At 49.8% G+C, this 57,315-nt stretch carries 56 protein-coding genes and 4 pseudogenes (1 of these 60 cut by a window edge); 36 read left to right on the forward strand and 24 right to left on the reverse strand.

Annotated elements, in window-relative coordinates; genetic code table 11:
- A protein-coding gene (locus tag HMPREF9009_RS11795; RefSeq protein ID WP_004294409.1) for a phosphoribosyltransferase family protein crosses the window boundary here: on the forward strand, positions 1–433 show its 3' portion. The gene continues 386 nt to the left of window position 1, outside the view; the window shows 433 of its 819 coding nt (coding positions 387–819); its start codon lies beyond the left edge, outside the window; its stop codon occupies positions 431–433.
- A 137-nt stretch (positions 434–570) separates the two neighbouring features.
- Here the strand turns inward: HMPREF9009_RS11795 and HMPREF9009_RS11800 are convergent, their stop codons facing one another.
- On the reverse strand, positions 571–1,053 hold the full coding sequence (locus HMPREF9009_RS11800; RefSeq protein WP_007219669.1) for a hypothetical protein: 483 nt from the start codon (positions 1,051–1,053) through the stop codon (positions 571–573).
- A gap of 152 nt (positions 1,054–1,205) precedes the next feature.
- Between HMPREF9009_RS11800 and HMPREF9009_RS11805 the strand changes: the two genes are divergently transcribed.
- Positions 1,206–1,976 (forward strand): LuxR C-terminal-related transcriptional regulator, encoded by a 771-nt coding sequence (locus tag HMPREF9009_RS11805; protein ID WP_007219670.1) that lies wholly within the window; start codon positions 1,206–1,208, stop codon positions 1,974–1,976.
- 58 nt (positions 1,977–2,034) lie between these two features.
- On the opposite strand, the gene HMPREF9009_RS11810 is transcribed toward HMPREF9009_RS11805, so the two are convergent.
- Positions 2,035–2,787: a M23 family metallopeptidase gene (locus tag HMPREF9009_RS11810; RefSeq protein ID WP_007219671.1), complete on the reverse strand. Its 753-nt coding sequence runs from the start codon at positions 2,785–2,787 to the stop codon at positions 2,035–2,037.
- A gap of 140 nt (positions 2,788–2,927) precedes the next feature.
- Between HMPREF9009_RS11810 and HMPREF9009_RS11815 the strand changes: the two genes are divergently transcribed.
- From HMPREF9009_RS11815 to HMPREF9009_RS11900, 19 genes and pseudogenes are all read left to right on the forward strand, one after another.
- The gene (locus HMPREF9009_RS11815; RefSeq protein ID WP_004294405.1) at positions 2,928–3,686 is read left to right on the forward strand and encodes a DUF4099 domain-containing protein; all 759 of its coding nucleotides are present in this window, start codon (positions 2,928–2,930) and stop codon (positions 3,684–3,686) included.
- Positions 3,687–3,706: 20 nt separating this feature from the next.
- Positions 3,707–3,931, forward strand: coding sequence for a hypothetical protein (locus tag HMPREF9009_RS11820; RefSeq protein WP_004294404.1), 225 nt, complete (start codon positions 3,707–3,709; stop codon positions 3,929–3,931).
- Positions 3,932–3,955: 24 nt separating this feature from the next.
- On the forward strand, positions 3,956–5,530 hold the full coding sequence (locus tag HMPREF9009_RS11825; RefSeq protein ID WP_004294403.1) for a hypothetical protein: 1,575 nt from the start codon (positions 3,956–3,958) through the stop codon (positions 5,528–5,530).
- Positions 5,531–5,538: 8 nt separating this feature from the next.
- Positions 5,539–6,987 (forward strand): toprim domain-containing protein, encoded by a 1,449-nt coding sequence (locus tag HMPREF9009_RS11830; protein WP_004294402.1) that lies wholly within the window; start codon positions 5,539–5,541, stop codon positions 6,985–6,987.
- A 41-nt stretch (positions 6,988–7,028) separates the two neighbouring features.
- Entirely contained in the window at positions 7,029–8,432 is a 1,404-nt protein-coding gene (locus HMPREF9009_RS11835; RefSeq protein WP_004294401.1) for a toprim domain-containing protein, read from the forward strand.
- Positions 8,429–8,926, forward strand: a complete 498-nt coding sequence (locus HMPREF9009_RS11840; RefSeq protein ID WP_004294400.1) for a PH domain-containing protein — start codon at positions 8,429–8,431, stop codon at positions 8,924–8,926. The genes HMPREF9009_RS11835 and HMPREF9009_RS11840 overlap by 4 nt, the downstream gene beginning before the upstream one ends.
- Positions 8,907–9,602 (forward strand): hypothetical protein, encoded by a 696-nt coding sequence (locus tag HMPREF9009_RS11845; protein WP_007219674.1) that lies wholly within the window; start codon positions 8,907–8,909, stop codon positions 9,600–9,602. Before HMPREF9009_RS11840 ends, HMPREF9009_RS11845 begins: the two co-directional genes overlap by 20 nt.
- A gap of 28 nt (positions 9,603–9,630) precedes the next feature.
- The gene (locus HMPREF9009_RS11850; RefSeq protein ID WP_004294398.1) at positions 9,631–10,314 is read left to right on the forward strand and encodes a hypothetical protein; all 684 of its coding nucleotides are present in this window, start codon (positions 9,631–9,633) and stop codon (positions 10,312–10,314) included.
- Between the two features lie 14 nt (positions 10,315–10,328).
- The gene (locus tag HMPREF9009_RS11855) at positions 10,329–10,994 is read left to right on the forward strand and encodes a hypothetical protein (protein WP_004294397.1); all 666 of its coding nucleotides are present in this window, start codon (positions 10,329–10,331) and stop codon (positions 10,992–10,994) included.
- Between the two features lie 25 nt (positions 10,995–11,019).
- Positions 11,020–11,850 (forward strand): M23 family metallopeptidase, encoded by an 831-nt coding sequence (locus HMPREF9009_RS11860; RefSeq protein WP_004294396.1) that lies wholly within the window; start codon positions 11,020–11,022, stop codon positions 11,848–11,850.
- Positions 11,851–11,873: 23 nt separating this feature from the next.
- Positions 11,874–12,158 carry a hypothetical protein gene (locus HMPREF9009_RS11865; protein WP_029429260.1) on the forward strand — a complete coding sequence of 95 codons (285 nt, stop codon included), beginning with the start codon at positions 11,874–11,876 and terminating at the stop codon, positions 12,156–12,158.
- 15 nt (positions 12,159–12,173) lie between these two features.
- A complete protein-coding gene (locus HMPREF9009_RS11870; protein WP_004294394.1) occupies positions 12,174–13,979 on the forward strand; it encodes a hypothetical protein in 1,806 nt (601 codons plus the stop codon).
- Positions 13,980–14,006: 27 nt separating this feature from the next.
- A complete protein-coding gene (locus tag HMPREF9009_RS11875) occupies positions 14,007–16,343 on the forward strand; it encodes a zincin-like metallopeptidase domain-containing protein (protein ID WP_004294393.1) in 2,337 nt (778 codons plus the stop codon).
- Positions 16,344–16,347: 4 nt separating this feature from the next.
- Positions 16,348–17,895 carry a glucosaminidase domain-containing protein gene (locus tag HMPREF9009_RS11880; protein WP_004294392.1) on the forward strand — a complete coding sequence of 516 codons (1,548 nt, stop codon included), beginning with the start codon at positions 16,348–16,350 and terminating at the stop codon, positions 17,893–17,895.
- Positions 17,896–18,162: 267 nt separating this feature from the next.
- Positions 18,163–18,771 carry a hypothetical protein gene (locus HMPREF9009_RS11885; protein WP_004294390.1) on the forward strand — a complete coding sequence of 203 codons (609 nt, stop codon included), beginning with the start codon at positions 18,163–18,165 and terminating at the stop codon, positions 18,769–18,771.
- 5 nt (positions 18,772–18,776) lie between these two features.
- Positions 18,777–18,971, forward strand: a pseudogene (locus tag HMPREF9009_RS11890) (ArdC family protein); the annotation flags it as partial.
- 301 nt (positions 18,972–19,272) lie between these two features.
- Positions 19,273–19,527, forward strand: coding sequence for a hypothetical protein (locus HMPREF9009_RS25755; protein ID WP_137570004.1), 255 nt, complete (start codon positions 19,273–19,275; stop codon positions 19,525–19,527).
- 13 nt (positions 19,528–19,540) lie between these two features.
- Positions 19,541–21,346 carry a reverse transcriptase/maturase family protein gene (locus HMPREF9009_RS11895; protein ID WP_007219678.1) on the forward strand — a complete coding sequence of 602 codons (1,806 nt, stop codon included), beginning with the start codon at positions 19,541–19,543 and terminating at the stop codon, positions 21,344–21,346.
- A gap of 43 nt (positions 21,347–21,389) precedes the next feature.
- Positions 21,390–22,955: a zincin-like metallopeptidase domain-containing protein gene (locus HMPREF9009_RS11900; protein ID WP_017140671.1), complete on the forward strand. Its 1,566-nt coding sequence runs from the start codon at positions 21,390–21,392 to the stop codon at positions 22,953–22,955.
- Between the two features lie 58 nt (positions 22,956–23,013).
- On the opposite strand, the gene HMPREF9009_RS11905 is transcribed toward HMPREF9009_RS11900, so the two are convergent.
- The 7 genes from HMPREF9009_RS11905 to HMPREF9009_RS11935 form a co-directional block, all read right to left on the reverse strand.
- Complete coding sequence (locus HMPREF9009_RS11905; protein ID WP_004294386.1) at positions 23,014–23,382, reverse strand: hypothetical protein; 369 nt, start codon at positions 23,380–23,382, stop codon at positions 23,014–23,016.
- A 343-nt stretch (positions 23,383–23,725) separates the two neighbouring features.
- On the reverse strand, positions 23,726–24,010 hold the full coding sequence (locus HMPREF9009_RS11910; protein WP_007219680.1) for a hypothetical protein: 285 nt from the start codon (positions 24,008–24,010) through the stop codon (positions 23,726–23,728).
- A gap of 12 nt (positions 24,011–24,022) precedes the next feature.
- A complete protein-coding gene (locus HMPREF9009_RS11915) occupies positions 24,023–24,217 on the reverse strand; it encodes a hypothetical protein (protein WP_004294384.1) in 195 nt (64 codons plus the stop codon).
- Between the two features lies 1 nt (position 24,218).
- Entirely contained in the window at positions 24,219–24,563 is a 345-nt protein-coding gene (locus HMPREF9009_RS11920) for a hypothetical protein (RefSeq protein ID WP_004294382.1), read from the reverse strand.
- Between the two features lie 432 nt (positions 24,564–24,995).
- Positions 24,996–26,261 carry a PcfJ domain-containing protein gene (locus tag HMPREF9009_RS11925; protein WP_004294381.1) on the reverse strand — a complete coding sequence of 422 codons (1,266 nt, stop codon included), beginning with the start codon at positions 26,259–26,261 and terminating at the stop codon, positions 24,996–24,998.
- 2 nt (positions 26,262–26,263) lie between these two features.
- The gene (locus tag HMPREF9009_RS11930) at positions 26,264–26,689 is read right to left on the reverse strand and encodes a PcfK-like family protein (protein ID WP_004294380.1); all 426 of its coding nucleotides are present in this window, start codon (positions 26,687–26,689) and stop codon (positions 26,264–26,266) included.
- Between the two features lie 17 nt (positions 26,690–26,706).
- Positions 26,707–27,192 (reverse strand): hypothetical protein, encoded by a 486-nt coding sequence (locus HMPREF9009_RS11935; RefSeq protein WP_004294379.1) that lies wholly within the window; start codon positions 27,190–27,192, stop codon positions 26,707–26,709.
- A 460-nt stretch (positions 27,193–27,652) separates the two neighbouring features.
- Here HMPREF9009_RS11935 and HMPREF9009_RS25955 point away from each other — a divergent pair, with 460 nt between their 5' ends.
- The 6 genes and pseudogenes from HMPREF9009_RS25955 (at position 27,653) to HMPREF9009_RS11965 (ending at position 32,920) form a co-directional block, all read left to right on the forward strand.
- Positions 27,653–27,820, forward strand: a complete 168-nt coding sequence (locus tag HMPREF9009_RS25955) for a hypothetical protein (RefSeq protein WP_007219681.1) — start codon at positions 27,653–27,655, stop codon at positions 27,818–27,820.
- 2 nt (positions 27,821–27,822) lie between these two features.
- Positions 27,823–28,415 (forward strand): annotated as a pseudogene (locus HMPREF9009_RS26395) (N-acetyltransferase).
- A gap of 433 nt (positions 28,416–28,848) precedes the next feature.
- The gene (locus HMPREF9009_RS11950; RefSeq protein WP_007478987.1) at positions 28,849–29,745 is read left to right on the forward strand and encodes a BatD family protein; all 897 of its coding nucleotides are present in this window, start codon (positions 28,849–28,851) and stop codon (positions 29,743–29,745) included.
- A 19-nt stretch (positions 29,746–29,764) separates the two neighbouring features.
- Complete coding sequence (locus HMPREF9009_RS11955; RefSeq protein ID WP_225651448.1) at positions 29,765–30,478, forward strand: hypothetical protein; 714 nt, start codon at positions 29,765–29,767, stop codon at positions 30,476–30,478.
- Positions 30,475–31,530, forward strand: coding sequence for an SH3 domain-containing protein (locus HMPREF9009_RS11960; protein WP_032541073.1), 1,056 nt, complete (start codon positions 30,475–30,477; stop codon positions 31,528–31,530). Before HMPREF9009_RS11955 ends, HMPREF9009_RS11960 begins: the two co-directional genes overlap by 4 nt.
- A gap of 25 nt (positions 31,531–31,555) precedes the next feature.
- Positions 31,556–32,920, forward strand: a complete 1,365-nt coding sequence (locus tag HMPREF9009_RS11965; RefSeq protein ID WP_032541074.1) for a WG repeat-containing protein — start codon at positions 31,556–31,558, stop codon at positions 32,918–32,920.
- 204 nt (positions 32,921–33,124) lie between these two features.
- Here HMPREF9009_RS11965 and HMPREF9009_RS26165 read toward each other — a convergent pair.
- The 4 genes and pseudogenes from HMPREF9009_RS26165 to HMPREF9009_RS11985 all read right to left on the reverse strand — a co-directional run.
- Positions 33,125–33,388, reverse strand: a pseudogene (locus HMPREF9009_RS26165) (hypothetical protein); the annotation flags it as partial.
- Between the two features lie 370 nt (positions 33,389–33,758).
- Positions 33,759–34,220: a discoidin domain-containing protein gene (locus tag HMPREF9009_RS11975; protein ID WP_080707532.1), complete on the reverse strand. Its 462-nt coding sequence runs from the start codon at positions 34,218–34,220 to the stop codon at positions 33,759–33,761.
- Positions 34,221–35,201: an IS30-like element IS4351 family transposase gene (locus tag HMPREF9009_RS11980; protein WP_005794072.1), complete on the reverse strand. Its 981-nt coding sequence runs from the start codon at positions 35,199–35,201 to the stop codon at positions 34,221–34,223.
- 162 nt (positions 35,202–35,363) lie between these two features.
- Positions 35,364–37,241: a beta-N-acetylhexosaminidase gene (locus HMPREF9009_RS11985; protein ID WP_007219408.1), complete on the reverse strand. Its 1,878-nt coding sequence runs from the start codon at positions 37,239–37,241 to the stop codon at positions 35,364–35,366.
- Between the two features lie 222 nt (positions 37,242–37,463).
- Here HMPREF9009_RS11985 and HMPREF9009_RS25760 point away from each other — a divergent pair.
- Positions 37,464–37,635, forward strand: a pseudogene (locus HMPREF9009_RS25760) (alpha/beta hydrolase); the annotation flags it as partial.
- Between the two features lie 54 nt (positions 37,636–37,689).
- Here the strand turns inward: HMPREF9009_RS25760 and HMPREF9009_RS26170 are convergent.
- From HMPREF9009_RS26170 to HMPREF9009_RS26175, 3 genes are all read right to left on the reverse strand, one after another.
- A complete protein-coding gene (locus HMPREF9009_RS26170) occupies positions 37,690–38,328 on the reverse strand; it encodes a hypothetical protein (protein WP_007219406.1) in 639 nt (212 codons plus the stop codon).
- A gap of 13 nt (positions 38,329–38,341) precedes the next feature.
- A complete protein-coding gene (locus HMPREF9009_RS12000) occupies positions 38,342–38,923 on the reverse strand; it encodes a hypothetical protein (RefSeq protein ID WP_007219405.1) in 582 nt (193 codons plus the stop codon).
- 145 nt (positions 38,924–39,068) lie between these two features.
- The gene (locus HMPREF9009_RS26175; RefSeq protein WP_229091276.1) at positions 39,069–39,314 is read right to left on the reverse strand and encodes a hypothetical protein; all 246 of its coding nucleotides are present in this window, start codon (positions 39,312–39,314) and stop codon (positions 39,069–39,071) included.
- A 79-nt stretch (positions 39,315–39,393) separates the two neighbouring features.
- Between HMPREF9009_RS26175 and HMPREF9009_RS12005 the strand changes: the two genes are divergently transcribed.
- The 8 genes from HMPREF9009_RS12005 to HMPREF9009_RS25965 all read left to right on the forward strand — a co-directional run bounded on the left by HMPREF9009_RS12005 (position 39,394) and on the right by HMPREF9009_RS25965 (position 48,784).
- Positions 39,394–40,053 (forward strand): recombinase family protein, encoded by a 660-nt coding sequence (locus HMPREF9009_RS12005; protein WP_004294378.1) that lies wholly within the window; start codon positions 39,394–39,396, stop codon positions 40,051–40,053.
- A 318-nt stretch (positions 40,054–40,371) separates the two neighbouring features.
- Positions 40,372–41,619 (forward strand): DUF3575 domain-containing protein, encoded by a 1,248-nt coding sequence (locus HMPREF9009_RS12010; RefSeq protein WP_004294377.1) that lies wholly within the window; start codon positions 40,372–40,374, stop codon positions 41,617–41,619.
- Complete coding sequence (locus HMPREF9009_RS12015; protein ID WP_004294376.1) at positions 41,616–42,644, forward strand: DUF5119 domain-containing protein; 1,029 nt, start codon at positions 41,616–41,618, stop codon at positions 42,642–42,644. The genes HMPREF9009_RS12010 and HMPREF9009_RS12015 overlap by 4 nt, the downstream gene beginning before the upstream one ends.
- 56 nt (positions 42,645–42,700) lie before the next feature.
- Positions 42,701–43,729 carry a fimbrillin family protein gene (locus tag HMPREF9009_RS12020; RefSeq protein ID WP_004294375.1) on the forward strand — a complete coding sequence of 343 codons (1,029 nt, stop codon included), beginning with the start codon at positions 42,701–42,703 and terminating at the stop codon, positions 43,727–43,729.
- 137 nt (positions 43,730–43,866) lie between these two features.
- Positions 43,867–44,835 carry a fimbrillin family protein gene (locus HMPREF9009_RS12025; protein WP_004294374.1) on the forward strand — a complete coding sequence of 323 codons (969 nt, stop codon included), beginning with the start codon at positions 43,867–43,869 and terminating at the stop codon, positions 44,833–44,835.
- A 46-nt stretch (positions 44,836–44,881) separates the two neighbouring features.
- Entirely contained in the window at positions 44,882–46,021 is a 1,140-nt protein-coding gene (locus HMPREF9009_RS12030) for a fimbrillin family protein (protein WP_007219403.1), read from the forward strand.
- 25 nt (positions 46,022–46,046) lie between these two features.
- Positions 46,047–48,419 (forward strand): DUF4906 domain-containing protein, encoded by a 2,373-nt coding sequence (locus tag HMPREF9009_RS12035; protein WP_004294372.1) that lies wholly within the window; start codon positions 46,047–46,049, stop codon positions 48,417–48,419.
- 224 nt (positions 48,420–48,643) lie between these two features.
- Positions 48,644–48,784: a hypothetical protein gene (locus HMPREF9009_RS25965; protein WP_198154749.1), complete on the forward strand. Its 141-nt coding sequence runs from the start codon at positions 48,644–48,646 to the stop codon at positions 48,782–48,784.
- A gap of 26 nt (positions 48,785–48,810) precedes the next feature.
- Here the strand turns inward: HMPREF9009_RS25965 and HMPREF9009_RS12040 are convergent, their stop codons facing one another.
- From HMPREF9009_RS12040 to HMPREF9009_RS12075, 8 genes are all read right to left on the reverse strand, one after another.
- Complete coding sequence (locus HMPREF9009_RS12040; protein WP_007219402.1) at positions 48,811–49,941, reverse strand: acyltransferase family protein; 1,131 nt, start codon at positions 49,939–49,941, stop codon at positions 48,811–48,813.
- Between the two features lie 601 nt (positions 49,942–50,542).
- Entirely contained in the window at positions 50,543–51,997 is a 1,455-nt protein-coding gene (locus HMPREF9009_RS12045; protein WP_004294370.1) for an OmpA family protein, read from the reverse strand.
- Positions 51,998–52,052: 55 nt separating this feature from the next.
- Positions 52,053–53,510, reverse strand: coding sequence for a MobV family relaxase (gene mobV, locus HMPREF9009_RS12050; protein WP_004294369.1), 1,458 nt, complete (start codon positions 53,508–53,510; stop codon positions 52,053–52,055).
- Between the two features lie 221 nt (positions 53,511–53,731).
- A complete protein-coding gene (locus HMPREF9009_RS12055; protein WP_004294368.1) occupies positions 53,732–54,574 on the reverse strand; it encodes a hypothetical protein in 843 nt (280 codons plus the stop codon).
- Positions 54,571–55,155, reverse strand: a complete 585-nt coding sequence (locus HMPREF9009_RS12060; protein WP_004294367.1) for a hypothetical protein — start codon at positions 55,153–55,155, stop codon at positions 54,571–54,573. The genes HMPREF9009_RS12055 and HMPREF9009_RS12060 overlap by 4 nt, the downstream gene beginning before the upstream one ends.
- A complete protein-coding gene (locus tag HMPREF9009_RS12065) occupies positions 55,152–55,550 on the reverse strand; it encodes a hypothetical protein (protein ID WP_004294366.1) in 399 nt (132 codons plus the stop codon). Before HMPREF9009_RS12065 ends, HMPREF9009_RS12060 begins: the two co-directional genes overlap by 4 nt.
- A 10-nt stretch (positions 55,551–55,560) precedes the next feature.
- Positions 55,561–56,013, reverse strand: a complete 453-nt coding sequence (locus HMPREF9009_RS12070) for a hypothetical protein (protein WP_004294365.1) — start codon at positions 56,011–56,013, stop codon at positions 55,561–55,563.
- 26 nt (positions 56,014–56,039) lie between these two features.
- Entirely contained in the window at positions 56,040–57,080 is a 1,041-nt protein-coding gene (locus HMPREF9009_RS12075; RefSeq protein ID WP_004294364.1) for a hypothetical protein, read from the reverse strand.
- Positions 57,081–57,315: the final 235 nt, after the last annotated feature.

The following is a 57,315-nucleotide window of genomic DNA, read 5'->3' on the forward strand; positions in this document are numbered from 1 at the left end:
GGCATGTATGTCCGCCTTGAAGCTGGACGATGCCCCTTACCACATCATGTTCATGCCGTGCAGCGACGAGTTCAAGTATGCCCGGCGGTTCAAGCGTCTTGACTGGTACATTAGGACCCATCGGAAGGGACGGACTTCGGGGCTGTACGATGTCGATGTGTTCGAGCCACGCGACAGCCTGCACGAGGCCAAGGGCGGCGAAAACCGCATCCTTGAAAGGAACTACCGGATTACGGGGGATATAAAAGGGAAACAGGTCATCATCGTGGATGACGTGCTGACGAGCGGACAGAGTATGGCTGACTACAAGGAGGAGATAGAGCGGTGCGGTGGCAAAGTGGTGGCGGCCATTTTCTATGGCAAGACCGTCAGCGTACCGCCGATGTTACTGGTAAAGGCTGTGGTCTGGGGCGGCTACATTAAAACTGGTTGAAAAAAATTGTTGAAACCAGCAATATGAAAGAACAAATAGAATGGGAAAGAAGAGGTTACGCTATTTGCTGAAAGGCTTCCGCATATCGGGTAAACAGCATAACCTCCAAAGTTCTGTAAATAGTTTTTAGGCTTGTATTATATAATTTCCTGCCACTTTTTTTGCCTATGCTTATAAAATTTGAGAGCCCACCAAGCTGCAAACTGAGTTAAATAACCCGCATGCAATTCAATACTATCTGTATATCTTGTAACATTTTCTGCAATCTTTTCCATTTGAATATAATGATTCCATATAGTTACTCTTTTATTATACTCATTTGAAACTATCTCTCTTGACTTTTTGTCTATCTTAATTATGCTTATTGTATGTTTTCCAATAGGGATAAATCTATGAAGGAACAATTTGAAGCAAAATGTCTCTCCCTCTTTCCAGACGGAAGGAACATCGTCATAGGATATAAAACTTGCTTTGGGTTTACAAATCTCCCTTAAAGTATCAATATCTTGAATCTTACACCAAATATTTTCAATGTCAGTTTCAAATACTGATGTCACTACAATTTTGCAACCTACAACTCTTTTGCCGTCCCGTGTCGTTAAACAAATCTTTTTTATCATACAGAAACAATTAAAACATTAAACATCTATTTATCTTATACTTATACTCTTTTGCGTATCTTTGTGCAAAGATAGATGCTATATACTCCAAGGGCAATAGTCATTTATAATGAGTACAGTTTAACTGTTTAATAATAAATGTTGTAGCAAGCATGATGATTGATGAAATAGAACAGAAAATCATAAATATACTTCCAACATCAAACACTATGTTTGATGAAATTGATTATTCCATTCTTGAAAAAAGGAAAGAAGACTGGATTAAACTTTCAGAAATTACGCATAGTATTGTATTGGTGTTTGATTGCTACACTAATAAATTTGTTTTTGTTTCTGACAATATTCCTAAATTATATGGAGTTGATTCCCGCAGGTTGTTTGTTGACGGACATCGGCAGGTTATAGAACTTATACATCCGGACGATATAGATTATGGATTACTTGTAAGAAAGAAAATCTATTCGATATTACGTTCATTCTCCGATGCAGAAAAGATGAACTATAAAGCCATTCATGAAATGAGGATAAGAAATGTCCGAGGTGAATATATCCGCATAATAGAACAGGAACAAGTTCTTGAGTTGGATAAATCGGGAAATATTTGGCTTATGCTGTCAGTTATTGACATTGATGCAAACCAAGAACTGGAAATAACCAAAAGCCATCTGTATAACTTAAAAACAGGAGACCAGATTTTTATAGATTTATCTGATACATTGAATGAGCCTTTGACAAATAGAGAATTAGAAGTCTTACGTTTGATGAAGCAAGGTTTGTTAAGCAAGGAAATTGCAGATACCCTGCAAATTAGCATTAACACTGTAAATAGTCATAGGCAAAACATATTGCAAAAGTTAAAAGCAAATAATTCTGCTGAAGCTATAAATTTTGCCCAAAGACTGTGCCTATTTGACAAAAAATGATATTCTTGTTCCCGTTTCATAGAAACAGATAAGGTAAGAAGAATAAAATCATGGACAACTATAGTTCGGTCAATGCCGCCACACACTCTTCGCGTATGGATCTGATGTAATCCAGTATCACTGACGGGTCAATGCTTTTGCCTTCGAGTTTGCAGGAAATATGCAGGTGTTCACCGGTGCTGCGTCCTGTCGAACCGGTAATGCCGACGACATCCCTCGGTCGGATAGCCGCTCCTTTCCGGGTAAGAACACGTGATAGGTGGCAATAGCTGACCGTGTAGTCTCCATGCCGTAAGGTCACATACTTACCGGAGGATTTGTCCTGCCCGACTTTCACTACCACTCCCGCCATCATGGCCATCACCTCGTCGCCCCTCGCATGGAGGTCGATTCCGTTGTGAAACTTCTTTTTTCCGGTAAAAGGGTCTTTCCGATACCCATAAAGCGAATTGATTTTCATCCGGCGCAGCGGATAGCTTACGCTAAGGTAACGCTCTATCCATACGTGCTTGCAGGTGTCGGCGGGTAATGCCGAGGCAGCGTCTCCTGCCGACGGTAAAGTGTCTTGGACGGAAAGCGTGTTTCCGGGCAAGGTCGCCACATTATCCCTATCAGCAGAAACGACTTCGACCCTGTATCGGGATGGTACGGTCGAAACCGTATTGAATTGTGCTTGGACCGGGCCTGCGACGCCCGCAATGCCCGCCATCAAAACCAGTAGTTTCTTTCTCATGCGGCAAATATAACCAGCTCCGCCCAAGATGTCCCGTTTCCACGACCTTTTTCGACCAAAGTACAATAAAAAAGGCATTCAGAGTATGAATTTATGCGTAAAATCATACTCTGAACATAAAAATAAACACTCTTAATACACTAATATTATTCTATTATATACAAGTAAATGAAAAGAATCTATCTTTGCAAAGTATAATTCAAAATACAAAATTAAATATGAATACAGTACGATTTGAACTAATTGAATTACCCTATCCGACACTGGCCCGATTCGGGCTTACACAGGAGATGATCGAGGACTTGCCGATGCGTGTCCTTGACGAGATTTGCGACGGCAGACACTCTCCCGTGCTTCCGGTCCGTGTCCTTGACGAGAAAGGAGAACTGATTGAGAGCCGCAGCCGCTTCGCCCTTGTCCGCAGGGACGACGGCCGGCCGGACGTGGTGTTTTATCCCGTTTTGGAATCCTCGCCGCTGGAACGCTATGACGAGGCGCAACAGAAACAGTTGCTCGACGGCAAGGCCATCATCGCAGACGTGGAAACAGCGGACGGGCGGCACAGCAAGGCATTCGTGCAGATAGACGAGGGAACGAAGCAAGTGATGTATGTCCCTACGCCGATTATCGGGCGCAATCTGCAAGTGCTGGCCGAAATAATGCATCTCGGTCCGGTAGAGGTAAACGGAATGCAAAACGGCGAACCTCTGACACTGGTCGTGGACGACGAACCCGTTACGGTGGGTATCGACCTGCATGACAAGACCGGCATCCGCTTCTGTTCGGGTGACAGCCAGAAATGGAAGGAACAGCCCAAGCGAGAGTGGGACAAGTACACTTTCGGCGTGTACGGCTGCTGGGTGATGGACGACGACGGCAACCTCGACTACGTTCCCGAAGAGGAATATACCGAGGAACTGTGGAATGAACAGAAGAAAAGCGCCGAGCGTAACCGTGCGGCGGGACTTCACAAATAACATCTTAACATTCATCAAATATGGCAGAACACCAATATTATCCCGAAGAGGTACTTATCGAGAAGATGGAGCGCGGCGAATATGGCTGGCTCGACTATGTGAACCATTTTTCAGCCGAGTGGCAGGAGGAATATACCCGCTATTGCAAGGAGCACGGTCTCATGGTGGGCAACGAATCCGCTGCCGAGTTCGTCCATTACAAAGACGAGCAACTGGAAGCGGCGATGGAGAACGAAGATGCATAACGGAAACCTTTTTAACAACGGATTATGGCGATACGAAAGAATACCAACCCCCGAATGATGGACCTGCAACCCGAAATGCAGGACATATTGAGGCGTAACGGTATGCAGGCCCACGTAGTCAGCGACGACACGGGCTACCGGCTCGTGGTACAGGGCCACGATTCGCCTCTGCTGACCTATGACCTTACCGAGCGTCAGATGTTGGCCCTGACAGACTGGGGGACAAACTCGGCCAACAAGAAAGCCTACAACGTGTTCACGAGCATTGTAGGGAAAGACTTTTATATGCCCAAGAACTTCGTCCATGCCCGTAACGCCAACGGTCGTGTCGCTATGGGACTGCACGGCTACCGTATCGGTATCGGCGAATACGGACGTGTGGGACGGCTGGGTATGCCGCCTCCGTTCCTCGGCTGGACGCCACGCCACCAGTGGGGTTTCCATCTGCGGCGGGTCGGCGGACAACTATTCTATCCGGGACCACCCATTGTCCCTGAACGGTGGGACGGGCGAATGAAGCCGGGCGAATTGCAATCGGGCGGCTACGGATTCTATTACAAGTACAAGGACGGACAACCTATACAGTCCGCACGACAGACCGATGTCCTGCAGGACTTGCAAACGGTCATCACGCCGATGGTCAGCCGTCCGCGTAGTACGGAACCGGCTCGTACCTACAAGGAGTTGATTGCTTCTCCGGTCTATTTTTCCAACGAGAAATGGCAGGAGTGCCTCGCCTCACATGGTCTTATCGTCGATAAGGAGGCACGGACCCTGACCGTACAGTCCGAAAAGGTGGCCGCCGATCTGGTCTATGACCTGACGGAAGAAGAAACGGCCGTCCTGACCTCCAACTCCATCGAAGAGCAACCTGTCGAGAAACGACTGGAAGTCCTGAACGGGGTAATCAAGGCGGATTTCGCCGACAAGGTAACAATGGCGGATCTCGACAGCGAGCGGCGTATCGCCCTCGGCCTGCACCCCGAAGTACAGGAGGAACTGACGCAACGTCAGCAACAGGAGCAGGAAATTCTCTCCCCGCTGGAAACCCGACTCCGGCAGGAGATGCCGTATGGCGCAACCGCTTCCGTCGATGGACGGGATATTTCCGTGCTCGACGAGCGCAAGGGCTGGTACCGGGAAGAACGGCACGGCAGGGAGGTCGAGGTCGACGAAATAGCCGTACACCCATCCCCCATAGAGGGTAAGTACAAGATGACGGCCGTCATCGACGGGCAAGTCATCAGCCACGAGATCAGCCAGAAGGATTACGACAAATTCCTTGCGGTCGATGACTACCACCGCATGAAAATCTTTTCGAAGATATTCAGCGAGGTGGACATGAAGATGCGTCCGGAAGCGCAGCGCGGTCTCGGCGTGAAGATTTTCGCTGCCCTCACGGCAGGAACCGTCATCACGGCGGGCGTTGTCCACGGCTTGCGGCATCATCATCACGGTCCGGAGTTCTACGGCGAGCGTTTCGGTGGCCCGCCACACCCGTATTTCAAACCCGGTGTCGATACGCCGAGAGACGTGGCCATACGCAATTTCGAGGCACAGATGAATCAGGATATTAACGATATGAGAAGAGGGAGATAAAGACAACTATGAGAGAAGGAGACCTAACCTACGACGACTTCCTGCAAAGGCTGAACATTCAGGATGTGCTGATTGACGCAGGCTACCACCTGAACCGGCGCGACGGCCTGCGTTATCCCTCGTATGTCCGTCTGGACAGCGATGGGCGGCGTATCCGCGGCGACAAGTTCATCGTGACGCAACAGGGAAAATGCTGTTTCCAAGCCCAGCAGCAGAAAGTCTATAACATCATCTCGTTCATCAAGGAGCACCCGCAGTTTTTCGCTGAATATCGTGTGGGCATGTCTCCCGACCGGCTGGTGAACCTCGTGTGCAACCGGCTGCTGAACCATCCCATCGAGGACCGGACAACATGGATTATCCAGCCCAAGCGGGACATCCGCCCGTTCGACATCGCGAACTACGACATCCACAAGTTCAACCCGCAGGACCGGGAGACACAGAAGAAGTTCTATCCTTATTTCAAGAGCCGGGGTATCGACCTCTACACGCAATATGCCTTCCACCGCCACTTCTGTCTGGCGACGAAACATCGTGAGGACGGTGCGGCATACACCAATCTCGCTTTTCCGCTGACCTTGCCCAAAGGCGACGGTACGGTCGTGGGCTTCGAAGAACGGGGACGTGCAAGAATGAACGGAAGCGGCAGCTACAAAGGCAAGGCCGAGGGCAGCAATTCGAGCGAGGGGCTGTGGATTGCCAGCCCTGCCAAGACCCCACTTGCGGAAGCCAAGCGTATCTATTGGTTCGAGAGTGCCTACGACGCAATGGCTTATTACCAGCTTAACCAGAAATGGGACAAGGAACTTAGAAAGGGAGTGTTCGTCTCTACCGGCGGAGCACCGAGCCAGCAACAGTTCAAAGCCATGACAGAGGCCACTCCACACGCTTACCACCATCTCTGCTTCGACGGGGACCGTGCCGGGCAGATCTTCGCCATCAACTTCGCGCTCACCCATGCGGGCAAGACATTCACCAGCAACGTGACGAAAGACGACAAACTGCAGGTCCGTATCAGCGGCGAGGAGAACCAGAACTACGAAATAAAACTCGAACCCTTCGACTTTCACAGGATAGTCGGCACGCTTTTACGTCCCAAAGAAATCTATCGGGAAGATGGTACGCTTGACTATCGGACAATCGGCGACGGATATTTGCAGGAGATGAGCATGGTGTGCCAAGATGAGTACGAGATGGCTCTTGCCGAGGGTTCGGCCAGTGAGGAAACGCTGGAGGGCATGAGACAAAATATCATGGCCATAGAGGATGCGATCCGTAATCTTCCCGCTCCCGGCGAGGACGGCACCGGCCTTATTGTGTACGAGCCCGCTGAAAAAGGCTATAAGGACTGGAACGAACAGCTCTTGGCAAAGGCCAAGCTGCAAGAATCAGTTCACGAAGAGCCGGCCAGAAGAGAAGAACCCGAACAGGAACGGCAAGTACGTTTCCACCGATGACAACACGGCACACCCCACATGAAACAATAAAAGAGAAAACAATGAATGACAAGGAACTTACACAGGACGATTTTTTGCAAAGGATTGACATACGGGATATACTGCTCGATGCCGGCTACCGCCAGAACCGACGCTTCGGTCTGCGTCTCTCCTCGTTTATCCGCACGGACAACGAGGGAAAGCGTATCCGGGGCGACAAGTTCGTCATCACACAGCATGGGAAGTGCTGTTGCCAACCACCCCAGCAGAAAGAATACAACGTCGTTTCGTTCATCAAGGAGCACCCGACGTTATTCGCGGAATATTATGAGGGAATGGACCTGAACCAGTTGGTGGACCTCGTATGCAGCCGTCTGCTGAACATACCCGTCGAAGAGGAATACGAGGTGCCGATCGTACAGCCCCAACGGGAGATCCGACCGTTCGACATAACGGAATACGACATTCAGAAGTTCGACCCGAAGGACCGGGAAGTGCAGAAGAAATTCGCCCCCTATTTCAAGCACCGCGGTATTGACCTCGGCACGCAGCACGCCTTTTACCGGGATTTCTGTCTGGCAACCCGACACTGCGAAGACGGGCATAGGGACATCTGCCTCGCTTTCCCGATGGCGTTACCCCAAAATACGGACAGAATCGTAGGCTTCGAGGAGTGCGGACGCGCCCGCTTGGACGGACAAGACAGCTACAAAGGCATGGCAGAAGGCAGCAATACGGACGAAGGGCTATGGATCGCCAGCCCTGCCAGAACGCCTCTTGCCGAGGCCAAACATATCTACTGGTTCGGGAGCGCCTACGACGCGATGGCCTTTTACCAGCTTCATCGGGCGCAAAACCAAGAGTTGCGAAAGGCGGTCTTCATTTCGACGGGCGGTGACCTGACCGAGAAACAGATGCGGGGCGTGCTGGAGCAGACAATCCCCGCCCGGCAGCATATCTGTTTCGACAACGACCATACGGGAAGCGTGCTTGCCAGAAGTCTGCAAAAGGAGATATACCGCACGATACGTGAGGCCATCGAGGTAACACCCGAACGGAAACCGTACCTCGATTCCATACCGGACGGCGACGATCTGGACGGAGGGGAATTTTATCTGCTGCCCAAGGGCGGTCTGCAAGAGAGCTGCATAGAGTTCGATGCCGAGCGGGATGAAGCCTTTTCGATGAGCTCGAGCAGGCTGTGCGCCCCGGAAGACGTACAGGACCAGATAAACAGGATGAACAAATGCTACCGGGAGTTCCGGGTGAAACTGCGGGAGTTCCTCGGTATCGACAAGGAACACGACGTCGCCATTACCCGTAAAGAGCCGGACTATCGCTATACGAGCTGGAACGGACAGCTTCTGGCCGAACGGAAGCAGCAGGAAGCATCCGTCGGACAGGGACAGGAGCAGGAGCCGGAAGAAAAAGCCGGACAGGAGCGGCAGACCCATTTTCGCCGATGAGCGCACTGCATCCCATACAAGACAGCCGGAACGTCATCCTGCGGCCGCACGCCGGGCAATTCGTCATAGACGAACTGCCGCTGATGTTCGTGTGCATGGCGGGGCTGGTGCACGGCGGCATGGAAGGTCTGCCATTGAGTAGTATGGCGAGAGTCGTTTCCTTATTTCTGCTCATCGTGCTGCTGTATCGCTTCATCTACCTGCGTCGGATACGTTACAGGGTCGGCGAAGAACAGCTTGTCAGCGAACACGGCATTTTCATACGCAGGGTGGACTACATGGAACTGTACCGTATCGTGGACTTTCAAGAACACCAGAGCCTCCTGCAACAGATTTGCGGGTTAAAGACGGTTCGCATTCTCTCAATGGACCGGAACACGCCAAGGCTCGACCTTATCGGCATACGGCGTAGGGACGACATCGTGGCGATTATCCGTGAACGTGTGGAAATCAATAAACGAAAAAAGGGAATCTATGAGATTACGAATCATTAGTATATGGGTGTGTGTTGTATTTGTCGGTCTGCTTCCGCAACTGGCCAAGGCGCAGATTGCTGCCTCAAACCCGCTGGAATGGGCGGCGTTGGCCGAGGGCAATGAATTGATTAACGGCCAGATAGATAAACAAATCAAAGGACAGACGCAGACTGCCCTGATGCAAAACAGTATCGCAGCAGAGTTCAACCGCATACACGAGTGGGAGAAACAGTACAACAGCTATCTCAAGACGGCGAGCGGCTATGCCTCGTCACTGAAAGCCTGCACGCACCTCTATAATGACGGCGTGCGGATTTTCCTCACACTGGGAAAATTGGGTAACGCGATACGGAACAATCCGCAGGGTATCGTTGCCAGCATGAACATGAACAACCTCTATATCGAGACGGCGACGGAACTGGTTTCCGTGTTCACGTTGCTGAACGATGCCGTGGCCAAAGGCGGAACGGAAAACATGCTCACGGGGGCGGAACGGAGCAAAACCCTGTGGGCGTTGAACGATCAGCTTGCGGCATTCAGCCGGAAACTGCATCTGCTCTATTTGAGCCTGCGCTATTATACCCTGAACGACGTGTGGAACAACATAACGGCGGGTATGATAGATCGCAGCAACGGCGAGGTGGCCCGTCTGGCCATGTCCCGCTGGCGCAGGGCGGCAGCCATCGCCCGTTGAAAAGAAGGGAAATAAAAAACGAAGAACGATGAAGCGGATAATCTCGATATGGATTCTGTTGCTGTGCGCCGGTATCTCGAAGGTACAGGCGCAGAACGATGCGACCCTTGCGGGAATGATTCTGGTTTATACCAACAAGGCCGAGAAGGAACTGAAAAACCAAGAGAAGGTCATGCTGATGCAAACTACAGGGCATGTGTGGACGAAGGAAGAAGTGGAAGGCACGACGGACTTGCAACGGGAGTTCAACAATTACCTGAACTCGTTCCGCTCGATTGTCTGCTATGCGGCTCAGATTTACGGTTTCTACCATGAAATATCGCAGCTTACAGACAACATGGGCGACTTCACCAAACAATTGAGCAGACATTCGACCAACGCATTGGCCGTTGCCCTCTCCACGCGGCGCAACCAGATTTATCGGGAGATGATATTGAACAGCGTGGAGATTGTGAACGACATCCGCACGGCCTGCCTGTCGGACAACAAGATGACGGAAAGGGAACGTATGGAGATCGTGTTCGGCATACGCCCGAAACTCCGGTCGATGAACCGGACGCTGCAACGGCTGACCAAAGCCGTGAAATATACCACGATGGGCGACATCTGGCGGGAAATCGACGAGGGCGCACGCCCTGTCGCAGACAAGTACGACATCGTGAAAGCCGCCCAAAGACGATGGCGGCAAAATGGAAGAAATGTTAGACCCTAAAAAAGAATAAAAATATGGGAGCTTGGGATACGATATTGAAATACGGCGGAAAGGCCATGAAAGGCATGGGCAAGGCCGCCAATGCGACGGGGAAAAGTGCCGGTCATGCGGTACTGCATCCCTCGCAGACCCTTCGGGGAGCCGGGCAGGCGGTCAAGACGGCTACCGCCGGAGCTGCCGTCGGCTATGTGGGCTGGGAAAAACTGACCACCGACAAAAGTGTCGCACGGATCGTCAGTGAGGCCGTAGTTGGCAAATCCGCCACGGATGCCCTTGCAGGTACGACCGAAGACATGAAGGAACTGAAAGACAAAGCCGGAGAGACGGTCTCTGCCATAGGCGAGGCTGTGGGAGGCGCGGACTCGAAACTGAACGGGGTATCGAACTTCCTGCGGGAAGCCTCCGGCGGTGGGTTGTTCAACATGCTCAGCGGCTTTTTGCGAAACCTCGGAGGAGGCAATGTGTCGGGATTGAACATTGCAGGACTGATTGCGGCGGCGTACCTCGTGTTCGGACGTTCCGGCTGGCTGGGTAAAATCGCCGGTCTGTTTCTGGGCATGATGCTTATCGGTAACAATGCGGGCGTTGTCCGCACGGTTCCCTCGGAAACGGTATCGAGGACACAGACGCCGACACTCTCTCCGGAGGAACAAGCGCAAAGCGGAGGAATGAGAAGGTAGGAACACATAAAAAATATATATCACAATGAAATATACGGAAGAAATGATCCTGCACTCGGACAGCGGCTACTGTATGCCGTTCGAAGAGCCGCGGGGAAAAGACGTGGAACTGTCGCTCGGTTACGGTGAGCAGGTACACCCGACAACGGGAGAAAAGTTCTTTCATCACGGGATAGACTTCAAAGCGCGGTGCTACATGCTGTCGGCTGTGGCCAGCGGCATCGTGTCGGGCGTGGGAAACGACCCGGTACACGGCATTTGCCAGACAGTCCGTTACGGCGGGTACGAGGTGACATACGGTCATCTGTCGAATGTGTTCGCCCAATTCGGACAGCGGGTGGAAGCCGGACAAACGGTGGCTTTGAGCGGTGAACGGCTGCATATAGAAGTCAAATTCAAGGGCGAGGAGCTGAACCCGATAGAGTTCCTGACCATGTTGTACGGCAACATCAAGGCTTTGCAGGAAACCGACGGCAACGGCCCGGCAGGTTTTTACGATACGGAAACTGGGGTAACAAACGACTACGAGAAGGACCAAAGGGAAATAGAAGAGCTGATGCTCCGCTTTCTGCCGCTTTACATGGAGGATTTGCAGCGGGGAGCGTACACGGTGCCCGCACATACGGAACAGTCGCTACGCCACATCTTCACGATGGGAGCGATGAAAGAGTATTTCTACGAGCAGATGCCGAGCATAGCCAATCCCCTCGGACTGGGGCGCAAAGCCATGCCGCTTGCCAGCAAAGTTCAGAACCTACTGATAGCGGATTTCCTGAACTACCTTGCCCTGCGGCATGAGGTGTACCTCTCCACAATGGGCGGCGAGGTAAAAAAAAACTTCATGACGAAGCTGTAGCGGGCTGCGGACTCATCGACCCGCTGGCGGAGCTGGACATCGACATCCAGAGCTTCGACATATCGAGGATCGTCTCCGTCTATCCCGACCGCGCCGGAGTCCGCTGGTGGACGAAAGCATGGTTCAACAACCGGGAAGAAGGGGAAGCCTCGGTGGAAATCGAACGGGAACAGGCGGTACGCTTCATTCAAGACCGTATCGAAAAAGATGCATGGCTCGAAGAGTTTTTCCCCAAGCAAATGGAAGTGTACCACAACGCCATCGAACAAACGAAGGAACAACTGCTGAAACAGATAAACATGATATAGAAAGATATTGATTATATGGACGAAATCAAACATAGCAGGAGGTTTGCGGAAATAGAGACTCTCATGGGCAGTTATTTCCGCTATCATCTCGTCCCCGTCATGACGCAGACGCAAACCTACCTGACCGAGAAGCAGGGCGAGGAAATGAAGAAGTATTCGACTTCCATAAGCGGCATACTCGGCATGATGGCGTCGGCGGGCCAACCGCTCTCCGACCCGTACCAAACACTCAAGGTAACAGGAGAATGGAACTCCAAGACAACCGAAGACTACATCGGGATGTGCAAGGAACGGATTCTCTCGTCGGAGGAAATACAGCACGATCTCGCCTACATGGCCGGCGAGTGGCGCGATACCGTCGTGCTGGAAGTCGGACGCAAGCGTTACGATGAACTGTCGCAGGAATTGGGCTGCGACCTCGCCTACGCCTTCGTGGACTACCGCGTGGAGCAACTGATGATAGACCATCTGGTAAAGGAACGTATGCCCAAGTCCTCGGCGGACTACATCATCCGCAAAGCGGCTGAATCAAGTCTGTTGGGGTTGCCGCAGGCGTTAAGCCGCTCGCCGCTGGCCGAAGAGATAGAGAAGCGCGGAGAGGCCGCTTATCGTCCGAGCAAGTTGGAGAAAGGCGCAGGTTGGGTGTTGGGGGCTTCAGCCGATACCGTCATGCTGGGCGGTGCAGGTTCATGGGCAAGCTTCGCACGGTTCATCGGAGCGGATACAGCCATCTCGGCCGTTGCCGATCACTTCGGGGCAGAAGAGACACAGACGCTCTCTGCGGAGGAGTGTATCAGCAAGGGGGTGTTCGGCAGCGAAAGCAATGTGTTCGAGGGATTCCGTAAGGAAGCAGCGGCGATTCCACCCAAAGAGAACACACTCTTGTCCGAAGCCAACGGAGAGTTACAGAAAAAGATACCGATTATAACATTCGATTTTATGGATTGGTGGAAAACAGACAGTATAAATATGCCGTGGCGGGAAGAAACTGCCGGGGAAGAACGGAAGCGGGCGGAACGGTATAAAGATGTGCCGTTGGTGGTCGCTCCCGGACAGGAGGAAGCCTATCTGCAAGACTTGGAAAGAGGGAATACCGAAGCGGAACAAGCCGGTCAGGAATCCGAACAGAGGGAAAAAGAGGCGAAAGAAGTGCAGGTTTCCACAGTCTCCACCGAGAAAACGATACGGGAAGAGCCGTCCGGGCAAGAACCGCAGACCATACAGACCAACGAGAACGGTTGGGATGGGCTGACCCGTTTCCTCGGACTGGAAGGTTTCAGCGAAGTCATGAGTAATCCGGGCAGTGTGTTGGCCATGCTGCCAGACATGCTATTGGGTATATTCACAGGCAAGACGCAATCGCTGGGACTGAAAGAAAACCTGCTGCCGATAGCGAGTATCGTGGCGGGCATATTCGTCAAGAATCCGATGCTGAAGATGTTGCTTATCGGCTTGGGTGGTGCGAACCTGCTGAACAAGGCGGGACATGAGGCACTGGGAAAAGAAAGGACGGAGAGAAACGGAAATGTGGCCACGACCGACAAAAAGGTGCAGTACAGACGCTATCCCGATGAGCCGCTCAATCCACGTATTGTGAATCCGGTACTGCAAGGCAATACCCTTATTGCCACGATAGACCACGTGCCCTGCACGGTGCAGCTTAATTCCACGGTGGCGGACGCCTACCGTGCCGGTGCCTTGCCGCTGAACACGCTGGCCAATGCCGTGCTCGTCCAAAGCGACCGTCTCCGCCAGATGGCTTCGCAGAATTACGACAACGGACAACAGGAGACCATCGTGCGGACGCGAGGCATCCAGTAATCCCGTAACCGACAAAAAAATTGGAGTATGAAAGAGAAATCGCAAATAGAAAAGAATGCCGAGGAGCGACAGATAGAGTTGCTTTCCACGGCTTTGAACGAAGCGTCGAATGCCGGAGGACACTGGCTCAACGCCGCAGGCAAGGGCTTTCCGAAATTCTATCCGCGCGGCGTCGCCGTCAGCCCGTTCAACGGGTTGTTCATGGCACTGCATTCGGACCGGAACGGGTGCAAGACCAACCTGTTCACCCTTTACAGCGATGCCAAGGCACGTGGCACATCGGTACGCGAGCACGAGCAGGGAGTCCCGTTCCTGTTCTACAACTGGAACAAGTACGTCCATCGCAACAACCCGGAGGACATCATCAGCCGGGATGCCTATTTGAAACTGGACGAGGAGGTGCAGAAACAGTACAAGGGCATACATAACCGGGAGATCCGCACGCTCTTCAATATCGACCAAACGACACTGCCTTACGTGGATAAGGAGGAATACGATATGGTATTGCTGAAAGACGGCAGTGCCGTGGAACGGGGATATTCCGAGGCCGACGAACGGCGATTGCATATCCGTTTCAACGATTTCCTGCTGAAAATGAGGGATAATCTCGTGCCCGTGCGTTCGGACGGAAGCGGAATGCCCCATTACGAGACAGATCGCGATGCGGTCTATATGCCGCGCCAACGGGATTTCGGACACTACAACGATTATGTACAGGAGGCACTGCGGCAAATCGTAAGTGCCACAGGACACCAGCAACGGCTGGCCCGTGAAGGCATGGTGATGAAAAACGGCATGGGTCCCTCGGAAGATGCCCTCAAACAGGAACGGCTAATCGTGGAGGTGGCTTCGGGAATCAAAATGCTGGAATTGGGGCTGCCCGCCCGTCTGTCCGACAAAAGCCTTGAACTGGTGGACTACTGGAACCGGGAACTCAAGGAGAACCCCAACCTGATGGATGCCCTCGAAGGCGACGTGAACAACGCCCTCGAAGTAATCCATAAGGCAGAACGGGGCGAGAAAATCGAATATGCCACGATGCGCAACCGCCGGCAGACCTCGGACATGCAGGAGCAGCTACCCAAGCATTTCTATGTAGCCGACGAGATCCGGAAACACCCGAACAAGGAGGACAGGACCATTGTCATCGTCATCGACCCGTCCTCGAAATCGGCGGACGTGATACTCCCTGCCGGTGCGTCGCCGGAAGTGGACAATGAAGTGCCGGGCATGAACAAGGCCCGTATCGGCAGGGCTTTGCGAAGGGAAGGGATCGAAAACGTGCGTTTCTTCAATCCTGACGGCACATGGGGGTACAGGCCCGATGATACTTATTTCGCCCAAAAACAGATCTCACTGGCCCGGCTGAAAAACTGGGCGCTGGAAATGCTCTCCACACTGGACATAACGCCCGCGGTCAAACGGGCGGACGAAATCGGCTTCGACCAAGTACAGATGATTCAGGACGACAAGAACCGCTGGGCGCTGTATCTGAAGCCCGAACATCAGAGCGGGTACAGTATCTATCCCGACAAGGACGACCTGAACCGCTTCTTCTCCACACTCAAACAGTCGATGGACAATATCGAAAATGTACGCATGGAGCTGGCGCACAAGTATTATGCGCTGGCGGAAACACAACCCGACCTGAAAGTGGACCTGTTCAGCAGCGGGGCGCAGGACATTGACCTGAACCGGATTCAGCGCGTGTCCGTGTTCAAGACCAAACAAGAAGGGACTCTGTGCGTGGCGACCATTGACGGAAAGAAATTACAACCCCGAAGCGTCACCCGGCAACAATGGCAACGCATGTGGGTGGCGGAGGACCGTGCCAAATACAAATGCCATCTGGCGGCCACGCTATTTGCCGATGTGCTGCGTAAAGGACAGACGCAGGAAGTGACTGCCGGAAAGAGACAAGAAGAAGATACCCAACAACAGGATAAAGACAAGAACTCGAAACAAGCCGATGGAGAAGCCCAAAAAACCGGTTCATCCCTAAAAGAGTTGTCCATAAAAGATATACCGGAACAAATGTATGGTAAGTACGAGCAAATCAAAGAGGAACAACCGGAAGCGGTTGTCCTTTTCAAACATGGGAACAATTATTACGCTTCCATGTATGATGCGGAGACCATTGCGAACGAACTGAACCTGCCTCCGAGCAAAGAACGCGTTCCGTATGATGCAAATAAAATCATATTGGTATTCGAGCATGACAATGAGGAAACAAGGCAGCAAATTCATGCGCTACGGGCATACGTGATGGATTGTGACGGTATGTCTAAGGCACAGCAAAACGGGCCTGCAGAAACAACCGACGAAGAGAACGAGAACGAACAACGTCCAACCATGAGGAGGTAGAAATATGGCAAACAAGAATCAAGAATATACAAGACAATACGCAGACTATGCGATGGAACAGATGCGGCGATACGGCATTCCGGCCTCCGTGACGCTGGCACAGGGCATACTGGAAAGTTCCAACGGACAGAGCCGTCTGGCGCAGAATGAGAACAACCACTTCGGTATCAAGGCCACGCCCGAATGGATTGCCGGGGGTGGCCGGTACGGCCTGTATTCCGATGACAAGCCGAACGAGAAGTTCTGCAGTTATGACAGCGTGGGCGATTCGTATGAGCACCACTCACGCTTCCTGAAAGAGAACAGCCGCTATGCCCGCTGTTTCTCGCTTTCTCCCGACGACTACAAGGGCTGGACGCAGGGCCTCGAAAAGGCGGGCTATGCCACGGGCGGGCATTATGCCGACAGCCTGCAACGTATCATCGAGCAGAACGGGCTGCAAAAGTACGACCGTCAGGTCATGCAGGAGATGGAAGCGCAGGGAAAACGGTTCGGTTTGGAAGAGAACCCGCTCCGGGAAGCCGGAAATGCGGCGGAGTATTCGTTTCCGGTGGAACGGAAAGAATTTCTATTCGTCACCTCACCGTTCGGTATGCGGCAAGATCCGACAGACGGCAAGGAGCGTATGCACAAGGGTATCGACATCCGGTGCGACGGCGATGCAGTCTTGGCCACGGAGAAAGATGGAAAGGTCATTGCTGTCAATGGCAAAAATAATACGCCCGGCGGCAAGTCACTGACAGTGGAATACACCCGTCCGGACGGCAGTAAGGTACAATGTACCTACATGCACCTTGGCGAAATTTCCGTAAAGGCAGGCGATATGGTACAGGCGGGCCAGAAGCTCGGTCGATCCGGCAACACAGGAACACGAACAACGGGAGAACATCTGCACTTCGGCGTCAAACAGATTTATGCGGACGGGACACAGCGGGACGTCGATCCGGCGGCTTATCTGGCTGAAATCGCCCAAAAGGGTCACATCAAACAACAGGTGCTGCATAACGGAAACGACCTGCTCGCCCGATATAAGGGAACAGAAGGAAATGTCGCTGGCAAAGACTTTTCGCCCGACGCATGGATGAAAAAACTGCTCTCCTCGGAGGACAGTGGCGTGGGACTGTCAGGGTGTAGCGACCCTATCGTGGAGATGGCCATGACCGCTTTTACCTCTCTGATGTTGCTGGCGACGCAAATCGACAGCAAGAACGAGGAAGAACAAAAGGCGGCCATTTCCGAGGCGATGGACAGCCGGCGTATCGACCTGAAAACGCTGCTGCCGGGCATGAAAACCTGCGACCTCGTGGTCGGGGAAAACGGGCGGGCTGTCCTGCAAGTGGACAACGGAAGCGTCCAAGTATCGCGAGAACTGACCTCTGCCGAGTTAAGCCGCCTGTCGGTGACGCTTAATGACGGTTCTCTTTCGGAAGAAGCCAAACGACTGCGTGTGACCGGAACGCTGAACACGATCATCCTCTCGGAGGCGGTTTCGCAGAACTTTGAACGGGGAATGTCCGAACAACGGGCACAATCGGAAAACCTGAAAAGATAATCCCAAAAGTCATGATAAAACGCGTGATGATACGACTTTGCGGGTATTTGTCCGGGTTGTCCGCCTGCGCCCTGCATATCCTGTTCTGTTCCCGACTCTTCGGTTGGACGGCGACGTTTGTCATCGTGGGCATTCAACTGGGTATTGCCGGCTGGATTATCTACATGAGAATACGTGCACCCGATTAGGAAACGGTTTCAGCATGTTCAACTTCAAGATACCTCGCTTTGTCCGGTGGATTATGTATCACTAAAAAGACAAAAGAAGATGATTAAGTGTAATATTACGGCGTGCGGCACCATCAGCCGCGACGCTTCGATGCGCACAACCAAGGAAGATAAAACATTCCTGACCTTTCCGCTCCGCATCGTGATCCAAGGTAAGGATGGCCGGAACGAAACGGTCGAGATCAGTGTCAGCAAGGAGGGTGCCCAAAAGAAGGTATCCAGCTATCGAAACGGACTGCGTGTCGAGGTTGCGGGGACGCTGTTCCTGAAACGCCGGGGCGAAAAGCTCTATTTCAACCTCTTTGCCGACCGTATCGCCACGGCAAAAGACATCGCAGATTCCATCAAGGGCGAACTGTCATTCCGCGGCAAGGTGGGCAAAAACATCGAGGAACGGAAAGACAAAAAGGATAAGTCCTATACGATGTTCTCGGCATTCAGCACCGAGAAGGTCGATGAGAATTTCGAGTACCAGTGGGTGCGCTTCTTCTGCTTCGACAGGCAACGCGAAGAGTGGTTGCAACCGGGTGTCAAGGTAGAGGCCAAGGGCGAACTGACAGTCTCGGCACATAACGGGAAGCCGGACATCTCCTGCCGGGTGGAAGAATTGACGCAATATGTTCCCGAATCGGATAACTCCAATCAGTAGCAGTCATGGCCGGTTATAGAAAGCGAAATACGGAGGGACCGAACAGCGAGGATAAGGCGCTGGACCTCTTTGCCGAGATGATGATCGAGAAAATCGAAAGCATCCAGAAAGATTGGCACAAGCCGTGGTTTACCGAGGGTGTACTGCAATGGCCGCGTAACCTGTCAGGGCGCGAGTATAACGGTATGAATGCCCTGATGCGTGCGTCCAGAATGGTCGCATAGTAAATATCTCTGTGGCAAGAGATTAGAATAGGATACAATATGTTCTACTCCCAACTGAATAAGCCCCGAGCGAAAGCAAAAGGTGAAAACAGCATTTCAGTAAAACGGAATGTGTGGCTAACTGTCATGCGACACAGTTCCGTGAGGGGGAAAGACAGATATAAGGATGAAGCCTGCATTGGTTCAACGATAGTTCAGCGGCATAAGGCGTGGCGTGGGCGGAAAGGCAGTTATATCTACGCCCTCTCGTGGTACTCAATTCCAAAGCATTAGGAATATGGGCAAAAGGTATCAACCACGACGCACTTGCGATAAGCAAGAAAAGAACGAAAGTCGCATCCGACAATCTGTCGTGCCAATAGTTACTATGCGTGCTAACTGGAGATTGCCTAAATCGGGATGCCAAAAGGCTATGGGTAAAGACTCTGAATACCCGACATGGCAACGGAGCTTCCGTAGTAGTCTGAGCAAGGGAAAGCCTTGTACATGGCGAAGGGAAGCAGTTGGTAATTTTAATACAAACAACGGATAATGTGAGAGACATTATGAGAAATCCAAAGCAAGTATTAAACAATTTATGTGAACACAGCAAAGTTTCGGGCTACAGGTTCGAAAGGCTGTATCGAAATCTATTCAATGAACAGATGTTTTATGTTGCCTATCAACGTATTTACACTAAGCAAGGCAATATGACACCTGGTACTGACGGCAAGACCATTGACCAAATGAGCATTCAAAGAATAGAATCTCTTATAGCAAGTCTCAAAAACGAGACATATCAACCTAATCCGGCAAAGAGGGTATATATTCCCAAGAAGAACGGTAAAATGCGTCCGTTGGGCATACCCTCCTTTGAAGACAAACTTGTACAGGAGGTGGTAAGAATGATACTTGAAGCCATATATGAAGGGTATTTTGAATACACCTCACATGGGTTTAGACCTTTCAAAAGCTGCCACACCGCACTATCAAGCATTCAGAAAAGGTTTGTCGGGGCTAAATGGTTCATCGAGGGAGACATTAAAGGATTCTTCGACAACATAGACCATAGCGTACTGATAAGCATACTTGAAGAAAGAATAAACGATGTTCGCTTTATTCGCTTGATTAGAAAGTTCCTTAAAGCCGGATATGTAGAACACTGGCAGTTCAATCATACTTATTCGGGAACACCTCAAGGTGGAATCATCAGTCCAATACTGGCGAATATCTATCTTGACAAGTTTGATAAGTTCATGAACGAGTATGCCAAGAGGTTCGACAAGGGTAACAAGAGACGGGTAAATCCAGCCTACAACCGTATTTGCAACAAAAGAAACTCGCTGAAACGTAAACTGAACGCCGAAATTGACGTGGAGAAAAGGAAAATCCTTATCTCGCAAATCAGAAACATGCGTACAGAAATGCAACAACTCCCGTATGGGAATGACATGGACGAACAGTACAGACGACTAAAATACGTGAGATATGCTGACGACTTCCTTATAGGGGTTATCGGCAGTAAAGCCGACTGTGAAGCGATAAAGGCAGACCTCAAAAAGTACATGCAAGAACAACTAAAACTTGAGCTGTCTGAGGAAAAGACCTTAATCACAAACGCACAGGACAAGGCAAAATTTCTCGGATATGAAATTTATGTACAACGTTCCGAAAGCAAGGTAAAGAATAGCCTCGGTAGAACGAATCGAATGTTCAACGGAAATGTAAGGCTACATGTCCCTACTGAAATTGCAAGGGAGAAACTGCTCGCTATGAATGCTATGGCAATAAAACAAGTCAATGGCAAAGAAATATGGTGGGCTGAATCCAGAGGCTTCCTAACAAGCATGAAAGAGGAGGATATCATAGCCAGATACAACCTTGAAATAAGAGGGTTCTATAACTACTATTCGATAGCCAATAACATCTCAGCTGTCGGAGGTACTTTCGGAGGTATCATGAAACGCAGTTGCATTAAAACTCTTGCACACAAACATAACAGTACCATGCGTAAAGAATGGAAACGTTATCGTGAAGGGCAGGACTTTGTTGTCCGATATATGGACAACAAGGGTCAAGAAAAGTGCAGGGTATTGTACAATGAGGGGTTCAGAAGAAAAACTGTCAATGATTTTGCAGAATGTGACCACATGCCGAATACATATTTTCTGCCGCAGGCATCGCTTGTAGAAAGGCTAAATAACGGTGTGTGCGAACTTTGCGGAAATAAAGTGCCACTGATAATGCACCATGTCAGAACACTCTGTAAACTGAAAGCAGATACGGAGTGGAATAGATTAATGCTGAAGAGAGGACGCAAGACATTGGCAGTATGCGAAAAATGCAATACACTGATTCAAAGCTATGTTTAACAGAAAATTGACATTACCAACGGAAAGCCGAATACATGGAGACATGTACGTTCGGTTTGGAGGCAGGTATGGGGAAACCTATCGCCGAAAGACGACAAGGCGTCCCATACCGAGCCTACTGCTCCTGCATTGTGAGAACGAAGGGTACAAGATTCCCCGTTTCTGTACGTTCGACTGTGTGCAGCGGCTCAACAAGCCCGGTAAGGACGGACAAGAACTGCCAAGGGTATCTGTGCTGAAAGGTGAGAAATCCTTTCCCGTGATGCTGACCACATTCACCTGCATACACAAGGAAACAAAGGAAAAAATCAAGTATGACGATTACAAGAAGCTCTCCAACGAGGAGAAGGCGCAATACAATGTTTATCCCCGTATGCAGGTGTTCCGGGTGTTCAATGTCGCCCAGACCAACTTGCGGGAGGCACGACCGGAGTTGTGGGAGCAGTTGGAGGTAGAGAACGGGAAAAGGGTCGAAAACGGCGAACATTTCAGTTTCGTGCCCGTCGATACGATGATTCGGGACAAGCTTTGGATTTGTCCCATCAAACCGAAACATCAGGACGAAGCATACTACTCGATTACGAGAAACGAGATAATCGTGCCCGAAAAAGAACAGTTCCAGTCCGGAGAAGCCTTTTACGGAACGCTGTTTCATGAAATGGTCCACTCCACCGGCGCCGAGGGTGTTCTCGACCGTCTCCAGCCGACATCTTTCGGCTCGAAAGAGTATGCCCGCGAGGAACTGGTGGCCGAACTCGGCAGTGCACTGATCGCACAACGCTATGGCATGACCAAGCATATCAAGGAAGACAGTTGCGCATACCTCAAAGGGTGGCTCGATGAATTGAAGGAATCGCCACAGTTTATCAAGACGACGCTTCTGGACGTGAAAAGGGCTTCGTCAATCGTTACCCAAAAGGTGGATAAGATTGCACAGGAGTTGGAACAAAATGTTACTGAAGAGCAAGAGAACAAACACTCGACCAAGGAACGTATCTTTTACGCATCGGTGGCTTATCTCCAATCTACCGATGACACGACGCAACTGGACGAATTGAAGGACAAAGGCGACTACAAGGGATTGCTGGCACTCGCCAAGGAGTATTACGACGGCAACGGTATGGACGAGCAGCATACATTCGCTTCTCCCCTCCAGAACCGGGGAGATGATCTGCTAATCGAGGATAAAGACTTTGCCGTAGTGTACAACGGAAGTGTCGGGGGCACTTACGACATCATGCTGAAGTACACGGAGCAGGAGGTACGAGACCATATCCGGCGTTACGGAACCGACCACGCCAGCGATGATGTGAAAGAGGTGGCCAAGGATATGGCGGCGGAAGAGTTCGATGTCCTGAAACATCAGAAACTCCCGATGTTCGAGATGCCGAACGGAAAACATCTGTTCGTCTGGTATAACAGGGAAACCGACACGCTCGATGCCGGACCGTTTACCGGTACGGATATACCCGACAGACACCGCTTCGCTTACGACCATTGTCAGTCGATGGAGGCCAACCTGCAAAGCGTGAACGAGAAACTGGGCGAAATGGAGGAGTATCAGGGTGAAGTGCAAGAGGAAAGCTACATCAGCGGTCTGCACCGATAACGGAAACGAATGTGAGGTGGCTTCACTTCAACGCTACCTCACATTCTTATACATTACATTAAGACAACAGTTTGTCAATCATTGACTGTAGCTGTGACATATCGCAATATTGATTGATACCACCGGTATAATCCTTTGCGTGCCGGGCGGTCCGTATCAGGAACGAATCAAGTTCTATTTTTACCCCACCGTCCATCCGCGCATCCGAAGAATGGCTTATGTACACGAATTTACCGTTACGCTCAATAAAGCAACTTGTAAGGTAATGCCCCTTGCTCTCGGCTACAACTGCCGCATCCACGGCTTTTGCATATTTGGATATTTCACTCAACAACGCCGTTTGGAAGTTATTGTATTCCTTTGATACATAACCCCCTGCATCTGCAAGGACAGAAAATTGCCATTTGGTATAAAAAGTCTGTGTCATATTCTTTCAATTCTAATTCTGTAAATAAATTAGGCACATAGCAATAAAAGCATTGAATTTATAGTATTCAATTAACGACATTTAAGCAATTACCATGATATTTTCAGAGACCAAAGTTACGGAGATTTATCGTATGGCAGATGATTTTTGCAAAGAAATTGCTCAATTTCGGGGAAAATATATGGTTGAAGATAAAGATATTGAATATTCTATGCCCCGCTCCTTTAATATAACTTTATTTTCAACTCCCTTTCTACCATAACAACATACTGTTTTTTGAAAGAAGCCCGCCATTGATGTATGTTTTTCAAAGACGGGCAACTGGCTATATTTTGAATTATACTCACGTTAAATAGCTTTCCCAGTTCTCTTTGTCGATAGTTAATTTGTTCATTTCCCAATCATATTCCACTTCCGGCATATCAGCATAAGGGAAATACACGGTATAGCCTATCTGTCCATAGGAGCAATGTAGCGGTATGACGCAAATTTCCTGACCACAATAAGGTTGTGGGCAACAATATTTCTTCCAATCGAAACGGCCTGCAACTATATTGCAGCAAAGTAATTTTAGAGCCATTATACCTTTCCAACTCTGAAAATCTGTCTTACAACTTGTCCTTTCCATAATGAATATTATTTAATGTGCTATGTTATAATAAATTTCGGGTTCACTCGATACATTGTAGATGTAATTGCCGCAACGTACCAAAAGGGCGTTTTTGCCATAATACAGTTCTTTCATTCCGGCGATGCTTCCTGTCCTGTGGAAATTTGGAAAGCGGCTTATTCCTGCCCTTTCCGCATCTTTTGTGTAAAGTGTTTTCATTCTCATGCTATTGCTTTTTTAATGTTTCATACAGGGTTTCTATCATTTTCTCGGCTTCTTCCATATCGGTTACGATGTCTTTGATGTAGTAGGGTGCACCGTTTTTGCCGTGCCCGTCATTGCCTATCCACAGGTAGGCTTCATAGTCGGGGTCGAAACCTTCGTAGAAATTTTCCAGTCCGCACAGAAACCCGTCGAAATCCCCGTCTTTCATTTCAACAGAGACGTTGAAGTCCTGCCCTTTGGGCGTATATTGCTGAAAATCGAACACCACGCTATTTTCGTGCTTCGTTGTCGATACTTGCCAGCCCAATCCTGTGGCTACTGCGATAATTTGTTCTGTTGTTGTCATCGTTTCGTTTTTTTATTTCCCTTTGTTCCGAGCTTTTCAGCCTGCCGCAGGGTCGGTTTTTATGTGCGATACCCGACGGCGGAAGCAAGAACCGCGAACAAGGAACCGCCGATGAAATTTTATGAAATACCGAAATCTGTGATTCCGGAAAGTTTTCGTCAAATTTCAGCAAGGTAGCTCTGCGATACTTGGTCTGCCGTTCGTCCGCCGTACCTTTGCACGGTAAAAACAGTCTGTGGCGGTGACGAGCTTCGAGGAAATGATAATCCGACGGTATAAAAGGGAGAAGCAAACTATAAACGTCCTGCCTGCTCATGGCATATAAATGGCTGATTCAATGTAGTTCGCTACCTACAAAAGTATGCGGCAACGGCCGGAATATAAACAACCACCTGTCCCGATTGGCAGGTGGTTGACCGACAGCAGCCGGTATCAGGCGGCCATACGCTTTCGGACAAGTGCGATGTTCTTATGCACAAGGTTCATAATCCGTTTATGGTATTTCGTATTTTTGTTACACAGCCCTCTCGACTGCAGCACCTTGAATGTTTCGAGGCTCAACTCAACGGTCTCGACCCTCTTGTTTTCTATCCGTGCGGAGAATACCAGCGTATCCGGTTTGAGGTAATATTCGCACTGTCCTACGCAGTGATGTAATGCATTGCCCTCGTCGTAGTAGGCTTCCACGCTGTCCAGTACACGGACGACTATCGTCCCATCCGTGAACTCCAGACCGAAGAACTTGCCTTTCAACTCCCTGAAACGTGCCTCGTTTTCCCTCGCCCGTTTCATCTGCTCCATGCGTTTTTCCTGTTCTTGGAGAATACGCACCTTGTTCTGGTACTTGTCGTGTTCGGCTTTCAAATCGACAGGGCAGACATAGTGGGCGTTGTGCAAGTCTTTGCCGCACCTGTCGAGCATACGGAGATAATCTGCCCATATTCCCATGCCCTTTATCCGATACTTCTGGCGTAACACGATTTTGTAGGATGACCAACATAAATCCAAATCCTGTGCGTGGTCTATAAAATACTTGAGGTCGCGTTTGCGTCCGCTTTTGAGTATCGTTTCCACACGGCTGTCCGACAGCAGGGCTTTCATCAGTTTTTGCGGGGCGATGTCTGAAAACGAACCTTTCAAGCCGTTACGCCGTAACTTCGGAATAACCGTGTATTTCGGATAGACATAGCAGTCGGCAATGTGGCGATACACATAGTTATCATTCCGCAGTTCCAGCCCCGACCCGTATAGAAAACAATCCAAGTAACGTCCCATTGCCCGTTGTAAGGCCGTCAGAGCGGTTTTCCCGTTCTCGTCCATCCAATACCTCGCCACTTCGCACACGTCCGTCCGAGCTTTCCGGCTTTTGTGATAATAAACGGTCATTCTGAAAATCCGCTGTACCTGAAATCCGTCCTGCGTGGTGATGACGGAAAAATAACTTTTCTCGTCCGTCTTGCGGCAAAGCGTGTCTTTGAGCGTCAGTTTGGCATGGCAGTTCGGACAATGGCAATGTTTAGTTTTCGTCTCGTTCCACCGATATCCGCAATCAAGGCAGGTCGTCCGTCCGCTGGGGGTACGAAAAGCATAATGTCTGACGGTATGCCGGAACGCCCATTCTGTCTGCTTCTCTGTGATAGGCAGCAACCGCCCATTGGCGGCTGCTACCCGTTGTTGGAATTTCGTCCGTGCTTTCATGGTCAGAAATCAAAAAGTGAAAGTTCTGTTTGGTTGCTCTGTGCAGCTTTGGCAGTCGGCTTCGGCTTGCTGTGGCGTTGCTGTATCTTGCGCATTTCTTCCTCCTGATAGGCTTTCAGCGCGTCTTTTCGAGCCTGTGCCTTTTCTTCTTCGGTCAGTTCTACCTTGTGATTGACCACGACACCGCAGCTAATGGGGTTTCCCACGTCGATGTTGTCTTCATCATAGTAGTGAATGGCGAGCGACCACACTTCGTCGTCAGTCATTCCGCAACAGCCGCTTGCCTTGACTTGGTTGAGAATGAACGTGATACAATCGTCCAAGTTCTTGCTCTCTTTGGCATACGACGCGGCAAAAAGTTTGTCCGTCCGTGCCTTTTCGTCCAAGTATTCCTTGATAGTCTGTTTGAAATGTTCCGTACCTTTCATCGTTCTGCATTTTGAGGTTAAAAATGATAGTCGATAACACCGCCGATATAGAGTAGCGTGCCGGGTTCAAATTCGCATACCTGTCGCAGGAACTCGTAGGATTGCTCGGCGTGGGATTGCAATCCCTCTTCGTCCATGTAGAACCAGTAGGCGGTATCGAGCGGGTTTTTCAGAAATTTCTCGAGCTGATAGACCGGGCCAATCCATTCTTGCACGCTTTCGGGGGTAACGGCTTCCGCCCTGCTTCGAATGTCTGCGACAAAATCTTCTCTCCATTGTGCCGCACCACCATTGTATCGTATGGTATCGTCGGAAACAAACTCGAACATGCCTTTGGGCAGAATATTGTTTACCAAGTTGTCGATATGGTACTGGCGTTCTTCGTCGTCAATCTCGGCGCAATAATCGAAAAAGCTGTCATCGCCTTGCATGAGGGTGTCCTCGTTCAGGTAGTTGTCCTTGTCCACTCGGGTTCGAGTAATTTGAAAAATCTTGCTGTGCATAACCTTGAATTTTAATTTGTTGAACTTGCTTTTCTTTTCCCTCCCTTCGGAAGCCTTTCGGCTTTCCTTGCCGGGAGAGATTTTACATGCAAGCCAGACAGCGGGAAAAGGACGGAAAGGCAAGCAAACGGCCGAGAATTTCACGGAATACCCAACCCGACATGCCCGTGCCTGTCGGGGAACTGAAAGGCCATCTTTGATTTGCGGAAGGCTGCCGGGCAAATTCAAGAGCCGTTAGCACAGTGGTGCTTGACGCCGGACGACCGCTGTACCTTTGCATGGGAAAATCTAACCGGCGAGGGAGCGACGACAAGATAGTAAGAGGAATGTAATATGGTTAGAATAACCACATAAAAAAGTGGCAAATTGTTTGTGAATTGATATAGCCCTGTTATTGTTAAATTCAGCGTACCATTTTGTTGTATGGTAATAAAGTAGTATTTGCATAAAATTAATGATTATGGTTATAACGATTAAGAATATTCCGGTTTTGGAAGGTGCTACGGCAGAAGATTTCGTGCGTAATGCAGAAAAGAATGCCGTAAAGGTAACTCCACAGTTGTCCGTGGCGGCCAAGAAACGGCTACAAAAGGTATTGGAGAAATCCCGTTCATTCCGATTCAACTAACAATGAACGGGATTTCTTTATACGATGATTGCGTCATGCTTGCCTATACAGGGAAGTGCGGGAAAAGTGTCTCCCTTTCACTTGCGGCGAGGATGATCTTGATGATTTTTTCCTTCATGATGCCGATTTATATGCGGATGAACTTTTAGGGAAAACTTAATGTTGGGTGACGACTGAATTTCCGCACCGTATTGTAGCGTTGTTTACCTTGGCTAATGACAGCATCAAGACCAAATTAATCTCTTCCAATGACAAAAATCGTTTGTAACGTAATATCGTAAACCCAAAACGTGGGCGTAGCTACCCGGCTGTACTGATAGGAAGACTGGGGGTAAACCGGGAATATCAGGGCACACCGAGCCATGTAGGACAGCAACTGATGACCTTTATAAAAGACTGGTTCCGTCACGAGGACAATAAAACGGGATGCCGCTTTATCGTAGTGGATGCGTACAACGAGGAAAGGGTGCTTAAGTATTACGACAAAAACGGCTTTCTTCCTCTATACAAGACAGAAGAGATAGAAAAGCAATATTATGACATTCCACAAGACGCACCTTTGAAAACGCGCTTGCCATATAAAGGACTGATATAACTTGAATTTGACAGAAACGGTCTCGGAATAATCATTCGAGGCCGTTTTTTATGTGCATATTATGCAGTCGCCAAATGCGGTCATAAGGTTCAAGTTATATAATTTACTGAATAGCAATTTCTTTTCTAATCAGGAAAAGAGTTTATTGATAGTTTTTTCGTATATTTGCAATCGGATTGAGGCAACTCTATCCAAGACATATTTAGAAAAGAAAGAAGCGTTATGCTTATCTTGTAAATCGAAAACGTAGGAAATTTTCAGATGTAGTACAAGGAAGGCATAGTGGTTCTCACGCTATAGCGTGGGCTGCTATATCCATATCTGTACTACAGGTTTCCTACGACCTTCGATTTAAGACGTGGCATTTGCAGTTCACGCTTTTATTATTTAATAACAGCCTTCTAAGGACTGGGAAGACATAAAAGAACTTAGGATGATGGATAAATTATCGGTTCACGCAAAAAAGACATTTCTTTCCCAACGACTTATTGCATGGGTATGTTGCTTATGCGCTATCGGAACAGCGGCAAAAGCATACGCAAATAATGATCCTACGTTTACAGTTTCTGCTCCGGAGAATATCGAAATTAATAAACAGTTCCGGCTAACATTTATTGTATCTTTCCCGGAGAAACCTGCTACTGTTGAAATACAGAATCTTGCTGTGCCCGAATTGAAAGGCTTTAAGGTGTTACTTGGCCCCACCAAAAGCAGTGCCACCAATGTGGAAAAAGTAGATGGAGAAATAAACCGGAAATATCAAGAGTCTTATACTTATGTGTTGCAGGCATTACAGGTGGGCAGGTGTTCCATTCCCTCTGCAAGTATTGTGGTGAACGGGCATCAGCTACATTCGCAGCAACTCGCAGTGAATGTCGTACCTGACGGGAAATTACCTCCTTCTTCCGACCCACAACCAAAACCGGATGTCTTTATGACAATGAACGTATCAGAACGCTCTCCTCGTATAAATGAACCCGTCGTGTTGGAATGCAAGTTATATACCACATCCCTTGCAGATAGCCTCGCCAATATGGAACAACTCATCTCTTCGGACGATTTCAAAATAGAACCGATAGATTTGCGGGGCAGCGCATGGCAAATAGAGCATCGGAATGGAAAGAATTATCAGGTGGCGGTGTTCCGGAAGTTATTACTCTATCCCCTACGGGCGGGAGAACTTCGTATAGGAGACCTGTACATGGATGTTTATATCAGGCGGTACAATCTTTCTTCAGACCCGTTTGAAGCATTTTTTGAGGACGGCAACCACCAATTCGTAAAACAACGGGTGAACTGTCAGGGCATCACTCTCCATGCACACGAATAAACAGCTAAAACTTATGGATATGAAAACGAAAATAATTATAACCGCAATGCTGCTGACTACGGCGTATGTGCTGTTAGTCAATCTGATGTTCCTGTCCGGTTTCGGTAAGGATGAAATGGTAAAGGTTGGTTGGTATAGTGAGTTCGGAGGAAACAGCACGACTACCCTATATCCTCTTTATGTGTGGCTTAACTTTCCTTACACAGTTTGCTTTTATTTCTTCACGACGCTTTTCTTCGCCAAAGTGAAAGTACACGTAAACAAGTGGCTGGGCGAAACGGCTTTTGTGCTGTGGTGTGTCAGTCTCGTTCCGATTTTGGTGAATACCGTTTACGACTTGTATATGGTATCCAGTTTTGACGGAGATGAAATGTACCGTTCTTTGGAGAATTATTGGGAAACGGAAGGCAAGTCTGATTATCCTTTTATGTGGCTTCTGCTTTCGTCCCGTGTAGGGAATAATTGGAATTGGATGAACGATTTGAATTATTACGGTAATTGGGCGCTTTGGGCAGCTTTCTTGGCATTTGCCATTGTCTTTGCCTTACTGTTTAAGAAAGACAAAGTATTAGGCATTGCGGGTGCGACAGTTATGGTGGTATCTATCCTGCTGAACATGTTTCCGCTGCCATGCGGGTATATTGCCATCGACCTGTGTTGGATTGCATTATGTGCGGCAGTCTTATGGAGATTGCGCCAGTCGTCATTTGATAAACCGTTCGTTTTGCCATGAGAAGATTTTTATTAATGCTGGCGGTAGTCCTTTTTGCGATGACCGCTTTTGCCGCCATTGCTCCCGGTCTATATCGGGTAAACGTTAACTCCACGCTCAATGTGCGCAATGCACCGGGTGGGGCTAAAATCGGGTCGTTGTCCAATGGAGATCTCGTGCAGGTGACGGCGTGCGAAGATGATTGGGCACAAGTGTCTTTGAATGACGGTCGCACGGGCTATGTGCATGAACAATACCTTGAGCCTTTCTCCACTCTGGCTGCTCCGGCTGGAACATCTTACTCCACAGTCGGTCTTTCCGAACTCCGGCATTATACCCCTTTTGCCATATTGCTGTTTGCCGTCATTGCCTTCATCGGACTACGTACAGATACCAGATCGTTGTTCCACGCAGGTTGCCTTTTATGGGGCGGGGCTGAACTGTTCATGTTCGGAGCTGGGAGTGACAGCGCACTCGTCTGGTTCTGCGACCCTTCGGATGTAGGATGGATATTTACTATTATCAATTTTTTTGTAGCTATTGGCATCCTGTTCTTCCAGTACACTATTTACCGGGAGTTTACGGGCAGTCTTTTCGATGGCTTTTGGAGAAAACTTCTGTTTGGTATCTTTATCATTGTAGGAGTAATCCTGTTCTTAGGTATTTTTAATTACAATAGATACGACAGTATCACCCCTGATTCGCCAGGAGCTCCGTTCTTTAACGAGACTTGGCATTTCGTACTTGCTTTCGTTGCCTATATGGCAGTATTGCTCTATTTGTTAAGAGATTGTGGTATTTGGATGAGCCTTTCGTTCACGATGTTTGCTTTTGGTTTGGGAATTTCTTTTCTTGGAATGTTGAGCACCTTGATACTTGGAGCTTTACTGTGGCTGGGGCTGGCAGCATTCTCCGGCAGTGGAGGGAGCAATGGAAGTCGCGGAAATATCATAATTGAAGATTATGACGGTACGTATGAAGCCTACGAACATGGCTTTGGAATCTACAAAGATGTAACAGGTTCAGGCAAGACGTGGCGAAAGGAGGGTTCTCAATATATCAGAATAAATTAAACATCGTCCAACCTAATTTAGATTTATGAAAACGATCAGAAGTATGCTCAAACATTTATTCTTGGCTGTTCCGCTTATGCTCATAGTGTCATGTAACAGTCAACCACCATCTACCCTTATACCGCACCGTTGCGAAAACGGGAAATTCGGCTATGTCGATGAAAAAGGCAAGGAATGGATAGAAGGCAAATACGATTATGCCGAAGAATTTTCCGAAGATTTGGCAGTAGTGCAAGTGGGCAGGTACTTTGGGTACATAGACCGTAAAGGAGAAATCGTCATCCCGCTGCAATATACTCAGGCTGCTTACTTCCACCAAGGCAGGGCATTGGTGGCAAAAGAGGAGCTGTATGGTTTCATCGACAAGGAAAACCGGGAAATCATTCCCTGCATTTATGAACGTATCACGCCGTTTGCCTCACACGAAGCCTATGCGGTAAAGAACGGAAAGACAGGCATCATCGATACGGAGGGTAAAGTGCTCGTGCCGTTTGAATACGATAAAATAGAACAACTGAAAAGCGGGCTATTCGTTGTTAACCAAGCCGGCAGGGAGGGTTTCCTCAATGCGCAGAAACAAATGATTCTGCCCTGCCAATACGGTTACTATACCATAGAGGATAAAGAAGGCAAGCCCCTGATAGTGCTGCGCACGAAAGACGACACTCCCTATTACCGCATCTCGTATAATTCCAGATACGGTCTGATGGACTTTGAAGGCAATGTACTGGCACCATGCAAATACGAGAAAATAGGTGCGTTTGCAGACGGAAACCTTGCCCATGTCATTCTCAACGACAAGGTTGGCTACATTGACTCGAACGGAAAAGAGGTCATTCCGCCCATATACGACTATTCGAGAACACTGCCGGGAAACAGGTATGCGCTTTATAAAGACGGTCTTTGTTATCTGGTGGATAACCGGACAGGCAAGCAAGTCACATCCCAAGTTTATAACAAAATAGAGCAATATAGGGACAACCTGCTCAAAGTTTCCCTTGATGGGAAATATGGCATGATAGACCCGGACGGAAATATTGTGCTCGAGCCAATCTATGATGAAATGTATGTATATGACGATTGGCTGAAACTTTATATCAAAGGAAGCGGAAAGGATGGTTTTGCCGGACGTGCTACCGTAGAAGAAGCCAAGTTGGTTATTCCTTGTGACAGATATGTCCGCATTGAAAGCTTCAACTTGGGTGGCGGCCAGTATGCCGAAGCGGTCAAAGCTGTCGCCAAATACACGTACCGGAACGGTGTTGTCAACCGGCAGGGGAAAGAGGTTGTCCCCTGCCAATATGCCCACATTTACATGATAGAAAACGGAAAATGTCTTGTCATGGAGTCTGGTACTAACCAACGAAAGTGGGTAAAATTGAATGAATAGTAACATTAAAGTATACACAATTATAATAAAAATCATAGAATAAAAAATAATTCGGCTGAATATAAGAGGAATAGAGTACCGGCTTAAACAAGGAAGCTGCCGACATAGAAAGACAACCGGAGAAATGACCGTGCAGAATAAAGTCTCCGAAACCTGTTTTACAGGATCGGAGACTTGTACTGCAAGACAATCCTCTGCCGGGGATTAGCGTTTGCCATGTGTATGTCTGCAAAAATAGTTTTGCAGGGATTGGTAACGGTTCGGAATGACCGCATTCTCATTGAAACCGTTCAGGCAATGAAGCAATGCTTTTTCGAGCGTGATGTATCGGCGACTGAAAGTCTGTACATTATCCAAGCAACAGGCTTCCAAAGCGTATTTGAACGGTGCAAGATTTTCAGGTTCTTTCCGAATCCGTACATGCCACAGGAAGAACAACTGAAGCGTGAAACTGTCGGATTTACCTGCTGTACCTTTGCATGGAAAAATCCAGCCGGAAGGGAGTATCAGAAACGAGATAAGGGAAAGAATAAGATAAGATACAACAGTGAAATAAAGGGGAAAGCCCGATGATATAAAGGATACGGACAACGGCTAAAACAGAAAATTGTCTCGTGGAAACAGATGATATAGAAAGCCCCTCGAATCAACAGAACTGCACTCCAAAAGTTTTTGTCTAACTTTCGGGGTGCAGTTTACTCGGGGCCATGACAAGGCTCTTAATAATAAGGCATTAACTTACTGTTTATAAGCTCATCCTTATGAAATTTGACTTTTGAGTTACCCCTTTTATGTAATGATACGGTCGATGGCTTATTCCGGTGATCGTCTGTTAAATTTAGTCGATAGTAATCTCATCAAGGAATAGATAAGTTCGTTTACCTGCACCCGGATGCCATTTCGGAAGTACCGGAGTGTTTTTTCCGATAATGCGTACATAGCGTGCTTTGGTCTTTCCGAAACTTACCGTATCACGTTTCAGTACATTGTTCTTGCTGCCTTTTTCCAGTACCGGTATGGTCTTCGAGGCAATCTTGCTGTATGCGCTTCCGTCGTTAGAACCATATATTTCCAAACCGGTCAGACCGAAGATATAGTCTCCCGGAACAAGGTATGTGCCGAGTGAGACCGAAGATATTTCTTTCGTTTCCTGCAAGTCGATAATTGCATCGAAGTTCTGTCCGTAAAGACCGATATAGCGTCCCGAACGATAATTATCGTCACCCTGCAAGCCGTCTACCAGCAAGTTTGCTCCCTGATAGGTATATTTTTCGTCGGGTTCGCATTTCAGGGGCTGAATTCAACTTGCAAATGCAACAGAATTCTGATTAATAATTTGTTTAAATTTTTCGTTTGGCGTGAGGTATCCAAGTCTTTTACGAGGTCGATTATTGAGTTTATTTTCAATCCACTTAATCTGTTTGTTGGTTACTTCACTAAAGTCCTTACCCTTTGGGATATACTGCCTGATAAGCCCGTTGGTGTTTTCATTGGCACCACGTTCCCATGAGTGGTATGGTTTGCAAAAATAGAATTTTATTTCCAATTTTTGCGCAATTTCCTCGTGCTTTGCAAACTCCTTTCCATTGTCAGCCGTAATTGTGTGTATTAAGTTTTTCACTTTCCGCAGTGCCCATACTGCAATCTTAGCTACCGGGATGGCTTCTTTTCCCGACAACTTGCGTATCCAGACCCTGCTTGTTGCTCTGTCGTTAATGGTAAGAATGGCACCTTTGTGGTTCTTACCAATAATTGTATCTATCTCTAAATCACCAAATCTCTCCTTCAGTTCCACTATCTCGGGACGCTCATCAATATCCACCCTGCCTGGGATAAATCCTCGCCCTGCATTTTTAGAACCACGTTTGGCATACCTGCGACCTTGTCTGCGAAGATATTTGTGCAGTTTGCCACCCCGCCGCTTATCCTCCCAAATCCAGCGATATATCGTTTCGTGAGATACCATCGCAATTCCCTCCAAGCGGCTCCTGCCGACAATCTGCTCCGGGCTGAATCCTTTCTTCAACAGCTTTATTATCCGTTTTCTCATTGCCGGTGTAAGCACTTCCTTGCGATGTTTTTGCTGCTTGCGCCTGTCTGCTTTTCGCTGGGCAAGCTCCATGCTATAGCTACCACTTCGGGCGTCGCAATTGCGCTTTATCTCCCTGTAAACAGTGCTTTTATCTACTCCGATAGCTTCCGCTATTGCTTTTTTGCTCATCGGTATTTGCAACATCATAGAAATTGCATACCTTTGTTCCTCGGTTATATGTTTGCTCATCTGCAACTTTTTTTTCTTTGGACGGACAATTAAAGCAAAGATAGCAAACTTTATCCATTCAGAGTGAGAGAAAGGGGGACATTGTCTCTCTTTCCTCTCTGAAAAATAAATGTTTTTATTGCTTATTATCCGCACCCAAAAAGTTGCATTTATAAGTTGAACTCAAGGGGTGATGGAATGCATGGTAGCCAGATTATACGTCAGAGTTTCTTCGGTTACATTGCTTTCACGCCCGTTGCGGATAGCTCGTGCCTTGATGGTCGTTGTCCGATTTATCATGAATGGTTCCGTATACCGGAGCGATTCGCTTGTCGGCTCGGAACCGTCCAGTGTGTAGTAGACCGATGCATTGTCGAATGTATTCAGTTCGACAACCGCAATGCCGTCCTGTCCTTTAGGCTTGACACTTATTGTCACATCCTCTATGTCTTCTTTGTAATGATAGCCGTACAATTCGTATAAATCCATCTGGTGACGGAGGCGTTTCAGAAATCCGTTCAAGTCCTTCCTTTCCGGATTGCACCACTGCAACTCACTCAGCGCGGCGATACGCGGCATCATCTGCCATTCCATTTTCACGCTGTCCTTTGTCCATTCCGTCCAGATGCATCCTTGCACTCCGATGATATTCTTCTTTTCTTCCGGGGTCAGCTTCTCCGACTGAGGCTCGAACATATATACGCGTTCTACGCTGCTGATGCCTTTCAGGCGGTTATAACCCGGATTGCTGAAATACAGGTGGCTGATTGGGCAGACGATAGTGGAATGTCCCAGTTGTGCGGCTTTGACGGATGCCTTTATGCCTGTCCATGCCATGACGGTCGTGGTTTCCGGATTAGGATTGCCTTCCAGAATCTCATCCCATGCCAGCATTTTCTTGCCTCGTTTGGCAATTTCCTTTTCCACTTCGTTCATGAAGTACACCTGAAGCTGGTTCTCCTTGCTGTGTTCTTCAGTGTCGTGCAGTCCCAGTTCCTTAATCTTGGCCTGACATTTCGGACATTTCATCCATTCCGCTTTCGGGCATTCATCTCCTCCGATGTGAATATAAGGTGCATCCGGGAATATATCCATCAGTTCGTTTACCACGTCTTTGGCAAATTGCAGTGTTTGAGGGTTTCCTCCGCAAAGCACTTCCTTGAAAACACCGAATTTTGTAGCCGTTTCATACGGACCGCCTGTACATCCCAGTTCCGGATAAGAAGCCAGTGCTGCCAACATATGTCCCGGCATGTCTATTTCCGGAATGACCGTAATGAAACGTTCTGCCGCGTATGCTACAATTTCTTTGGCGTCTTCCTGTGTGTAGTAACCACTGACCGGTGTACCGTCGAATTTCCCGGACCCCGGCGCAGTAATTGTTTCCTTACGGTAAGAGCCGACTTCAGTCAGTTTTGGATATTTCTTGATTTCAATACGCCAGCCTTGGTCTTCGGTCAGATGCCAGTGGAAGTAGTTGATGTTGTGCAGTGCCATGACATCTATCAGCTCCTTTAGGTATTCCTTCGGGAAGAAATGACGGCCTACATCTATCATAAAGCCGCGATAGTTGTACTGCGGAAAGTCTTTCACTGTTCCTGCGGGCAGTGAGGCAAGCGCCTTTCCATCCGTTATGGGGAGTGCCTTGTGTATGGTCTGGCAGCCATAGAAGACACCTGCTTCTGTAGCACCTGTCAAGGTGATGACATCGACCGAAACATTCAGTTCGTAGCCTTCTTTGTGTGTAATGGACGGATCGACCTTTAGGATAATACAGTTCTTTCCAGCCTTAGTTCCTATTTTGACTTCCGTTCCTGTCACTTCCTTGATATAACCTGCAAGCATACGGGCTGTGCCTGCCAGTTTCTCGTTGCCCTCTTCGTAACAAATTGTGGTGGAAGAGTTGATGACAAAGGGTGCCGCCGACGGGGTTTCTACAATTTCCTGCGGCAACGGGATGACATTCAGGTTTCCGGTCTGAATGTCTTGTGTTCCACATGCCATCAGACTTCCTGCGGCTAAAAGGTAAATAGCCCATATTTTTACTGAGTTCTTTTTCATGGTAAAGTCTATTTAATAATTTGTCACAAAAATAACAATTTACGTTTATTTCATTCTTCAACTTTACATAAATATTAATCCAGTATTAATAATTATGATCTCTGCAGGTGCTTTATTAAGGTAGGACCAATTAAAATCTGGGCAAAATGTATGGATAGGTGGCGGCATTATCTTCTGCCCGGTGTGGAAATCGGTGAAGGTAAGACTATCGGGGATGCACGGGAGAAGACGCATTCACGTTATTTCAGGGAAAACACCTTCAAGCGCCTGAAAGGCGGCAACAAGGAGCTGCTGATCGTATCCGGCGCACCATACCGACTTGTACTACAACCTAAGCGTGATTCCTTTCGACAAGATAGAAACGTTCTTCCGAAAGGCTTTCAATGCGGAATAGCTTGTTAAATAGCTTTAATAGCCCATTTGCCTCTCAGGCTTTTGGGCTATTATTCTATTTCATACGGTACTGCCAAAGGAAGACGAGCAATAAGGTCGTTATTTCAGTAAGCGGCATGGAAAGCCAGATTCCCTTTACTCCCAGCCATCCGGGAAGCAGGAGGAAGGCAGGAACGAGCAATCCCAGTCCGTGTAAAAACACCAATGCTGTATAGCTTATTTCAACCTTGAACTGCTCCGAGTACAGACGGGTATTGAAGTAACCCGTGGCCAACATGCCTTGCTCGGCGAAACGCACGGCTTCCTCCTTGTATTTTTTCATGGCAGATGCCACAGAGATTTCATCACGGTTATCCCCTACAAACGATGCAGACAGGACTCTGTTTCTGTAACACAGTTTGAATGTTCCGATTTCCTCCTGCACCACGGGCAGGTCGATAGCCTCGTATTCCTCTTTCGTGACCGTGACGAATTGCGTATGCTCTTGGTCGAGATAGAGGCGGAAAGCGGGTTTTACCCGCTCCCGCTTCTCTTCATATTCCGCCTGTTCCCGCGCACTCATACAGTTATATACGTGTCGGGAAACTCTCCGCACCGCATTGACAAAAGTCTGACTTTTGCATACTCCGAGATGTCGGGCAAAGTCGGGCACTGTCCCGATGAAACCGTACTCTTTCCAATGATAGGTTTTCATGTCGTCTCGAATTTTATTCCACAATTTCGTACTTGACCACGCTGCAATAAACCTGCTCATTTTTTTCCTTCCATTGCTCCATGATACGCTCCACATCCGTTTCGGAGGTTACGGGTTGCCCGAAGATTTCTTCCAGCCACTCGAACATGGCTTCCCGATTGGTAAAGTATTCGCTATAATACTCATCTTCGAGAGTATATACCTCGGCACGGAACTTGTCTGGGAAATATCTGCTTTCGCTGTCATTGGTCTCGTAAATGCCCATGCCCGGCTCTTCCGTCTGGTAATAGTAACGGAGCGACGGGAATTTCTCGCATACGAGGTCGAGTGTCTCATTGCACGGTCCCCATGCCGTCTCTGTCGTAAAGCGGAGGGTTTCGTCCTCTATTTCGAGGTTCGCCCAGTCTCCCCGACAGCTCACCTTGTTCCAGTCTTCGCCCAAGGCATCCACGAGGCAGCCCAGCCACGATGTACCGAAGCCGTTTTCTACGGACGGCTCTTTCCGTTCCTGCAAATTTTTCATCAACTCGTAAAGTTTTTTGATTTCCTGTGCGTCGCCTTCGATGGCATACGCTGTACTGCACCAGTTTGGCATAATCGTAATTTTTTATTGGTTCGTTAAATATTGTTTTTCTTTTCCCTCCTCTCGGAAGCCTTTCGGCTTTCCTTGTCGGGAGAGATTTTACATGCAGGTCAGACAGCGGGGAAAGGACGGGAAGGCAAGCAAACAGCCGGGGATTTCACGGAATACCCAACCCGACAGGCAAAGCATGGCGGGGGACTGAAAGGACATCTCTGATTTGGGAAGGCTTCCGGGCAATCCACGAGCCGTTAGCACGGCGGTGCTTGATGCCGGACGACCGCTGTACCTTTGCATAGGAAAATCCAACCGACAAGGGAGTGCTGACGAAAAGAGAAGAGGAAAGAAATAACGGAAAGATATTAAAACAGGTGTAAAATAAGATGTTATATCTACAATTACGCACAAAATCCTTTCATTTCGAACCATCATGCCTTATTTATATCAGACGGGAGCAATGTCGCTCCCGTAAAATAATTAAGGATATGATAATAGGTTATTTAAGGGTCAGTACGGGCAAACAGAACCCGGCTAATCAACAAGATGAAATCCGGCGTTTCGCCGACAGTAGAAATCTTTCCATTAACCAGTGGGTAACGGAGGTCGCCAGCGGCAAAAAGAAGGGGTGCGACCGTAAATTAGGGGGGCTGATACGGCGCATGAAACATGGCGATACGCTGATTGTAACGGAAGTGTCGCGTCTAAGCCGCACGCTGACGGACCTCATGGCCATCATGGGCAAATGTCTGGAGAAAGGAATCAACCTTTACACCACCAAAGAGGGGTATTCGTTCGACAACTCCATCAATAGCAAGGTACTCTGTTTCGCTTTCGGGCTGGTGGCGGAGATTGAGCGCAACCTGATTTCGATGCGCACCAAGGAGGCGCTTGCCTTGCGGAAAGCCGAGGGTGTCGTTCTCGGCAGGAAAAAAGGCAGTTACACGAAAATGAACGTGTTGATTGAAAACCGGAAGGTCGTCGTCGGCATGTTGAAGCAAGACTGTACGATTACCGATATATGCAGGCGTTTCGACATCTCGCGGGATACGTTCTTGAAATTCCGCAGCCGCTATAAGGAAATAGACAAGGCCATGAAAGAAAAAGAGACAAGACGGAAAGGAAAGTCGCAAAAACGGACGGTATGATTTTACGTTGGTTAAATCGTTCGTTTTCAGCCACAAAGCTACAAAAATAGAAATTATCCACAAAGAAAATCTGCAAGAATTTGCGTTTCAACTCTTTGAGCAGGACAAATTTTCCCGGAGTGTCCGAATAATACGACCTTTTTTCCGATAGCTTTTTTAATGAACGATTAAACCAACAAATAAACCGGCACAACTGACAGTTATCCGGCTGATTATTTGTTGGTTTGGTGCTTTTTATCCTTTTAAAGGGGAAGAACGGCACGGATAAACGTACAGGGAATTGAATAAATAGCTGATATAAATTGGCATAGACGGAATATGACAATGAAACGAATACTATTATTATTTCTTTTATTCTGTGGCGGGTATGTTCATGCGCAGGAGCTGGACTCGGCCCGTATCCATTACCGGCAGGGGCACAGGAACGTGGACGTGCTCTTCCGGGACAACCGCACGGAATTGGAGCGTTTTATCCGCATTCTGCGCGAAGAACACGGGACGGGGCGTCTCGAAAACGTCGTGATACGCTCGTGGGCATCACCCGACGGTGCGAACCGTCTTAACGAGGTGCTGTCGAAGCGCAGGGCCGACTCCCTGAAAGCTTATCTCGTGCGCCATGCCGGAATCCCCGACAGTATCGTCAGTATGCATGGCGAAGGTATCGCGTGGGACATGTTGCGCCGGATGGTCGCTGCCTCAGATATGCTTTATAAAAAAGAGGTACTGCACATCCTCGATCACACGCCGGTATGGGTGTTCGATGAATCCGGACGCGTGGTGGACGGACGAAAGAAACAGCTCATGGAGCTGCGCGGCGGACGGCCTTACGTGTACATGCAGGAGAACTTCTTCCCGGATTTGCGTTCCAGTCTCTCGGTGGCCTGCTACCGGAAATCGGAATCGCCCGTGACTATTTCCCGAAAAGAGGCGGAAGTGAAAGAGCCGGAACCGGCCCTGCAACCCGATAGCGTGGCGGAAACGACCTCCGAGCCAGCAACGGTGCGGCAGGAAGCGACCGTGCAACCGCAAAGACCGACGGTGCAGCGGCTGGCCGTCAAGACCAACCTGCTCTACGACGCGATACTGATGCCCTCGCTCGAAGTCGAATACCGCATTGCCGACCGCTGGACGGTGAACCTCGAAGGCGAGATAGCGTGGTGGAAGAACGATGGCAGGCACAAGTATTACCAAGTGGCCACGATCAGCCCGGAGGGACGCTGGTGGTTCGGGCAGAAGCAAGGCAACCCGTGGCACGGCCACTACCTCGGCGTGTTCGGGGGCTTCACGTGGTACGACCTCGAAAACGGCAAGGAGGGCTATCAGGGCGAGGCCGAAATGGTGGGTGTCAGCTACGGCTACATGTTCCCCATCGGACGGCGGTTCTCCTTAGAGGCCGGTATCGGGGTGGGCTACATGCACAGCAAGTACGAGGAATACCTTCCCATCGACGGACACTACGTGTACCAGCAGACAAACCGGATGAACTACTTCGGCCCGTTGAAACTGAAGTTTGCCCTCGTGTGGCGGTTGTGGGATACCGGTAAAAAGAAAGGAGGCGCACGATGAAAACAACGCTACGATATACCCTCATGGGACTCACGCTCGCCGGATTGACATTCCTTTCCACGAGCTGCCGGAAGGACCTGTGTTACGATCATGACGAACATGGCTTGTCCGTGAAGGTGAATCTCTCTTCCGACTGGGAACAGGAATGGGAACGTGCTTATACCTATGACTGGGAAGAATTGTGGGAAGAGGACTGGAAGCATGACTATGACGATTTGCGCCCTGCTCCGGCCGACGGAATACGCGTCCAAGTCTATACCAGCGACGGACAACGTATGGAGAGCAACCTGCCCGATGAAGGAGGACGGGTTGCCATGCCGGAAGGCACGCACGAGCTGCTGTTCTACAACAATGATACGGAATATATCGTGTTCGACGGTGTGGCCGCCTCGGAATCCGCCACTGCCACCACACGAGGCGTGACCCGGAGTTCTTACCGGGAACTGCACGCGGGGGAACGTACCGTGAACCAGCCCGACATGCTTTACGGGGCATACATGGAAGAATACACGGCGGAAAAGACACTTGTCCCGACGGAGCTGCCGGTTACCTTGCGTCCGTTGGTTTACACCTATATGATACGCTACGAGTTCGAAAGCGGACAACAATACGTGGCCTTGGCACGCGGAGCCTTGGCGGGCATGGCCGAAACGGTCTACCTGAACGACGGGCATACCGGGGAAAACGCGGCCACGGTACTGTTCGACTGTACACTGGAAGATTATGGAGCGGAAGCTCTGGTACAGTCGTTCGGCGTGCCCGACTACCCGGGAGAACATTACGGGCGAGGCGATACGGACGGGCGGCGGTACAGCCTGAACTTGGAGGTGAGAATGGTGAACGGCAAGTTCAAGACCTTCGAGTTCGATGTCACCGACCAAGTAAAAGGTCAACCACGGGGCGGCGTTATCGTCGTGAGCGGGCTGTCGATTTCCGATGACGAGGGTCTGGAAGGCGGAGGCAGCTTTGACGTGGATGTGGACGGCTGGGGAGAATGGGTGGACATACCGCTGCCCCTCGACTGAAACGAATAAAATAACAGGTACTGGAATAACCATTTTTAATTTAATTTTTACATCTTATGAAGAAAAGTTTTTTGATGCTTGGCGTGGCTGTAGCAGCACTGGCAAGCTGTTCGAATGAAGAAGTCGTGGATATGCCGCAGAGCCGGGCAATCCAGTTCGAGACTTTCGTGAACCATTCAACGAGAAGTAGTGTGACCGAAACAACGGAAGAAAATCTTAACAAGTTCTTCGTTTTCGGAAACTATGGAGAGGGCACGTGGACTCCCGTGTATACCAATGTCGAGGTAACAGGAGGAAATGTGGGAGATCAATCAGGTTGGAATCCTGTACAGACCGCTTATTGGCAATCGGGCGAGAAGTATCGTTTCGGAGCTTATTCTGATGGGAATAGCAAAATCGAGAACGAGAACGTGGATTTCATCGAGGGTGAGCAGAAACTGACGTTCACAGATTACACGGCAAACAATGCCAAAGACCTGATCGTGGCCATACCCGATGAAAAGACCGCACAAGCTTCTGATAATACTCCGGTAGGCTTATCTTTCTACCACATGCTGTCTCAGGTGAAGTTCACCTTCACGAACACGGACTCCCATGACTACATCATGAAAATCGAAAACATCAAGGTGAACGCGGTACAAACCGCTACGGGTACAGCGACTTATAAGGTGGAGAAACCGACTATCGCTTGGGAGACTGCAAGTGTCCCAAAGGCGGACTATGATTTCGAAACAATAGAGGATATTGCGGAGCCGGTGAAAGACGATTCTCACTCGACGACCTGCTTCGTCATTCCGCAAGACAACACAGAGTTGTCGGTTAGCTTTACCGCGATATTCTCTGATAAATCAGGGAAAATAGCAGAAAATAATTTCACCGGAAAGTTGAACTATCAAGGAGATAAAGAAGGTACAGAAAAAGGCAAATGGACTCCGGGCTTCAGGTACAACTATACGGTTGAAATCAACGGCAGCAAGATTGACCCGGATTTGAAACAACAGGTAATTGAGTTCAAGGTCGATGCTGTGGAAGACTGGACAGACGTGGACCAAACTCCAGTAACTCCGAATGAGGTCGGAGAATGATTGCTTGCAAATAGCTAAAGACATCACATCAGGTTATGAGGGGTTGAATGTCCCCTCATGGCCACTAACGGGAGTATCACTCCTTAATTTTACGCTGCCGGTAGCATCAGAAATGACCGGATATAAAGAAACAATGTATGATTATGAATAACAACCTATTCAAGACCTTGTTCATACCGGCTGTAGCCTGCCTGCTGGGAGCCTGTACGGAAAGCACGGGTCCGGACATGGAGGCAGGCGATGACAGTCTGGCGATCCGTTTCGCCGGTCCTGCCGTGACACGAGCCGCCATCGACGACGCAGACGACATGCAGACCGACGGGAACTCGTTCAGCGTTTGGGGCAGCTATACCGCCGTGACGGGCGGTACGGCCACGAGCGTGTTTGACGCCGAGAAGGTGACATGCCTTTCCGGCATGTGGGGTTACGAGGGCACGAGATACTGGCTCCCCGGTAACACCTACGACTTCTACGCCCTCTACCCATCCGCGGAGACGCTGGGCGATGCCGTGTCCTCTGTCGCCTGCACGGACGGCACTTTTACCGTCAACGGCTTCGACGCCACGAAAGGGTACGACCTGATGACGGCGAAAAAGACGGGTATTTCCGTCGTGGCAGGCCAGACTCCCGGTGCGGTAGCCCTCAAATTCCAACATCTGCTGGCACGCCTCACCTTCGTGGCACGCAGCGAGGGAGGCAACGCCACGGTACGTTCCATCTCCCTTGAGGGGCTGGCTGTCAAGGGCGACTACGACGACAGCGCAGAAACTGCGTGGAACAACACGACAACGGGGAAGGTCAGCGTGAAGAAAGAGACCAACGTAACCCCTGCCGGAAACGCGAACGTGTCGGGCGACCTGCTGCTCATTCCGCAATCGCTTGCGGGCGGGGTGAAGCTGACCGTCATCTACGACACCGATGCCGAGACAGAAAAGTCCGCTTCCTACACCTTGCCTGCCACCACCGTGAGCATGTGGGAGGCGGCGAACCATTACCGTTACTCGTTCACCCTCACCGGCGGAGGCTACATCGTGTTCGACCCGCCCACGGTCAACGCATGGAGCGACGCCATAGGCGGGAACGTAACCATCGACGTGACCCAATAACCTTATTATAAGCTATCTGTAACCTGACGATAAAATGAACATCCAAATGAAGCAACGATACATACTTCCGGCCCTCCTGCTCCTCTGCGCCGCCTGCCAGCAGGAGGAATGGGCGCAGCCCGAAGCCGACAGTTCCGACGCCATCCGCTTTGCCGCCCCGACCATTACCGTGGAGGAACTCACCCGGAGCACGTTCCACGACGCATTTCCTACCGGCGGCACATTCGGTGTATTGGGCTACTGCGTGCCCTACCAGCGCGGTAGCGACACCGAAATGGACTGGGCATCGGGCAGCGCGAACTGGGGCAACAAGAGCGGCAACGCCTTCCCCGACGTGTTCTTCAATCAAGCCGTCACCTACAACGGCTCGGCCTGCACTTATGACTATAATAACAGTGGCGGCCCACGAAAATGGTACAACACGACGCAGAATCAGGAGGCGATCTCCCCCGACAACTACCGGTACACCTTCTTCGCCTATTACCCGATGGACGATTTTACAGTGGAAAGTCCTACCAATGCCACCACACGGGGCGTGCCGAAACTGACGTTCACCATGCCGTTCGCCGAGACGGGCGATGTAGCGACTACCACGTTGGACGACAAGGAGACGCCCGACGCGATGGTCTCCGTCGTCTATAACCACCTGCGCACCACGGGAAACGTGCGCTTCAATTTCAGCCATATCATGACGGGCTTGGGCTTCGCCGTGAACAACTACAATTACGGGGGAGATGATGAAACTGTTACCGTCAAGCGCGTTACCTTGTCGGGCAACTTCACTCGCTCGATTACCATAGATTTCAGCAAGAACACCAACGAAGACGGATTCTACACCTACAGCGGCACCTATCCCGGCACATACGTGATATATAACAACGAGGAAGGGTTTGCAATAGCTCCCAACAGTTCCGTCCCCCTGATAGGCGACAAACACCTGCTTCTGTTGAGCAACGCCACGGACGGCACTTATTTCGGCGAGAACGTGAAGGTCCATGTCGAATACACCTACAGGGGGGAAGCAAAGAACGCCTCTGCCGAACGTCCGACGCAGTTCCAGCCCCGTGCGGGCGTCCGCTATACGGCGCAGCTTAACTTCGTGGGCGAAACCTTCGCGCTGAACTTCATCGCCGCCGAGGACGAGTTCTGGGAAGACGGGGGCGACAGCGACGTCTCAATCCAATAAAGCAACAACTGAAAACAGCATAAAGATGAAAAAGATATTTTATTACTTCCTGCCGGTGGCCGCCATGCTTTTGCCGACAGCCTGCACCACGGAGGAGGACTTTGGCGGCGGTACCGTTCCGCCCGGCGACGGATTCACCATCGAGGCCGTCTGCCAAAACATGCTGCCGCAACAAGTCGTCACCCGCTCGGCCATCGCCAAGGACGACAAGGAGAAGCGTATCAACCAGCTCTACCTGTTCTTCTTCGACGAAAACGACGACTATCTGCAATCGAGCAACACGAAAGTATTCTCGCCGTATATGGCTCCGTCGGCGAATACGAGCAATGTCAGCATTCCTACGGACGTGTTTGTAGATCAAACGCTCGCCCAAAAAACCACCATCTACGCCTTGGCCAACGTGACTCCGGAAGTGGTAGCCGATGCCGACGGTGACGGTTATCCCGACAACTTCCCCCAAGGGGGCAAAGACGGGAAAACTCCCAAGGAGCTGCTCGAAGCGTTCGTGTACGACCCTGCCAATTACACCCCTGATACCCACGATGCCATCACGACCCTGCCCAGCACGGGAATGCCGATGGCAGGCAAAAGCGCGACTACCGTGGACCTCACCAAGAAGGGAAGCCTCACGATGCAACTCAAGGCACTGATGGCCCGTATCGACATCAACATCAGTATCGATTCCGACCACTCGGACGAGAGCGGACAACTGCCCCGTCTCTCCATTGCGGAATGGGGCGTGTACAACATGCCTACCGCCGTGCCCCTGACAGAGCCTGCCGATGGCCAGACCAAGCTGAATACCGATGAACCATACCGCAATGTAGAAAACATACCGAGCGATGCCGTCGTTTACAACCACGGCGGGGCCGCCTCCCTTACCTTCTACATGTTCGAGAACATGATTGCCCCGGACGAAGATCCGGAGAGCTATAAGTATCCGGCCGGAGTGGTAGACGATGTTGACAAACAGCGATGGAAGCCGAAGTTAGTGAATGAAAACAGCAAGGCCACCTATTTCAAGATGAGAGCCTACTACACCACCTATAACGGCGACCCCTCCCTGCCTGCAGGACAGGATAACACCACCATCGAGGCCGAATACACCTTCTATCTCGGAGGTGACCCGGTGAAGGACTTCAAGGTGATACGCAACAGGCACTATGCCAATAACATCGTCATCAGCGGGCTGACCCATGTGGGTAACAACCCGGACCACATCACCTTCGATGCCCGTGTCAACATCACCGAGCAGAACAACCCGTTCTACCTGTCCATGCTGCGCGAACGCGAGCACGATGCCCACTACTGTGTCACGCCTTTGGACGTGTACCTTTTCGAGAAGGAGGCAAATCCGCAGATGACCGTCAGCATAGCCGACCCGGAAAGTCACACTTGGATACGCATGGAACGTGTGCCCGCCGAAAATATGGAGTATGGAACACTCTCTGACGACATGAGTGCAGATACCCATTTGGCGACCGGACAGGCATGGACTGCGGGAAACGGCAAACGCAAATACTTCACCACGGACTTGGTGACCAAAACCCTTGCGAATAATACCGAATATACCATTAAGACGAACCGTGACCGTATTTATTTCTACTTGGACGAAAACCTAAGCACGAAAGACCGCACCGCCACCGTAAACATCTCGTACACCGACGACAAGACGCAAACGCCACGCATCCGTACCATTGAAATCGTACAGCACGGTCTGTTGCCGGTAACCGTGCCGGGAGACGACGACAATCCCACGCAGCAAATCTATGTAGAAGCCTACGAAGAGTATATTTCCCATTACGACCCCCTGAACGAGTTTGAAGGGAATTATATCTATGACGGATTGGAATGGGGGTTGAATGGAGAATACTTGGGTTGGAATTTGGTCATACAAGGAGAAGATGAAACTTGGTGCAATATCTATTACAACGGGGCTGAAGCTACCCAGCATATTATTTCGAAAGCAGGACAATCAACAATGAACCTGAACGAAAAGCCCCGTTCTGCTGCGGAGTATTGCTACAACAAGAACAAGCGCAATGACAACGGAGTCGTACAGGGCATGACCAATTCTTCCGGTTGGTTCTTGCCCGGCATTCGCCAATTAGAGGCCATACTAACCTCCTATTACAATACATATCCGGAGTTTCAAAACAATTTTTATTGGTCATCGGCGGCGGGGAAAAGACGGGTTGGTATTTGGCCATATGATTACTATGAGGACAACAGTTATGCCCGTGCCACCAAGGCCCTGCCAGACGGTGGTTATGCAGAAAGTGACTGGGACGATACGTACACGAGTGAGAACGGCACCACCGGCAAAGCCCCCCGTACCGGCACCTACCTCCGCATCCGTGCGGCCTATGTACCGCCCAGCGGCGTTACCATCGAATGACAACCGCCGGCTTTAAGGCCGACTTTACTCGCTGCCCGTCTGTAGGAAACCCCTTTACAGGCGGGCAGTGCTGTTTTTATTCCCCCGGTATGTCTTTGGCCTGTACAACCGACATGCACACGCACGTTTTATACGTCGGTCGGGATAGAAAAAGGTGTGACAATATCGAAAGAACCTATTCAACAAAAAGAGGTTTGCAGCCACCCCAAAAGCCCCTCGAACCTATGGCAAGCAAAGGCATCAAGGGGCTTTTCTTCTATCAGCGAAACGGTAATAGACATTTGGGTACGCGTTATCCGATTGTGTCGTCCGCGAAACACCATCGGCGCCGGAACTTTATCTGTCATCCGATAGAAATACGATAATAAATGTAGGATTTCTTTACCGCTTTTTATTTCTTCTTCAAGAAACGTTCCGTGAGCCATTTGCGCACCGGGAGATCATAGCACTTCAGGCAGGCATAGGCAAGAGCGAAAGCCCCCATGAAAGTGAGCAGCATGTAAGGAAGCCCTTCGGCAAGCGTCGCCTGACGGTTGAACGCCCATGCCGTATAAATATAGACCAACGGATAGTGGGTGATATAGACGGGATAGGATATGTCGCCCAAAAACTTGCATACGGCAGCGGAGCGTTTGCCCGTTATCCTGCCTCCCGCCCCCATCGAGACGATGACCGGGAAAATGCAGATGATGCAGAAAGCCTCGTAAAGCCCGTTCATCCAATAACCCTCCTCCCCGCCGATACGAGGCACGGAAAGCACGACGATTATCATCAGGCTGCACCACCGGAAAGCGTTCTTGCGGGTGCGTATCAGCCAGCCGAGCCGAGACAAGAGCAACCCGCCGAAGAAGGGATACATCAGCCGGATCAGTCCCACGTACTGCTGTTCCCAGTTCAAAGCCCATCCGCCCACGATGTCACCGGCAGGCGCTGTGAGGCAACGGTGTACCGTAAAGCACGCTGCTATCGCCACGAGGACGGTCAGCGCCGTCTTGCTAAACTTGCGGATAAACAAGGCGTACAGTATGTTGCCGATGTATTCGTAATAAAGCGACCATGCCGGTCCGTTCAGCGGATGCATTTCCATCCATCCCCGGATGTCCCATTTTAGAGGCAGAGGCAGCAGTGTACAGCCCAACAGCATGACCAGCAGTACCGTGCCGACGGACACGCCCTCCATTGCCGGATAGCAGGGAGCTTCCTGAAACCAAAAGAGCGCGGCTCCCACAATGCTTCCCATGACCACCATAGGTTGCAGCCGGATAAGACGGCGCTTGAAGAAGGTTCCCGTGCTCATCTTGTTCCAACGGTCATCGTATGCGTAGCCGATGACGAACCCCGAAAGCATGAAGAAGAAATCGACAGCCAGATAGCCATGATTGATAATCTGGTTCAGATGATTGCCGCCGGAATGCGCTTCCAGCAGATGAAAGGCAACTACCATGGCAGCCGCAACACCGCGCAGTCCGTCCAGAATCTCGTAGTGCGGCTTCGAGGTCAGATAAGAGTCTTGCATATTCATTGGCACGTAAAAAATTATGATTCAACATGATGGAATACAAAAGTACAAAAAAAAGGAATAACAAACACTCTTGCAGAAGATTATATCCGTTTATGGAATTAAAGTCACTCATACGATTAGGCTTGTTACGATGACAAGTATTCTTGTCTTCAAGCATATATTTTTCTTGCTGCAATACAAATTCTTATAAAATTCGTTGATCATAGAATAAATCTCCGTAATTTTATACCCTGAGAATATAGTGATAATCGTTAAATGTAAAAATATGCCAAAATATACTCCGACAATACATTATTGCGGAAAAGGTGAATATAAAGAAGCTATTGGGGCTATTTCCGTAATATTTGAAAACCACCCTTCTCCTCATAACGTGGCAGAATTATGTTATATGCTTGAATAAAGCAAAAACGACCAATTTTACTTTATTAGGTGTAAAATCGGGTGCTTATTTTTTTATTTACCGACAATCAGTGTTTATTGCGGTGCGTTCGGCCACCTAAAGCAATCCGCTCATGCAGGGCGAACAAAAAAAGAGCCGATCTTCGCAGACCGGCTCTCCATAAACGAATAAATTGTTTGCACATCGTATGAACAAAAAGTATTATTTGAAATACAGCATAACCTTTGTATGTCGGTTGGCCTCATTGGGCGTATAATCGGAGATACCGCCTTGGTGAGTTTGGACTATCTTGTCGCCCAGCACTCCTCGTTTGATTAATTCCTCGGCGATATAACCGGCTCTCGATACGCTCAAGGCATTGTTTACGGATACTGTCCCGGTCATGCTGTCAGCCGCACCAATGACGCTTACCGATAACCCGTACTTCTTCGCCACTCTCGCCAGTTCGTCGAGATTGACCAATTGGGAGGGGTCTGTCAGGTGCGACGTGCCGAGTTCGAAGAAAAAGAAGATGGGAGCACCGATGCATTCCCGTCCGGACTGCATCCGAACGGCATAGTCTGCCAAAGTGCTGTCGGGAAGATTCTCGAACTGTCCTGTTCCGAGACCAGGCACGCTATCCGGCCAGTGCTGCAGGCTGTCTGCCCGGCCATTTCCATTCGGGGCTTGTCCTTCCAATGGTGATTTTCCGTTCCAATGCTTGTTCTTCAACCTTGCCCGCAGGGAGTTCAGCCCGCTGTAATTGTTCCTCGGATAACCTTTGCGCTCGATAGCATCGTCATCATCGAAGAAATGGCTGTACGTGTCGAGCAATCCTTCGATTTCCAGTATCTTCTTCAGCTCGGCCAGCGTCCGGCTATCCTTGTCATGCTGTCCCGCGTAGCGGCTGTTCTGTTCCGACAGTACATTGATATAATCGACGAGCTGCCGATCGCGGCGGATATAGGGGCTTGGGTCTATGGCCCGTTTCCAGCCGACCTTGCCGATATGGAAAGAGAATCCGGCAGTGAGTGAAAGCATGTGGTCGCCTAACCGATTCGCCTTGCCATACCCGTCGAAGTCTTGGAAGGTGGTCGTACCGGAGAGTTCCATGAGGGCGCTTACCCTTTTGGAAATGCGATACTGCCCTTGTATGCCGTAGGAGATTGCAAACGGGTTATGCCCGTTGGTCGCATGGTGCAGCAGTCCGATACCCGCAAAGGGTGCCAGATGCCAGCGCACCAGTTTCTGCCGGACATAGCTGCCGCCAAGCACATTCCACAGCAGATCCGCATGGAGATAATGGTACTCCTGCACGGCCAGCGTGCCGTCCTTGAACTGCAACCCGTTGTAATTTATGCGTGCACCTACCCACGGGGTAAACCACTTGCCGAGGGCAAGGCTGTACGAGGGTTTCAACCTCCCGAACAGGTCTTCGCAACCGAGCGGCGTGCCGAGAAAAGCTGTCGCACCTCCGGCGATACTGACAAACCAATTGCCGTTTCCCCGTGCCGGAACGACCACTCCGTCAAGGTATAAGGGCTGTAACGGCTGCAGCAGTTCTGTGTCATCGTAACGGTACGTGCGGTGTACAGTATCCCTTTCCGTGGGTTGTACATCCGCACGGGCTTGCAGCGAACAAAGCGCCGCAATAATGAAAATGATATTTTTCGTCATATTCTTATATCCTTAATTTGTTGTTTATCCGATTCTTTATTATAAACCTTGCCATTCAACGCTTGGGCTTCTTGCCGATGGAAGGGCGCATCATGCGGCTCGCCATCCTCATGCAGCGAAGCGCCCATGCCCGGTTGTCCTCGTCTTCATCACGTCCCCATTTGAGGTCGCTTCCGCCACCTCCTCCGCCACGTGTTTCGGCAAACGTAGTGGCATCATCGACCATACCGAGAAAGAGCATCGTGGCGCAGCGCATGACTTCCGCTCCCCGTTCCGCCACGGAACGCACGAGCGTGTCGTCGAAAAGTTGCCGTTCGGAAGGCTTCATCCGCGCCGACAGTTCCCTCCACTCATCGACCATATTTTCCAGCATGGCGTCCTTGAGTAGGCTGTCCACTTTGGAGTGGACATCACGGGAGTATTCGTAGGCTTCCTCCTTGAGCTGTTCCGTGCGTTCCTCAATGGCATCCATGTTTGCCTTGAAGTCGGAAAGCTGTCGGTCGGCGGTTTGTAGCTTCTCCTGTTTGTCTGCCAGTTTCCCTTGGATAGCAGTCAGCTCTTTTTCGAGCTTTTCTTTCTCGGCAGATAGGGTCAAAGCATCATCTTTCCGGGTATCCATATCATTTTCGAGTGCCGACAGTTGAGCCTCTTTTTCGCTCTTCTCCCTTTTCAAGTTTTCCACCATCGAGGTCAAACCTTTGACTCTGCGCTCTGCCAGCCGAATGTCCGAATGGAGGGCGGACAGGACTTCCTGATGTCGGCCAATCTGTTGCTCAATGGTGGTACATTCTTCCGAGAGCATACGGCGGTATTCTTCCGTCGTCCTGTGCCGTGCGCCGGTCTCGGCGACGCTCCGGCCTCTCTCCATTCCCCACTTCGTGTTGACCTCGGCGAAAAAGTCCGTATGGAGCTGTTTCATCCTCGCGCTATATTCGAACTTGTCCTTTCCGGCGAATATCTCCTTGTACGCAAACCTCCCGTCTTTGATTGGCAGAAGCGTACAATGCACGTGCGGATTTAATTCGTCGAGGTGTACAATGAAGGCGGCTATATTCTGCTCGCCGTATCTGCCGCAAACGAATGCATAGACATCCTTCGCCCAACGTTCGATGTCGCTCTTCCTTTTGATGCGGGTATTGTCCGCACCTTTTTCAAAATCCACCTTCTGCGTGCCGAAAGCGAGTTCGTGCATCCGCTCCCGCGAACCGCCGAAAATGATGTTTACCACCGTGCGGTATTTCGGTTCAACCAATCCCTCGTTGGGGTCTTTGATCCCGCGACGGCCCAATATGTCCGCTATCCGTTCCGGGATATTGCGGCTCGTGTCGATGGGGCGAACCTTGCCTCCGGGCACAATCTCGAAGTTCAGATGTTTGCGGGTGGGGTCGTAGTTGCCCTTGCTCATGGCGTACTTCTCCGCCTCTTCGCTGCGATTACGCAGGTGTTCGTTGCCTTGGGCGGCGGTGATCCCTTTCGATACCTGAACATCGAGAACCTGTTTTGCATTTGCCATACTGTTTTCGTGTTGTTTCGGACAATTCCCCGTGTCCCAGCTTGCTGCTTGCTTGGACACTTCTCCCTGCGACGTCAGTCAGCAGGGGTATTAGGCTCCCCCTTCCCTTTGTTCAGTGGCAGACGGGCAAGCCCGGATGCCTGCTATAACTGGAAGGATATTTGAACCTGAACCGGGGAGAATTGCCCGTGGTTATACAATCTCTGTCCGCGAATCCCCGTTCAGCTTTCCTCTTGTGCCTTCGCCAGAAGCGATAAAAAGGGCTTGCGAAGCGATTCAAGGCGTTTTGTCTCTTCGTCCGTACCGAACTCTGTCCCGTCCGGCTTTCCTTCGATAACAAGCTCTGCAAGCTCTTTCGAGGCTTCGATGAACGCCGCCAATTCTCCGCCGAGGTCGAGCCGGAAGAACTGCACGAGCGGCGAGCCGTCGTCGAACCTCGATTTACGCAGTACCCGTCGCAGGGCGGCATGGGCGATACATTCCAAGACGATCCCACGCAGTCGTTCTTCTGACCGGACAGTCTGTGCCGATGTCGTGCCGGAAGGATTGTCCGGATAGATACGGCTGTCCCGTCCGGCTATCTCCGTCAAGGTCTGGTGAATGATTTGTCCGCATGATTTGCCTACATCGAAAGAGGTTGCCCTGCCGATAATCCAGTCGTACAGTGTTTCCTGTATCCTTGTGGCAAAGTCCGCTTCTTCTTGTCCGCTGTCCGGCATGGCAGGCGTGCCGGTCCGCAGGGGCATGGTAATGACGACGCTTTTTGCCAACCGGGTGCGTTCCAACTGCCCGAGCGCTTCGAGCGTGTCCAAAAAAGAGCGGACAGTAGCCCGATGCCAATGCCACTCCGAGGCAAGGTCGGAAACGGTTACATGGCACTGGCAGGGAGAGAGGTCGTAGTCCTGCCTTCTTAAAAACGGGGAGACGAAACCTGCCAGCGATTTATCCAACAAATCGTAGTAGGCTTCCGTCCTCGTCTTCCGCTCGCCGACTTTTTCTTTCAGGTAGTCGAACACTTCCACGTTCGCCAGTATGGCGGCGGGCGCTTCATTTCTATTTCTCATTTTCGTTCTGTTTTTGATGATTCATAATGTGCGGATAGTTTCAGGTTGCCATTATCCGCATTATCGTGGCAGCCTCGCGTGATGATATTATGATAACTGTCGGCTAATGCTCCGGGATATTCCAGCCATTCGAGGAATTTGCGCATGTCTGTCCTTTCGGACATGACTCTTGCAGACGGGTAGAACAGGGCAGCCAAAAGAACAAAGGAGATGGTTACGGACATCGTGTACAGATGTGGCACGAAGCCGATGACCAATGCCAAGAGCGCAAACCAGACGAAACGTTTCGGCCGGTCGAGCAGACCGCGCATCCATCGGTCCGCCCGCCGGAAAGAGGCCCATGCGGCACACACGATGGTAGATGGCACGACACCGAACTCACCGGGGTGTCCGCTCGTATAGACATAATGAAAGAGGAGCAGTACGATAAGCAACACATGGGCGTACAGCCTGCGGGCTTTTTCGCTCCACACCATCTTATCGTAGAATCTTGCCATGAAGTAACGCCTGCTTCTGTACAATAATGCCGGAAGGACGACAGGCATTGCAAGAAATACAAATTGTAATATAATCCAGGTCATAACAGGTAATAGGGTTTTGAAGGTATGTGAACGGACCGTACCACGAGTTCCAAGTGGACAACCCCGTGAGTGGCCAAGCGGATAATGGTCTCGGCGTCTTCGGCTGTCAGGGACGACGCGCCTTTCTTCATCCGGGCCTTGAATGTACCGTTCTGCTTACGATATGTAGCCAGTGCCGTGTCCAGATCATGCTCCGGAATCGTCCACGTCATGCCCCGGTTGTATGTGCCGTGCGGTTTGCAGGCACGCAGTACCAGTGTGCGGGACACCAGAAAGTCAGTCCGGTTGTTTCTCGGAATGACGTGCTCCTTGTAGAGGTTGTCATCGGCCACCTCTATCCACGTGCGATACGTGTTGATGCAGAAAACCATTTGGCGGTATATCGTGTTTCGCATAGTGCCTGTTTTACATGAAGTCCAACAGCACGTCCTCCTGATTCTTTTTGTACTTGAAGCTGCCGTTCCCGGCGTGGAGTTTCAGGTCGAGACACAGGTCGCCGTACATCAGCTCCAGCGAATCGTAGATCGTTGCGATGATACGGTTTACCTTGCCGTCCGCGTCTGTCCGGGCGTTCATCTTGAACATCTGTCCGAAAGCGGGATTGGAGTAGGCACAGGTGCTATGGCCGGATTTCTCCAGTCCGACCGGCACATGGTGGTAGAGCGTAATCAGTTCCATGTCGTCCTCGAATATGTCCATGACTTCCTCCAGATCATAGGAGTCCCGTAGCGGGAACGTGAGCAGAACGTAGTCGCCGTAAAATTGCGGCTCCTCCATCGTTGCCACATTGAGAAGCTGCGGCATTTGCAGGGGCACGAACGACATGAAGTCATCCAGAAAGTGTCGTAACATAATCATATATCGTTTATTTTGTGAATAGGCTTTTACAATGAGGCGATGAATATTTCCATGAGCATACCGGGCAGCTCGTCCAACCGGTCGCCTTCCGACGGCAGGATTCTGCGCAGTTTCTCGAACGCGGCAGGCGTTTCTGCGGCCATACTGTAAAGGGTTTCCTTATCTTCCGGGGACAATAGCGTCATGCAGAGGCCGTCCAAGGAAGCATAAGGTTGTAGAATCATCCAGACATAGGCTTGTGCCTGTTCGGGCGTTGTGACCTTCCCACGGCGTATGTTGTCAAGACAGGCACGCACGTTCTGAATCAGCCGACGGTCGGTACGTAAGGCCATGTATATCGTGGCGTCCTTGTAAGTGATTTCCTTGCGTCCGGCGGCGAAAAACACCTCGGAGCAGCATTTCTCCGTGTCACGGGTGATGTCGGCCATATTCGCTTCGCCAAGCTCGTACAACCCGGACAGGAAAGCCCGAAAAGCGGCATCCTCTTTTTCGATGAATCTTTTGAGGTCTCCGTTCCCGTGTATTCCGCTGTTCAGGGTTTCGGCAAGCACGTTACGATATGCTGACAGAATTTGCTCCTTGCTACCCCGACAGGCCGGACGTTTATCCAGTTCTGCGAAAAACGGACGGATCTCTTCGGCGGAACGGCACAATTCCACGTCCCCGGCATAAGGTGAGAAGCGTTCTTTCAAAACCAGCACTTCTTTGTAGGTGCGAGGTTTCGACATCGCCAGCCGGGAAAGTTCTGAACGGACGGAATCGTGCAGCAGAATGCACTCCTCTCGTATGTCGGAATGTGTCCGATAAGCCGTGTCCCGGTGCATGGCTGCGGTCACGGAGTCTTTCAAGGTCCGCCACTTTCCGATATAAGCGGTCAAGTCCTCAAAGGAAAGTTCTTTTTGCCCGCGTACTTCGGACAGATACTTCCGGTACAGATTGGCTGGAGTGGACTGGGCTTCGACCAGTGATTTGCCGTTCGTACTGTCGCATGATGTGAGCGTGAAAACGGCAGTAGAAACGGCAGAAAGTCCAGCAATGGAGAGTATGATTTTTAAGTATGATTTCATATGATTTATAGTTTGATTTTGTATTTATCACCGCAAATCTAAGTATAAATTTCAAGATGTCAACCGCCGAAATTTATTTTATAAGCTATTTTTAACATTGTACTTAATAGTTTGATTTTCAATGAAAACAAGTGAAGATAACGGGATATTCAGAGGGCTTCTCATACTATTTTTGCTCAAAGTATGGTTTAGTTTAAAATAAAACTCTTACATTTGTACTTATTATCATAGAAAC

The sequence above is a fragment of the Bacteroides sp. 3_1_13 genome (assembly GCF_001185845.1).
In the GTDB taxonomy this organism is placed as follows: domain Bacteria; phylum Bacteroidota; class Bacteroidia; order Bacteroidales; family Bacteroidaceae; genus Bacteroides; species Bacteroides xylanisolvens.

Excerpts from the sequence above, each read along its gene's own strand:
- HMPREF9009_RS11860 (WP_004294396.1), top strand. The coding sequence starts at position 11,020 with ATGAAATATACGGAAGAAATGATCCTGCACTCGGACAGCGGCTACTGT.
- HMPREF9009_RS11820 (WP_004294404.1), top strand. The coding sequence starts at position 3,707 with ATGGCAGAACACCAATATTATCCCGAAGAGGTACTTATCGAGAAGATG.
- HMPREF9009_RS12040 (WP_007219402.1), bottom strand. The coding sequence starts at position 49,941 with ATGAATATGCAAGACTCTTATCTGACCTCGAAGCCGCACTACGAGATT.
- HMPREF9009_RS11925 (WP_004294381.1), bottom strand. The coding sequence starts at position 26,261 with ATGAAAGCACGGACGAAATTCCAACAACGGGTAGCAGCCGCCAATGGG.
- HMPREF9009_RS11965 (WP_032541074.1), top strand. The coding sequence starts at position 31,556 with ATGAAAACGATCAGAAGTATGCTCAAACATTTATTCTTGGCTGTTCCG.
- HMPREF9009_RS12060 (WP_004294367.1), bottom strand. The coding sequence starts at position 55,155 with ATGACCTGGATTATATTACAATTTGTATTTCTTGCAATGCCTGTCGTC.
- HMPREF9009_RS11885 (WP_004294390.1), top strand. The coding sequence starts at position 18,163 with ATGATTAAGTGTAATATTACGGCGTGCGGCACCATCAGCCGCGACGCT.
- HMPREF9009_RS11800 (WP_007219669.1), bottom strand. The coding sequence starts at position 1,053 with ATGATAAAAAAGATTTGTTTAACGACACGGGACGGCAAAAGAGTTGTA.
- HMPREF9009_RS11875 (WP_004294393.1), top strand. The coding sequence starts at position 14,007 with ATGAAAGAGAAATCGCAAATAGAAAAGAATGCCGAGGAGCGACAGATA.
- HMPREF9009_RS11815 (WP_004294405.1), top strand. The coding sequence starts at position 2,928 with ATGAATACAGTACGATTTGAACTAATTGAATTACCCTATCCGACACTG.
- HMPREF9009_RS12015 (WP_004294376.1), top strand. The coding sequence starts at position 41,616 with ATGAAAACAACGCTACGATATACCCTCATGGGACTCACGCTCGCCGGA.
- HMPREF9009_RS11955 (WP_225651448.1), top strand. The coding sequence starts at position 29,765 with ATGAAAACGAAAATAATTATAACCGCAATGCTGCTGACTACGGCGTAT.
- HMPREF9009_RS12010 (WP_004294377.1), top strand. The coding sequence starts at position 40,372 with ATGACAATGAAACGAATACTATTATTATTTCTTTTATTCTGTGGCGGG.
- HMPREF9009_RS11895 (WP_007219678.1), top strand. The coding sequence starts at position 19,541 with ATGAGAAATCCAAAGCAAGTATTAAACAATTTATGTGAACACAGCAAA.
- HMPREF9009_RS26170 (WP_007219406.1), bottom strand. The coding sequence starts at position 38,328 with ATGAAAACCTATCATTGGAAAGAGTACGGTTTCATCGGGACAGTGCCC.
- HMPREF9009_RS12075 (WP_004294364.1), bottom strand. The coding sequence starts at position 57,080 with ATGAAATCATACTTAAAAATCATACTCTCCATTGCTGGACTTTCTGCC.
- HMPREF9009_RS11840 (WP_004294400.1), top strand. The coding sequence starts at position 8,429 with ATGAGCGCACTGCATCCCATACAAGACAGCCGGAACGTCATCCTGCGG.
- HMPREF9009_RS12035 (WP_004294372.1), top strand. The coding sequence starts at position 46,047 with ATGAAAAAGATATTTTATTACTTCCTGCCGGTGGCCGCCATGCTTTTG.
- HMPREF9009_RS11850 (WP_004294398.1), top strand. The coding sequence starts at position 9,631 with ATGAAGCGGATAATCTCGATATGGATTCTGTTGCTGTGCGCCGGTATC.
- HMPREF9009_RS12020 (WP_004294375.1), top strand. The coding sequence starts at position 42,701 with ATGAAGAAAAGTTTTTTGATGCTTGGCGTGGCTGTAGCAGCACTGGCA.
- HMPREF9009_RS11835 (WP_004294401.1), top strand. The coding sequence starts at position 7,029 with ATGAATGACAAGGAACTTACACAGGACGATTTTTTGCAAAGGATTGAC.
- HMPREF9009_RS12005 (WP_004294378.1), top strand. The coding sequence starts at position 39,394 with ATGATAATAGGTTATTTAAGGGTCAGTACGGGCAAACAGAACCCGGCT.
- HMPREF9009_RS12065 (WP_004294366.1), bottom strand. The coding sequence starts at position 55,550 with ATGCGAAACACGATATACCGCCAAATGGTTTTCTGCATCAACACGTAT.
- HMPREF9009_RS11950 (WP_007478987.1), top strand. The coding sequence starts at position 28,849 with ATGATGGATAAATTATCGGTTCACGCAAAAAAGACATTTCTTTCCCAA.
- HMPREF9009_RS25955 (WP_007219681.1), top strand. The coding sequence starts at position 27,653 with ATGGTTATAACGATTAAGAATATTCCGGTTTTGGAAGGTGCTACGGCA.
- HMPREF9009_RS11980 (WP_005794072.1), bottom strand. The coding sequence starts at position 35,201 with ATGAGCAAACATATAACCGAGGAACAAAGGTATGCAATTTCTATGATG.
- HMPREF9009_RS11910 (WP_007219680.1), bottom strand. The coding sequence starts at position 24,010 with ATGGAAAGGACAAGTTGTAAGACAGATTTTCAGAGTTGGAAAGGTATA.
- HMPREF9009_RS11825 (WP_004294403.1), top strand. The coding sequence starts at position 3,956 with ATGGCGATACGAAAGAATACCAACCCCCGAATGATGGACCTGCAACCC.
- HMPREF9009_RS11920 (WP_004294382.1), bottom strand. The coding sequence starts at position 24,563 with ATGACAACAACAGAACAAATTATCGCAGTAGCCACAGGATTGGGCTGG.
- HMPREF9009_RS11880 (WP_004294392.1), top strand. The coding sequence starts at position 16,348 with ATGGCAAACAAGAATCAAGAATATACAAGACAATACGCAGACTATGCG.
- HMPREF9009_RS11830 (WP_004294402.1), top strand. The coding sequence starts at position 5,539 with ATGAGAGAAGGAGACCTAACCTACGACGACTTCCTGCAAAGGCTGAAC.
- HMPREF9009_RS11845 (WP_007219674.1), top strand. The coding sequence starts at position 8,907 with ATGAGATTACGAATCATTAGTATATGGGTGTGTGTTGTATTTGTCGGT.
- HMPREF9009_RS12000 (WP_007219405.1), bottom strand. The coding sequence starts at position 38,923 with ATGCCAAACTGGTGCAGTACAGCGTATGCCATCGAAGGCGACGCACAG.
- HMPREF9009_RS11805 (WP_007219670.1), top strand. The coding sequence starts at position 1,206 with ATGATGATTGATGAAATAGAACAGAAAATCATAAATATACTTCCAACA.
- HMPREF9009_RS12045 (WP_004294370.1), bottom strand. The coding sequence starts at position 51,997 with ATGACGAAAAATATCATTTTCATTATTGCGGCGCTTTGTTCGCTGCAA.
- HMPREF9009_RS11810 (WP_007219671.1), bottom strand. The coding sequence starts at position 2,787 with ATGCCTTTTTTATTGTACTTTGGTCGAAAAAGGTCGTGGAAACGGGAC.
- HMPREF9009_RS12055 (WP_004294368.1), bottom strand. The coding sequence starts at position 54,574 with ATGAGAAATAGAAATGAAGCGCCCGCCGCCATACTGGCGAACGTGGAA.
- HMPREF9009_RS11870 (WP_004294394.1), top strand. The coding sequence starts at position 12,174 with ATGGACGAAATCAAACATAGCAGGAGGTTTGCGGAAATAGAGACTCTC.
- HMPREF9009_RS25755 (WP_137570004.1), top strand. The coding sequence starts at position 19,273 with ATGGGCAAAAGGTATCAACCACGACGCACTTGCGATAAGCAAGAAAAG.
- HMPREF9009_RS11855 (WP_004294397.1), top strand. The coding sequence starts at position 10,329 with ATGGGAGCTTGGGATACGATATTGAAATACGGCGGAAAGGCCATGAAA.
- HMPREF9009_RS11935 (WP_004294379.1), bottom strand. The coding sequence starts at position 27,192 with ATGCACAGCAAGATTTTTCAAATTACTCGAACCCGAGTGGACAAGGAC.
- HMPREF9009_RS25965 (WP_198154749.1), top strand. The coding sequence starts at position 48,644 with ATGGCAAGCAAAGGCATCAAGGGGCTTTTCTTCTATCAGCGAAACGGT.
- HMPREF9009_RS11905 (WP_004294386.1), bottom strand. The coding sequence starts at position 23,382 with ATGACACAGACTTTTTATACCAAATGGCAATTTTCTGTCCTTGCAGAT.
- HMPREF9009_RS11960 (WP_032541073.1), top strand. The coding sequence starts at position 30,475 with ATGAGAAGATTTTTATTAATGCTGGCGGTAGTCCTTTTTGCGATGACC.
- mobV (WP_004294369.1), bottom strand. The coding sequence starts at position 53,510 with ATGGCAAATGCAAAACAGGTTCTCGATGTTCAGGTATCGAAAGGGATC.
- HMPREF9009_RS11900 (WP_017140671.1), top strand. The coding sequence starts at position 21,390 with ATGTACGTTCGGTTTGGAGGCAGGTATGGGGAAACCTATCGCCGAAAG.
- HMPREF9009_RS11915 (WP_004294384.1), bottom strand. The coding sequence starts at position 24,217 with ATGAGAATGAAAACACTTTACACAAAAGATGCGGAAAGGGCAGGAATA.
- HMPREF9009_RS12070 (WP_004294365.1), bottom strand. The coding sequence starts at position 56,013 with ATGATTATGTTACGACACTTTCTGGATGACTTCATGTCGTTCGTGCCC.
- HMPREF9009_RS11985 (WP_007219408.1), bottom strand. The coding sequence starts at position 37,241 with ATGAAAAAGAACTCAGTAAAAATATGGGCTATTTACCTTTTAGCCGCA.
- HMPREF9009_RS11930 (WP_004294380.1), bottom strand. The coding sequence starts at position 26,689 with ATGAAAGGTACGGAACATTTCAAACAGACTATCAAGGAATACTTGGAC.
- HMPREF9009_RS12030 (WP_007219403.1), top strand. The coding sequence starts at position 44,882 with ATGAAGCAACGATACATACTTCCGGCCCTCCTGCTCCTCTGCGCCGCC.
- HMPREF9009_RS12025 (WP_004294374.1), top strand. The coding sequence starts at position 43,867 with ATGATTATGAATAACAACCTATTCAAGACCTTGTTCATACCGGCTGTA.